General features: G+C 48.0%; 49 protein-coding genes, 1 other RNA gene and 2 other annotated features (1 of these 52 only partly in view). Of the genes, 15 read left to right on the top strand and 35 right to left on the bottom strand.

Features of this window, described 5'->3' with window-relative positions; all coding sequences use genetic code 11:
- Positions 1–77: 77 nt before the first annotated feature.
- The 11 genes from G548_RS0109125 to G548_RS0109075 form a co-directional block, all read right to left on the bottom strand.
- Positions 78–1994: a DNA internalization-related competence protein ComEC/Rec2 gene (locus G548_RS0109125; protein WP_022793846.1), complete on the bottom strand. Its 1917-nt coding sequence runs from the start codon at positions 1992–1994 to the stop codon at positions 78–80.
- A gap of 117 nt (positions 1995–2111) precedes the next feature.
- Complete coding sequence (locus G548_RS0109120; protein ID WP_022793845.1) at positions 2112–3401, bottom strand: homocysteine synthase; 1290 nt, start codon at positions 3399–3401, stop codon at positions 2112–2114.
- A 72-nt stretch (positions 3402–3473) separates the two neighbouring features.
- Positions 3474–4097: a helix-hairpin-helix domain-containing protein gene (locus G548_RS0109115; RefSeq protein WP_169435238.1), complete on the bottom strand. Its 624-nt coding sequence runs from the start codon at positions 4095–4097 to the stop codon at positions 3474–3476.
- A 126-nt stretch (positions 4098–4223) separates the two neighbouring features.
- Entirely contained in the window at positions 4224–4973 is a 750-nt protein-coding gene (locus G548_RS0109110; protein WP_040880862.1) for a class I SAM-dependent DNA methyltransferase, read from the bottom strand.
- A gap of 57 nt (positions 4974–5030) precedes the next feature.
- Entirely contained in the window at positions 5031–5387 is a 357-nt protein-coding gene (gene rsfS / locus G548_RS0109105; protein ID WP_022793842.1) for a ribosome silencing factor, read from the bottom strand.
- A 13-nt stretch (positions 5388–5400) separates the two neighbouring features.
- Positions 5401–5964: a bis(5'-nucleosyl)-tetraphosphatase (symmetrical) YqeK gene (gene yqeK / locus G548_RS0109100; RefSeq protein WP_022793841.1), complete on the bottom strand. Its 564-nt coding sequence runs from the start codon at positions 5962–5964 to the stop codon at positions 5401–5403.
- Positions 5951–6526 carry a nicotinate-nucleotide adenylyltransferase gene (locus G548_RS0109095; protein ID WP_027847303.1) on the bottom strand — a complete coding sequence of 192 codons (576 nt, stop codon included), beginning with the start codon at positions 6524–6526 and terminating at the stop codon, positions 5951–5953. The genes yqeK and G548_RS0109095 overlap by 14 nt, the downstream gene beginning before the upstream one ends.
- Positions 6527–6542: 16 nt before the next feature.
- Entirely contained in the window at positions 6543–6836 is a 294-nt protein-coding gene (gene yhbY, locus G548_RS0109090) for a ribosome assembly RNA-binding protein YhbY (protein ID WP_022793840.1), read from the bottom strand.
- Entirely contained in the window at positions 6826–7680 is an 855-nt protein-coding gene (gene aroE, locus G548_RS0109085; RefSeq protein ID WP_022793839.1) for a shikimate dehydrogenase, read from the bottom strand. Before aroE ends, yhbY begins: the two co-directional genes overlap by 11 nt.
- Positions 7681–8784, bottom strand: a complete 1104-nt coding sequence (gene yqeH, locus G548_RS0109080; protein WP_022793838.1) for a ribosome biogenesis GTPase YqeH — start codon at positions 8782–8784, stop codon at positions 7681–7683. It abuts the gene before it with no gap.
- Positions 8781–9299 (bottom strand): YqeG family HAD IIIA-type phosphatase, encoded by a 519-nt coding sequence (locus tag G548_RS0109075; RefSeq protein WP_027847302.1) that lies wholly within the window; start codon positions 9297–9299, stop codon positions 8781–8783. The genes yqeH and G548_RS0109075 overlap by 4 nt, the downstream gene beginning before the upstream one ends.
- Positions 9300–9664: 365 nt before the next feature.
- Here G548_RS0109075 and G548_RS0109070 point away from each other — a divergent pair, with 365 nt between their 5' ends.
- The 10 genes from G548_RS0109070 (at position 9665) to G548_RS0109025 (ending at position 18837) form a co-directional block, all read left to right on the top strand.
- Complete coding sequence (locus tag G548_RS0109070) at positions 9665–12070, top strand: Na+/H+ antiporter subunit A (protein ID WP_022793836.1); 2406 nt, start codon at positions 9665–9667, stop codon at positions 12068–12070.
- Positions 12067–12489 carry a Na(+)/H(+) antiporter subunit B gene (locus G548_RS0109065; RefSeq protein ID WP_022793835.1) on the top strand — a complete coding sequence of 141 codons (423 nt, stop codon included), beginning with the start codon at positions 12067–12069 and terminating at the stop codon, positions 12487–12489. The genes G548_RS0109070 and G548_RS0109065 overlap by 4 nt, the downstream gene beginning before the upstream one ends.
- Complete coding sequence (locus G548_RS0109060) at positions 12489–12830, top strand: Na(+)/H(+) antiporter subunit C (RefSeq protein WP_022793834.1); 342 nt, start codon at positions 12489–12491, stop codon at positions 12828–12830. The genes G548_RS0109065 and G548_RS0109060 overlap by 1 nt, the downstream gene beginning before the upstream one ends.
- Positions 12823–14310 (top strand): Na+/H+ antiporter subunit D, encoded by a 1488-nt coding sequence (locus G548_RS0109055; protein ID WP_022793833.1) that lies wholly within the window; start codon positions 12823–12825, stop codon positions 14308–14310. Before G548_RS0109060 ends, G548_RS0109055 begins: the two co-directional genes overlap by 8 nt.
- On the top strand, positions 14310–14786 hold the full coding sequence (locus tag G548_RS0109050; RefSeq protein WP_022793832.1) for a Na+/H+ antiporter subunit E: 477 nt from the start codon (positions 14310–14312) through the stop codon (positions 14784–14786). The genes G548_RS0109055 and G548_RS0109050 overlap by 1 nt, the downstream gene beginning before the upstream one ends.
- Positions 14786–15073 (top strand): Na(+)/H(+) antiporter subunit F1, encoded by a 288-nt coding sequence (locus G548_RS0109045; RefSeq protein ID WP_022793831.1) that lies wholly within the window; start codon positions 14786–14788, stop codon positions 15071–15073. Before G548_RS0109050 ends, G548_RS0109045 begins: the two co-directional genes overlap by 1 nt.
- A complete protein-coding gene (mnhG, locus tag G548_RS0109040) occupies positions 15057–15440 on the top strand; it encodes a monovalent cation/H(+) antiporter subunit G (RefSeq protein WP_040880861.1) in 384 nt (127 codons plus the stop codon). Before G548_RS0109045 ends, mnhG begins: the two co-directional genes overlap by 17 nt.
- Positions 15441–15707: 267 nt before the next feature.
- The gene (locus tag G548_RS0109035) at positions 15708–15980 is read left to right on the top strand and encodes an HU family DNA-binding protein (RefSeq protein WP_022793829.1); all 273 of its coding nucleotides are present in this window, start codon (positions 15708–15710) and stop codon (positions 15978–15980) included.
- A gap of 122 nt (positions 15981–16102) precedes the next feature.
- Complete coding sequence (locus tag G548_RS0109030) at positions 16103–16408, top strand: HesB/YadR/YfhF family protein (RefSeq protein ID WP_022793828.1); 306 nt, start codon at positions 16103–16105, stop codon at positions 16406–16408.
- Positions 16409–16854: 446 nt separating this feature from the next.
- Positions 16855–18837 carry a S9 family peptidase gene (locus G548_RS0109025; protein ID WP_051143854.1) on the top strand — a complete coding sequence of 661 codons (1983 nt, stop codon included), beginning with the start codon at positions 16855–16857 and terminating at the stop codon, positions 18835–18837.
- Positions 18838–18920: 83 nt separating this feature from the next.
- Here G548_RS0109025 and G548_RS17800 read toward each other — a convergent pair whose 3' ends face one another.
- Positions 18921–19118, bottom strand: coding sequence for a hypothetical protein (locus tag G548_RS17800; protein WP_022793826.1), 198 nt, complete (start codon positions 19116–19118; stop codon positions 18921–18923).
- Between the two features lie 64 nt (positions 19119–19182).
- On the opposite strand from G548_RS17800, the gene G548_RS0109015 reads away from it, so the two are divergent.
- Entirely contained in the window at positions 19183–19824 is a 642-nt protein-coding gene (locus G548_RS0109015) for an NUDIX hydrolase (protein ID WP_084687319.1), read from the top strand.
- Between the two features lie 27 nt (positions 19825–19851).
- Here the strand turns inward: G548_RS0109015 and mtnN are convergent, their stop codons facing one another.
- A complete protein-coding gene (gene mtnN, locus G548_RS0109010) occupies positions 19852–20541 on the bottom strand; it encodes a 5'-methylthioadenosine/S-adenosylhomocysteine nucleosidase (protein WP_022793824.1) in 690 nt (229 codons plus the stop codon).
- An 80-nt stretch (positions 20542–20621) separates the two neighbouring features.
- On the opposite strand from mtnN, the gene G548_RS0109005 reads away from it, so the two are divergent.
- Positions 20622–20837: a DUF2536 family protein gene (locus tag G548_RS0109005; RefSeq protein WP_022793823.1), complete on the top strand. Its 216-nt coding sequence runs from the start codon at positions 20622–20624 to the stop codon at positions 20835–20837.
- A gap of 56 nt (positions 20838–20893) precedes the next feature.
- Here the strand turns inward: G548_RS0109005 and G548_RS0109000 are convergent, their stop codons facing one another.
- From G548_RS0109000 to G548_RS0108945, 12 genes are all read right to left on the bottom strand, one after another.
- Positions 20894–21709, bottom strand: coding sequence for a YrrS family protein (locus tag G548_RS0109000; RefSeq protein WP_022793822.1), 816 nt, complete (start codon positions 21707–21709; stop codon positions 20894–20896).
- A 185-nt stretch (positions 21710–21894) separates the two neighbouring features.
- A complete protein-coding gene (greA, locus tag G548_RS0108995; protein WP_022793821.1) occupies positions 21895–22371 on the bottom strand; it encodes a transcription elongation factor GreA in 477 nt (158 codons plus the stop codon).
- A gap of 60 nt (positions 22372–22431) precedes the next feature.
- On the bottom strand, positions 22432–23103 hold the full coding sequence (locus G548_RS0108990; protein ID WP_022793820.1) for an O-methyltransferase: 672 nt from the start codon (positions 23101–23103) through the stop codon (positions 22432–22434).
- A 20-nt stretch (positions 23104–23123) separates the two neighbouring features.
- Positions 23124–24224 (bottom strand): endolytic transglycosylase MltG, encoded by a 1101-nt coding sequence (gene mltG / locus G548_RS0108985; protein ID WP_022793819.1) that lies wholly within the window; start codon positions 24222–24224, stop codon positions 23124–23126.
- Positions 24225–24334: 110 nt separating this feature from the next.
- Positions 24335–24625, bottom strand: coding sequence for a DUF1292 domain-containing protein (locus tag G548_RS0108980; RefSeq protein WP_022793818.1), 291 nt, complete (start codon positions 24623–24625; stop codon positions 24335–24337).
- Positions 24626–24642: 17 nt separating this feature from the next.
- Positions 24643–25068 (bottom strand): Holliday junction resolvase RuvX, encoded by a 426-nt coding sequence (ruvX, locus tag G548_RS0108975; RefSeq protein WP_022793817.1) that lies wholly within the window; start codon positions 25066–25068, stop codon positions 24643–24645.
- Positions 25065–25334: an IreB family regulatory phosphoprotein gene (locus G548_RS0108970; protein WP_022793816.1), complete on the bottom strand. Its 270-nt coding sequence runs from the start codon at positions 25332–25334 to the stop codon at positions 25065–25067. The genes ruvX and G548_RS0108970 overlap by 4 nt, the downstream gene beginning before the upstream one ends.
- Before the next feature lie 138 nt (positions 25335–25472).
- Positions 25473–28115 (bottom strand): alanine--tRNA ligase, encoded by a 2643-nt coding sequence (gene alaS, locus G548_RS0108965; RefSeq protein ID WP_022793815.1) that lies wholly within the window; start codon positions 28113–28115, stop codon positions 25473–25475.
- 65 nt (positions 28116–28180) lie between these two features.
- Positions 28181–28383: a binding site (T-box leader), on the bottom strand.
- A 37-nt stretch (positions 28384–28420) separates the two neighbouring features.
- The gene (gene recD2, locus G548_RS0108960) at positions 28421–30715 is read right to left on the bottom strand and encodes an SF1B family DNA helicase RecD2 (protein ID WP_022793814.1); all 2295 of its coding nucleotides are present in this window, start codon (positions 30713–30715) and stop codon (positions 28421–28423) included.
- A gap of 9 nt (positions 30716–30724) precedes the next feature.
- Positions 30725–31387 (bottom strand): tetratricopeptide repeat protein, encoded by a 663-nt coding sequence (locus G548_RS0108955; protein ID WP_022793813.1) that lies wholly within the window; start codon positions 31385–31387, stop codon positions 30725–30727.
- A 100-nt stretch (positions 31388–31487) separates the two neighbouring features.
- Positions 31488–32585 (bottom strand): tRNA 2-thiouridine(34) synthase MnmA, encoded by a 1098-nt coding sequence (gene mnmA, locus G548_RS0108950; RefSeq protein ID WP_022793812.1) that lies wholly within the window; start codon positions 32583–32585, stop codon positions 31488–31490.
- Positions 32582–33736: a cysteine desulfurase family protein gene (locus G548_RS0108945; RefSeq protein ID WP_022793811.1), complete on the bottom strand. Its 1155-nt coding sequence runs from the start codon at positions 33734–33736 to the stop codon at positions 32582–32584. The genes mnmA and G548_RS0108945 overlap by 4 nt, the downstream gene beginning before the upstream one ends.
- A gap of 161 nt (positions 33737–33897) precedes the next feature.
- Between G548_RS0108945 and G548_RS0108940 the strand changes: the two genes are divergently transcribed.
- The gene (locus G548_RS0108940) at positions 33898–34497 is read left to right on the top strand and encodes a hypothetical protein (RefSeq protein WP_022793810.1); all 600 of its coding nucleotides are present in this window, start codon (positions 33898–33900) and stop codon (positions 34495–34497) included.
- Between the two features lie 35 nt (positions 34498–34532).
- Here G548_RS0108940 and G548_RS0108935 read toward each other — a convergent pair whose 3' ends face one another.
- Both G548_RS0108935 and cymR read right to left on the bottom strand, forming a co-directional pair.
- Complete coding sequence (locus tag G548_RS0108935; RefSeq protein WP_022793809.1) at positions 34533–35255, bottom strand: hypothetical protein; 723 nt, start codon at positions 35253–35255, stop codon at positions 34533–34535.
- A 93-nt stretch (positions 35256–35348) separates the two neighbouring features.
- Positions 35349–35768 (bottom strand): cysteine metabolism transcriptional regulator CymR, encoded by a 420-nt coding sequence (cymR, locus tag G548_RS0108930; protein WP_027847299.1) that lies wholly within the window; start codon positions 35766–35768, stop codon positions 35349–35351.
- A gap of 220 nt (positions 35769–35988) precedes the next feature.
- On the opposite strand from cymR, the gene G548_RS0108925 reads away from it, so the two are divergent.
- Entirely contained in the window at positions 35989–37272 is a 1284-nt protein-coding gene (locus G548_RS0108925) for a replication-associated recombination protein A (protein ID WP_022793807.1), read from the top strand.
- 71 nt (positions 37273–37343) lie between these two features.
- Here the strand turns inward: G548_RS0108925 and G548_RS18775 are convergent, their stop codons facing one another.
- Together G548_RS18775 and ssrS are read right to left on the bottom strand one after the other, a co-directional pair.
- Positions 37344–39527 (bottom strand): ATP-binding protein, encoded by a 2184-nt coding sequence (locus tag G548_RS18775; protein WP_022793806.1) that lies wholly within the window; start codon positions 39525–39527, stop codon positions 37344–37346.
- Positions 39528–39650: 123 nt separating this feature from the next.
- A non-coding RNA gene (gene ssrS / locus G548_RS19005) (6S RNA) lies at positions 39651–39833 on the bottom strand.
- Between the two features lie 97 nt (positions 39834–39930).
- Here ssrS and G548_RS17790 point away from each other — a divergent pair.
- Entirely contained in the window at positions 39931–40227 is a 297-nt protein-coding gene (locus G548_RS17790; RefSeq protein ID WP_022793805.1) for a hypothetical protein, read from the top strand.
- Between the two features lie 4 nt (positions 40228–40231).
- Here G548_RS17790 and aspS read toward each other — a convergent pair whose 3' ends face one another.
- From aspS to recJ, 6 genes are all read right to left on the bottom strand, one after another.
- Positions 40232–42019 carry an aspartate--tRNA ligase gene (aspS, locus tag G548_RS0108910; protein WP_022793804.1) on the bottom strand — a complete coding sequence of 596 codons (1788 nt, stop codon included), beginning with the start codon at positions 42017–42019 and terminating at the stop codon, positions 40232–40234.
- Positions 42016–43299 (bottom strand): histidine--tRNA ligase, encoded by a 1284-nt coding sequence (gene hisS / locus G548_RS0108905; protein ID WP_022793803.1) that lies wholly within the window; start codon positions 43297–43299, stop codon positions 42016–42018. The genes aspS and hisS overlap by 4 nt, the downstream gene beginning before the upstream one ends.
- Positions 43300–43359: 60 nt before the next feature.
- Positions 43360–43585, bottom strand: a binding site (T-box leader).
- A gap of 43 nt (positions 43586–43628) precedes the next feature.
- Positions 43629–44087 carry a D-aminoacyl-tRNA deacylase gene (dtd, locus tag G548_RS0108900; RefSeq protein ID WP_022793802.1) on the bottom strand — a complete coding sequence of 153 codons (459 nt, stop codon included), beginning with the start codon at positions 44085–44087 and terminating at the stop codon, positions 43629–43631.
- A gap of 29 nt (positions 44088–44116) precedes the next feature.
- The gene (locus tag G548_RS0108895; RefSeq protein ID WP_022793801.1) at positions 44117–46297 is read right to left on the bottom strand and encodes a RelA/SpoT family protein; all 2181 of its coding nucleotides are present in this window, start codon (positions 46295–46297) and stop codon (positions 44117–44119) included.
- Between the two features lie 200 nt (positions 46298–46497).
- Positions 46498–47019 carry an adenine phosphoribosyltransferase gene (locus G548_RS0108890; RefSeq protein ID WP_022793800.1) on the bottom strand — a complete coding sequence of 174 codons (522 nt, stop codon included), beginning with the start codon at positions 47017–47019 and terminating at the stop codon, positions 46498–46500.
- A protein-coding gene (recJ, locus tag G548_RS0108885) for a single-stranded-DNA-specific exonuclease RecJ (RefSeq protein WP_022793799.1) crosses the window boundary here: on the bottom strand, positions 47009–48155 show its 3' portion. The gene runs 1217 nt beyond the window's last position; 1147 of the gene's 2364 nt are visible here — the last part of the coding sequence; its start codon lies off the right edge, out of view; it ends in the stop codon at positions 47009–47011. Before recJ ends, G548_RS0108890 begins: the two co-directional genes overlap by 11 nt.

Here is a 48155-nt window from a genome sequence, read left to right as displayed (position 1 = left end):
CTTCCAGGCGTTACCCCTTCATTTGACTTCTCGAAATAACAGTTCACTGTGTTTTTCACAGTGTCTAAGCTTTTCACTTAGAAACGTGTCGCGCCTCCCCTGGGATGCAGAACATAAAAGGAGACGTCCCCAATGCGGTAGCTTTCCCCGCCTTCCACGAGCCTGATATCTGTGTGCTCGTCAAACGCCGCCAGAAGCTCCTGTTCCCCGGCTTCATACTGGGCACTTCTTCCGTACCACAGTTCATCTGTCGGTACTTGCTCCACAACATACTTCAGACCATTCACATGATCGGCGTCCCCGTGCGTTGCCACTACCGTGTCCAATTTTCGGATTCCCCGGTATTTTAAGTATTCAGCGACGACTGCTTCACCGGGATCAAAGGGCTCCTCCTGCTCCTTCCACTCTTCGTCGTTAAAGCTTACCTGCCCGCCCCCGTCAACAACAACCACCCCCTGCCGGTAAGGCAGTTCGATCACTGTGCTGTCTCCCTGCCCGACGTCAAGGTAGGTTACTCTTCCCCGGCCGTCTGTGTAAGGAGCTGTCCACTGCCAGACTGCTGCTGCAAGCATGACTGCTGCTGACAAATACATGGTTGTTTTTCGCACGTTTTTATTCCACGCTGTAACAAATACCGTGCATCCTGCCGCATATACGGCAGTAAAAATAAGGCCCGGTTTTCCAAGACGTACGGTAGACCAGGACATACCTGCCAGATGAATAAAAAGTTCATGCATCCAGTCGATTCCTGAAAACACCAACGAAAAAATTTCGGGAGGAGAAGCAATAACAAAAGAGAGAAGATAATTCAAAAATAAAAAGGGGAGAACGAGGAATAGAAGAATCGGGGCGAACAGGAAATTAATCAGTACATTCCAAAGAGAAAATTGATAAAAGCTCCAAAGTATTACGGGGAGGGACACAAGCATTGACGACCCGGCAACCCAGACCATATTCCCCCATTTCCCGGCAGCTGCCATCCTTTTTCTGCACAAAAGCAGGTGTGCACTTAGTAAAAAAGAGAGTTGAAAACCGATATGAAAAAGATAGCCCGGATTAAGAATAAGCATCGCCCCCATCACCGTCAAAAGAATAATTACCGGATCCAGGCGCCGTCCGCGAGGCCCCCATTTCTGCCAGCCGATGAAAAATCCCGCAGCAAGGGCCGCACGAAGCACCGAGGGGGCTCCTCCGGTCAGAACAGCATATACTGGGAGAAGGCAGAGGACCACTGTATAGGAGCGTTCTTTCGTCACACCGATTCGTTTCAGCAGAAAAAACACGGCTCCGCTGACAATGGCTACATGCATGCCGGAAACGACGAGCACATGCACAAGACCGAGCGAGCGGTATGCTTCTTCCACCTCCCCGGTCATTGACGCACGGTCCCCAAACAGCAGAGAACCCGCCAGACCCCCTGCCTGTTCCGGAAAGAACCTTTCAATCCGCTGCATCTCCCGGGCCCGGAGCCGCTCCAGGTTGTCTACAGCTCCCGTGGAGCGTGCAAAGCATTCCACGTCCTGGCTGTTTTCCACCGTAAACAGCCAATGCATTTTTTCCCAGTACAGATAAGTCTGATAGCTGAACCCTCCGGGATTGCCAGCAGCCGATGGTTCCTTCATTTCCCCATTCCACCGGCACTGCTCTCCCGGGAGGAGATTTTTGCTCTGCTGCAGCTCTTCTTCAGTGTCAAACCACCACGTAACCGGCACCATCTCTCCTTGATCCGTCCGCAGATCAAAACGGGCCCTGCCGCCGTCATACGTTAAAGGCGAAGCCACGGTACCGGTAATTTCAGTTTCGGTGCCTTCAAAAAAAGAATCGTTGTGTTCCATCCAATACCAGGAGCTGCCGGCAAAAAGGAGCATCAATGCTGCACCGGCAGCAAATATCCCAAAACGCCTCAGCATTATCCATCCAGCGCCGAAGCAAAGCCAAATAATCCCCCACACCCAGAAGTCTCCGCCGAGTAGCATTCCGACCGGGGCTGTCATAGATATAAGTATCCAAAGGACGGGGATCGTTTTCACCCCCTGTTTGTTAAATACTAGAATAGGAAAAAGGAAAAAAGGAAGGGCCTGCCCCGCGAGGCAGGCTTTGTCGTTCGTGGTTTATTTCTGGCTTTCCTGGAGAGCTTCTTCTAAATCCCGGAGAATGTCGTCTATATGTTCAATGCCGACAGAAACCCGGATAAGGTCTGCCGATACCCCTGCTGCACGCTGATCTTCCTCAGAGAGCTGCTGATGCGTGGTGCTTGCCGGATGAATAACTAATGACTTTGCGTCTCCGACATTCGCTACGTGCGAATGCAGGTTGCAGGCTTCGATAAATTTTTTCCCTTCGGCAAGACCGCCTTTGATGCCAAAGGTCAAAATGGCCCCTTTTCCTTTCGGCAGGTATTTTTCCGCTGTAGCATGCGTAGCATGCGAAGAAAGCCCCGGATAGCTCACCCAGTCCACCAGCTCATGCTGCTCTAAAAATGACGCTGTCTTTTCGGCGTTTTCACAGTGGCGCTCCATTCGCAGGTGAAGCGTTTCAAGACCCTGCAGAAGCAAAAACGAATTCATTGGAGAAATTGCCGGCCCTAAATCACGCAGCAGCTGCACACGTGCCTTTAAAATATAGGCCATTTCTCCAACCGCTTCGGTAAATACAACGCCGTGATAGCTTGGATCCGGCTCTGTAAGGCCGGGGAATTTGCCGTTATCCCAATTAAATTTTCCACTGTCCACGATCACCCCGCCGATAGTAGTGCCGTGTCCACCAATAAATTTCGTGGCGGAATGCACGACGATATCCGCTCCGTGGTCAATGGGCCGGCATAAAATAGGCGTTACTGTCGTGGCGTCCACTATTAACGGCAGGCCGTTACCGTGAGCCACCTCTGCAATTTTCTCTATATCGAGCACATTGCCATTGGGATTTCCAATAATTTCGCTGAATATTAATTTGGTATTTTCATTTATCTTTTCCTCATACGCCTGCGGGTCAGTACCGTCCACCAGGTGGACCTGAATTCCCATTTTCGGAAGCGTATGCATAAACATGTTATATGTTCCGCCGTACAAACCGCTCGAAGCAACGATTTCATCTCCGGCGCTGCAAATGTTCATAACGGCAATATGAATGGCAGAGCTGCCGCTTGCAGTAGCGAGCGCACCGATGCCTCCATCCAGAGCAGCCATTCGTTTTTCGAACACATCAGAGGTCGGGTTCATGATTCGGGTGTAAATGTTTCCGAACTCCTGAAGGCCGAATAAATCTGCGGCATGATCGGTATCGTTAAATTCATAGGAGGTGGTCTGGTAGATAGGCACCGCTCTTGCGTTAGTCGCCGGGTCCGGGCTCTGGCCGGCATGTACAGAAAGTGTTTCAAGTTTCCAGTCTTTATGTTCTTCCACGGGAAAGCTCCTTTCTCTTGAAGCAATAGTATTTCTCCCTTAACTTTATCAGACTATTTTGAAAAGTAAATATTAGAGAGAAATGTAATCCCGCAGCTGTTCCACTGTCTTTTCTCCGATCCCGCTTACGTTGGATAAGTCTTCTATCGTTTCAAAGGGACCGTTTTCCTCCCGGTAGCTTAAAATAGCTGCGGCTTTTGCCGGGCCGATCCCCGGTATGGTTTCCAAATCCACCTGCTCCGCCTCATTTACATTGACTACCGCCCCTTCCCCACCGCTTTCTTCAACCGGGGCAGTAATTGCTTCTTCCCCTTCTCCGGGTATGTGAATGACCATCTCATCCTCTATTCTTTCTGCAAGATTCACCTGAAGCATATCCGCCCTGTCAGTAATTCCACCTGCCTTCTGGATCGCTTCTTCAACTCTCTCATCTGCCTGAAGGGTATAAACACCCGGGGCATGCACTTCGCCTTTTACATCGACACGGAGTTCCTCCTCGGGCTCTTCGGTTTCTTTATCAGAATCACTTCCTGATGCCTCGTTTTGCTCGTTTTCGCCCGATTGATTTTCCCATGGAGCAGGTTCCTGCGTTTTTGCCTGGTCCCGGGGCATTCCACTCCAAAATAATAGAAACATAATTCCAAGGCACACGGCTCCGCCGGCGCTGACTGCAATTAATTTCCAACGGATCGTCAAAGAAAGCATCAACTCCATATTCTTTTTATTTGTTTAAATGGTAAAGGAAAATTTAGGAGAGGAGAGGGGGCAGAGCCCCGCATTAAAGAGGAGAGGAGTTACTTCTATATATTACAATATTTTACACTATTTGTCTGTTTTTTTCGCCCAAAAGAATATGCGCTCGCTTCTTTCATCTGGAAAAGCAGCTGTGAAGTCGGCTGTAATACGAACATTCGAAAAGCCCGCTTCCTCGAGCCACTTCTTGTATTCGTTAACAGCAAATGTTCTCTGTACATGATCTTCATCGTACCGGCTGTAGGTGCCGTCTGCATTTTTTGAAAAGATAGTCAGCTCGTGCTCGACTTCCCAGGTTTGTTCAAAGGGATATACATCCCATATAAAAGAAATCTCCTCATCGTTGTCCGCAAAAGAGACCTCAGACAAAATATCCTCTATGTAGTGAACGGAATGAACGTCAAACATAAAAATTCCGCCTGCTTCGAGATGGTTATAAACACCGGCAAAGGTGGATTTAACATCCTCCGGCGCTGTTAAATAATTCAGGGAATCACAAAAACAAAAAATGAACTGATACGTCCTCGGTGCCTCCAAAAACCTCATATCCTGATGGAACAATACAGGTCTTTCCCCCGGAGCACTCCATTTCTGCGCTGCCACTGCAAGCATGTCTGCTGAAAGATCCATGCCGTCGGCACGGAAGCCTTCGCTGTAAAGACGTTTCATGATCTCTCCGGTTCCGCATCCGAGCTCAAGCATCCTTACACTTTTATCCGCAGCTTCTGTTATTACAGCTTCCTTCCAGGCGTCATACGGAGCGTCTGCCATCAGTCGGTCATACACTTCGGCAAAGCCGCTATACATTGAGTGAGCCATCCTGCACTTCCCTTCGTTTAAATTAGAAAAAGGCCTGAATTTTCAGGCCTTTCATTGTTACTGGGAAAGCACCGTTCCGAGTTCCACATAGACAGCGTCGCCCCATAATTTTTCAAGGTTATAATAATTTCTTTCATCTTCATGAAAAATGTGCACGACGACATCCCCAAGATCGATCAGTACCCATTTCGCTTCGTTATAGCCTTCAAGCCTCTGTACGTCGAGGCCCTGCTTATGCGCAGCCTTCTTCAATTCTGTGGCAATCGCCTGTACCTGCTTTTCGGATGTGCCGTGTCCGATAACAAAATAATCTGCGACCGGGGAGACCCCTCTCATATCAAGTGCTACGATATCGTGTGCATTCTTGCTGTCAGCAGTTTGTACCGCTAATTCAAGCAGTTCTTTTTCGTTCATCTACAGACCTCCATTATTTGCGTTCCATCACCAGATCGTTGTAAGCGGCGAGCGTATCTGGGAATACAGGAACATTTTTTGAAATTAAAAATTGAATCGTGTTTCCAAGCGCCATCACGATGGCAGCGTCTATATCTGTTTCTGCCGCCTCCCGGACTTCTTCCACTCCAGGGAATGTCCGGTTTGGTTCTATATAATCCGCTAAAAACAGCACCTTTTCATAAGCTGTCATATTTGCCTTTCCGGTCGTATGCCAGTAAATAGAAGATACAATATCCCCGTCTGCGATCCCGGCTTCTGTTTGAATGAAATAAGCACCGGCCGGGGCGTGAAGCAGTTCGTCCCCGTAGGCGATAAATCTCCCGGCTTCCTCTTTTCCGCGGAGCAGTTCACGCATCTCTTCGACAGGACGGTATTTAGCATAGTCATGCAAAATAGCTGCTATCTCTACTTTATTATAATCGATATCAAACCGTTCTGCCAAATATAAAGCGGTCTCCCGGACCCCGAGCGTATGCTTGTATCTGTTTTCCGTCAATTGTTCTTTAACGATTTGCAGAGCTTCATTTTTGTCCATACAGTTTTTTCCTCTCAATCTCTTTTAATACATTGCCCGGCACAATATAGCGGACAGTTTCGCCGTCCCTGAGCCGGCGGCGTATCATCGAAGAAGAAACGTGCATTGTAGGAGCTTCCACCTGAGTCAGCCACGAAGGCTTATGACCGTTGTAGCCGGGCCGGTTCACAAATACAAATTCGACCAGCCTGCGCAGTTTGTCGATGTCCCTCCATTTATCCATCTGGTCTGCCATATCGCCTCCGATTAAAAAGAAAAACTCCGTTTCCGGGGCCTGCTCTTTAAAGTAACGTACTGTATCAATTGTATACGAAGGTCCGCCGCGTTCAATCTCTACGGAGGACGTGCTAAATCCCGGGTTATCCTCAATCGCTGCTTCTACGAGCATCAGACGTTCTTCCCCGGAAATCATATTCTCCCTTTGCTTATGAGGGGGGGTGTGCACCGGGATAAACCAGACTTCATCCAGATTTAATGCATTTTTTGCCTCTTCCGCCATAATCAGATGAGCTAAATGCGGCGGATCAAAAGTGCCTCCGAACAGGCCAATACGTTCACTCATAGTAGGTTCTCCTTGTTTACTTTGGAAGTTCAATCCCAGGATTGTCTTTCGATCTCCGGTACAGTACGATCGTGTTTCCAATCACCTGCACGATTTCAGAGCCTGTACCTTCGGCAAGCTCAGATGCCACTTCATGCTTATCTTCCATACAGTTCTGCAGAAGATTCACTTTCAGAATTTCTCTTTTTTCAATCGCTTCGTCCACATGGGTAATAATTTGTTCATTCATACCTTCTTTTCCAATTTGAAAAAGCGGCTTTAACGAATGCGCTTCTCTGCGCAACGTACGCTTTTGTTTATTATTCAGCATTATTTTCTCCTTTTAAATGGTCTTCGACAAGCATCTGCATGGCTTTACGGTCCGGTTCTTTTCCCGTCCAGTATTTAAACGCAAGCGCGCCCTGGTTAACAAACATTCCACTTCCATTCAGGGTATCGAGCCCCGCCTTTCGGGCATCCTTTAACCATCTGGTTTCCCACGGGTTGTAGATGAGGTCACTGCATAACGCAGACGCTTTTACATTTTCCAGACTCCAGGGGGAATTATTTATCTCAGGGCTCATCCCAATCGAAGTGGTGTTAATCAGTATATCGTACTCTTCGTTCCTGCTTTCTGCTTCATCCTTCGCCGCTACTTTGATAGCTGCTATATCCTCCAGATGGTTTTTCAGCTGTTCTGCTTTTTCCTGCGTACGGTTCACGACAGTAATGCTCCCGGGGCTTCGGAGACTCAGCGCATAGCATACTGCCCGCGCTGCCCCTCCTGCTCCAATCACCAGGATATTTGCATTTTTTATCTGATCCAGTGAACGTACGGCCAGTAAAGATTCGAGGTAGCCTTCCCCGTCCGTATTATATCCGACAAGCATATTATTTTCTCTTACGACCGTGTTTACCGCGCCTATTCTTTCAGCTGAAGGGTCAAGCTTGTCGATATGGCTCATTGCACTCACTTTGTGGGGAATGGTAATGTTAAAGCCGGCAGCCCCGAGCTGCCGAAGCGCCTGTACGCCCTTTTGCAGATCTTCCTCCGGTATATCAAACAAATGGTAGTATCCGTCGATACCGAGCCTCTCGAACTGCTCATTATGCATTTGCGGAGACAGCGAATGACCGAGCGGATGGCCGATTAAGCCGAGCAGCGTCTTTGGCAATTAAATCACCGCCTCCCGTTTTGATACTCCTGTGCCGACCGGCACGTAAATATCCACGGAAGCACGCGGGCTTGTTACCGTAATCCATCCGAGCCCCTGCACAACAATGTCTGTCTTTTCCTCTTTAATTTCAATTCGGTGCTTCGTTAATTCCGGTGCATCTTCCACGCGGTACGGCGGCTTTAATACGTCCCCTACCCTGTCCGGGTGGAGGCGCTCAGCGTTATCGAGCTTGGTGCGGTGCACCGGAAGCCGGTTGGACATAAATACGACAAATGAATTAGGGTCGCCCTCCACAAAATCCATGCGCACGTAGCCGCCGATAAATATCGTCTGGCCGCTTTCAAGCTGGTATACTTTCGGCTTTAATTCCTTTTCCGGAATGAACTCTTTTCGCTCCTTAAGACTACGTTTGCGCCCGAACTGCTTATCATTAATAAGACCGGGTGTATCATACAGACTTGTCTGCTCATCTAAAGGGACTTCAATCATGTCAAGCGTCGTTCCCGGAAAATGAGAGGTGGTGATGTCCTGTTCTTCATTTTCGCCGAATTCGGCTATCAGTGCGTTAATAAATGTCGATTTACCAACGTTTGTACATCCGGTAACGTACACGTCTCTGCCATTTCTCAGCTCTTCAATGCTTGAAGCAGCTTCCTGGACCCCCTGTTTGTTTTTGGCACTCAGCAAAACGACTTCCTTCGGTTTTAATCCCTGTTGCTTTGCCTGGCGGCGAATCCAGTGGAGAAGCTTGTTTTCATTTACAGAGTGCGGCAGCAGATCCGTTTTGTTCACCATCAGCAGCACCGGGTTATCCCCGACGTATCTTTGAAATCCGGGAATCCAGCTTCCTTCAAAATCGAATACATCAACAATTTTCACAATAAGTGCTTTTTTTCTGCCGAGCTCGTGCAGCTTATCACGGAAATCCTGATCTTCCATATCCACGTCCTGAACTTCATTATAATGCTTCAAACGAAAACAACGCTGGCAGATCACTGTCGCTCTGTCTACTAGCGCTGATGTCGGGACATACCCGGCTTTATTTTTATCCTCATTTTGAATAGGCGCCCCGCATCCGGCGCAGTGCAGCTCTTCGGTCATTGTGGATCCTCCCATTGAATTAATCCTCTGTCTTTTAGTCTCTTCATTACCCGGCGTTCTACCTTCCGGTTAATTTTCGTCAGGAAGCCGTCGTTTTGAGCTACCGGGACGACCAGCACTGTGTAAAACCCGGCCCGGTTCCCGCCGAATACATCCGTGAGGACCTGGTCACCGACTACAACCACCTCACGCTTTTTAAGTCCCATCCGTCTGGTCGCTTTTCGAAACGCCCGTCCCATCGGTTTTTTGGCCGAATGAATGAAATGAATGCCGTTGGGTTCTGAAAATGAGCGGACACGATGCTCGGAATTGTTGGAAACAATAGTTACCTGAAACCCCTGCTCCTGTAGAAAGAAAAACCAATCATCAAGCTCGCTTGTTATATCCGGCCGGTCCCATTCTACCAGAGTATTATCTAAATCAGTGATGATACCTTTAATATTATTTTCACGCAGGTGTTCTAAATCGAGATCTAAAACACTCGGCAGGTATTCATTTGGCATAAATCGCTTAATCAAAACCCTATCCCCCTTCAAGCAGGCTTGTTTTAACTTCAAACCTGCAGTTGCCTGTAATGTAAAACGAACTTATTTCTTTTATTTTAACAAACCCTTATCTAAATATCGCAATAATTTGGCGTCGTTTTTCGTTATAAGCCATACAAACAGCAAGTATAACCGTCAGAAGCTTTTTTTTCAATTTTCTTTAGGCACGTAATGCAATATTGAAAAAAAATTGTGAAAACCGCCCCTATCTCTTCCTATATATGTGTTTGAAATGATTGATGTTTCCGGGATTCGCTTCTAATGCAAGGCGTTTAGATATACGCTATAATGTGAAAAGAATTCAGTGGCGACCGAAACTAACAAGGAGGTTCTTCATGTTTACTATTTTACACCTTGCCATCATTGCGCCATTTCTGGCTGCTGTGCTGGTGCCTCTTCTGTATAAATTTATTCCGCGTATACATACAGGATGGTTCGTACTCATTGTTCCTATTATTCTTTTCAGCTACTTTTTAAGCTACCTTCCAGACGTTTCCGGGACGGGCTCCGTCATGAAAACATTCGAATGGATTCCTTCCCTAGGTGTTAATTACATTGCGTATGTGGACGGGCTCGGTCTTTTATTTGCTCTGCTGATTACAGGGATCGGGGCTCTTGTTGTTTTGTATTCCATCTATTATCTGGATAAGCATAAAGAGCAGTTGAATAACTTTTATACATATCTGCTTCTTTTTATGGGCGCTATGCTTGGCCTTACGTTGTCAGATAATTTAATCGTTTTGTATACGTTCTGGGAAATTACGAGCATATCATCGTTTCTGCTGATTTCTTATTGGTATACGAAAGAAAAATCCCGCTACGGGGCACTGAAATCACTTCTAATCACCGTTATGGGCGGTTTTGCCCTTTTAGTTGGTTTTGTGCTGATCGCTTCTGTAACCGGCACCTACAGCATTCGCGGGATTCTGGACGCTTCGGACCAGCTTGCCGACAGTCCGCTGTTTCTTCCGGCCATGCTTTTGATTCTGCTTGGGGCGTTTACAAAGTCCGCCCAGTTTCCGTTTCACATCTGGCTGCCGGACGCCATGGAAGCCCCGACGCCGGTCAGTGCCTATCTGCACTCTGCGACAATGGTAAAAGCGGGCATTTATTTGGTTGCCCGCATGACGCCCTTGTTTGCGGTCAGTGCCTACTGGTTCTGGCTTGTCACCGGCTTCGGGCTTCTTACTCTCATATGGGGATCGCTTTCTGCCATACGCCAGACCGATTTAAAAGGCATCCTCGCGTACTCCACGGTCAGCCAGCTCGGTATGATTCTGTCGATGCTCGGCGCCGGGGCTGCAGCGCTTCATTATGACAGTGTGGACAACAACGCCTATACGATGGCGGTGGCAGCTGCTATTTTTCACTTAATTAACCACGCCACCTACAAAGGCAGCCTGTTTATGATGGTAGGTGCCATCGACCATGAAACAGGCACGCGGGATATCCGTCGGCTTGGCGGACTCATGACGCTGATGCCGATTTCCTTTACTATCGCCGTTATCGGCAGCTTTTCCATGGCTGGCCTGCCGCCGTTCAACGGATTTTTAAGCAAGGAAATGTTTTTCATGTCGATGGTGGAAATTGCGCACTTCCCGCAGTACAGTGTGGATTCTATCGGCATTCTGCTTCCGATTGTTGCCTGGACAGCCAGTGTTTTCACCTTTGTTTATTGTATGATGCTCGTTTTCCGGACCTTTACCGGAAAAATTCAAAAGGAAAAGCTTCCAACCAAACCACACGAAGCTCCGTTTGGCATGCTTTTGTCTCCCCTCATTCTCGTAGCTCTTGTCGTGTTCATCGGCTTTTTCCCGAATACGCTCGTGCCTACGATTATCGAACCGGCCATGGCTTCTATTATGCCTGAGCTTGCACAGACAGGATCGTTTGGAGTGGATATTTATTTCTGGCACGGCTTTACTCCTGAACTGTTTATGACTGTCGGCGTCGTCCTGCTTGGTACAGCAATATTCCTGGCACTGCAGAAATGGAATAAAATGCACGCTGTCTTTCCAGAAAACCGTCTGTTTAACCAGGCGTACAACCGCTCTCTTGAAGGACTCGACCGTTCTTCTCACGCCTTAATGTCCTGGCATATGACCGGGCTTGTGAGAGATTACTTTATATACATTTTCTCTTTCACTGTGGTACTGCTCCTTTTCTCTCTTTTCGGCACTGGAGCGTTTACCATCGATGTCGAAAATATGGTTCCGGTGAGCCCGTACGAAGCAGTACTCTCTCTTGTGCTGGTGGGTTCTTCCCTCATTCTTATGTTTACGCGCTCCCGGTTGAAGGCGGTCATTGCTCTGGGCGTACTCGGCTATACGGTAGCATTGTTCTTCGTATTGTTCCGTGCTCCGGACCTCGCATTGACGCAATTGACAATTGAGACCGTTTCGGTAACGCTGTTTTTACTTTGTTTTTATCATTTCCCGCAGATTTTCGATGCTTTGAAGGAAACGAAATTCCACGCGGTCAACTTTGTGATCTCCGTTACAGTCGGGCTCACTGTCACTCTCATCGGCCTTTCTGCCAGCGGCACCAGACTGTTCCCGGCTATTTCTGATTACTTTTTGGAAAACAGCTACAAAGAAGCCGGCGGTAATAACGTCGTAAACGTTATCCTGGTAGATTTCCGGGGATTTGATACTCTGCTTGAAATTCTCGTTTTAGGTATCGCCTCCCTCGGGGTGTACTCTTTAATTAAATTACGGCTGGCAGGAGGGGAGAATAAATGAAGTACAACGACATTATCCTGCAGACAGTAACGAAATTCATTTCATTTCTCATCTTTCTGTTTGCAGTCTATATCTTTTTCAACGGCCACCAGGAGCCCGGAGGCGGCTTTATCGGGGGATTGATGACAAGTGCTGCTTTAGTTCTTCTCCTTCTCGCCTTTGATATGGAGACCGTCCGCCGGGCCCTGCCGATTGATTACAAAATCATGACGGCTATCGGGCTGGTGTTTGCTGTTGGTACAGGCGTAGGCTCGTTCTTTTTCTCGGCACCGTTTCTTTCACAGACCTTCGGATATTTTCATTTCCCCGTACTGGGTGAACTGGAGCTGACGACCACCCTTGCCTTCGACTTAGGCGTTTATCTGGTCGTTATCGGAACGGCTATGACTATTATTCAAACGATCGGAGAGGATAACTAGTGGAAATAATTATGTCTATCCTTGCCGGCTTCTTATTTACTGTCGGTTTGTATTTAATACTGACGAAAAATTTAATCCGCATTATTATTGGCAGCTCAGTTTTAAGCCACGGCGCCCATCTGCTGCTTTTGACCATGGCGGGACTGAAAACGGGCGCCCCCCCGCTGCTTGGCCTTGAAGCCGACACTTATGTAGATCCGCTTCCCCAGGCGCTGATACTGACAGCTATCGTTATCAGCTTTGGAGTAACGTCTTTTATTCTTGTTTTAGGGTACCGTACGTACAAAGTGACCGGGGCGGCTGAGACTGACCAACTGAGAGGAACTGATACTGATGAGTAATTGGCTGATCCTTCCGGTCCTTATCCCTCTCATCGCAGGGATCGTAGCATTGTTTTTTCCAAAGCATGTCACCGCCCAGCGCGTCTGGGCATTTATTACGAGCATGATTTTGATTGGCGTCAATATCTTTTTACTTACGTACATATTGTCCAATGGAATCATGACTCTTGAGCTCGGAGGCTGGGAAGCACCGTTTGGGATTGTATTTGTAGGGGATTCACTGGCTACACTTTTGACGACGACTACGGCGCTTGTAGCGCTGCCTATAATCTATTTCTCCTTTAGCACCATCGGAGTCGAGCGGGAAAAATATTATTACTACTCCTTTTTCCAGTTCTTAATCGCCGGGGTGTCCGGGGCTTTTCTGACTGGTGATATTTTCAACCTGTTTGTCTGTTTCGAGGTTCTTCTTTTAGCCTCCTACGCTCTGATCGGCCACGGAGGCACGAAAACACAGCTGAAGGAGTCGTTTAACTACGTTATTGTAAACGTTGTTTCTTCTGCTTTCTTCGTTATCGGTGTTGCCTATCTGTACGCCGTGACCGGCACGCTGAACATGGCCCAGCTTAGTGAACGGGTCAGTGAAGCAGGCTCTGAACCGATCATTACGGTTATTGCCATTTTATTTTTAATCGTGTTTGGGCTGAAAGGGGCTTTATTCCCTCTTTATTTCTGGCTGCCGGGATCATACTCGGTCCCTCCGACAGCCATCGGGGCGATATTTGCTGCTCTTTTAACCAAGGTCGGCATCTACAGCATTTTCAGAACCTACTCTGTTATTTTTAACGAGGAAACGGCCGTGACACACACCATTCTTCTCGTCCTTTCAGCAGTAACAATGATTATTGGTGTTATCGGCGCAATTGCTTACCGGGATGTTAAATTAATTTTAGTATACAATGTTATTGTAGCTGTTGGCTTTATCCTATTCGGTGTCGCTTCGTTAAACAGCGATGCGTTTGTGGGAGCCATATACTACCTGCTGCATGATATTGTCATTAAAGCAGCCCTGTTTCTGATTATTGGGGCACTGATTACTGCAGCCGGTACCAGTAAGCTCTCAGGTATGGGCGGAATGATTAAGCACCACCCGCTTCTCACCTGGATGTTTTTCATTTCTGCCCTCGCTCTTGCCGGTATCCCACCCCTCGGCGGCTTTCCCGGCAAGCTGATGCTTGTGGTCGGCGGTGCTGAAGCTGGTCATTATATTGTCGTCGCCGTCATGATGGTTGCAAGTCTGCTTGTGCTGTATTCCGTAATACGTATTTTCCTGCAGGGTTTTTTGGGAGAACCGATGCTTACCCATGCAGAACAGCACGGCAGTATTAAAGCACAGATGCCTCCCATCGTATTTCTCGTAGCGCTGTCTGCATTCATGGGCTTTGGTGCCGAAATCATGTATCCTTTTGTGGAAAGCGCAGCAGAAACGCTGATCAATCCCCGTGCCTATGTTGAAGCTGTGTTAGGGGGGAATTCATAATGTCGTTTCAGATTATGATCAATCTTGCCATGGCCCTGCTTTGGATGATCATTAATGATGCCTGGTCGTTTGCATCCTTTATCAGCGGGTTTTTCCTTGGCCTACTCGTCCTGTATTTCATGAGGGGCTTTTTCCGGGAGAGACTTTATTTTCACCGGGTCTATGCGGCCCTTGTGCTGGTGCTTATCTTTTTTAAAGAATTGATTCTGTCCAGCTTCTCTGTCGCTAAGCAGATCCTGAGTCCTAAATTAAACATCAGGCCAGGTATCTTTGAAATGGAAACTACTCTTGAAAAAGAATGGGAAGTCACGCTGCTTTCGCTTTTAATCACTCTTACACCGGGGACCCTGGTAGTAGAAGTTGCTCCGGACAACCGCTCGCTGTTTATCCATGCGATGGACCTGCAGAGTGTGGAAGCGGCTGAAAAGGAAATCCGCAATACGTTCGAAAAAGCGATTAGGGAGGTCAGCAGATAATGGTATTAAATGCAATTTACATCACAGCCGCAACGCTTGTTTCGATATCCATCCTGCTCACGCTGTACCGGGTATTTAAAGGCCCGTCGATGCCGGACCGTGTCATTGCTCTCGACGTTATTGGCATCCAGTTGATTAGTGTAACGGCTCTATTCTGCATTATTTTGAATACGAGCGCGTTCATTGAAGTTATGCTGCTGCTTGCAATCCTGGCCTTCATCGGCACCGTAGCCTTCGCTAAATATATCGAAAAGGGTGTTGTCATTGAGCATGACCGAGATCGTTGACTGGATTGTAGCACTGCTTGCCCTGGTTGGAGCAGCCTTCAGCATCATAAGCGCTGTCGGTCTCCTCCGTCTTCCGGATATTTTCACACGGTCACACGCTGCTACGAAGGCGGCTACTTTAGGAGTACTGTGCGTGGTGCTCGGCGCCTTTTTGTTTTTCATGGTCCACACCCAGACCTTCAGCCTCCGCTTCGTGCTGACCCTTGTGTTTGTATTTGTGACGGCACCTGTCGGGGGCCACTTGATCGCAAGGGCAGCTTATAATGCCGGCGTTCCGCTCGCTGAAAGAAGCTCGCAGGACGCTCTCAGCCGGTCAAGAGAAGAAAACCGGGCCTCCAACGAAGAAAAAACCGATAACAATTATTAAGAAAAAGCTGGACCGTCTATCTGGTCCAGCTTTTTGATATTCAATCTTTTTCTCATAAATACTGGAATTCTTATCAAACCCTTGTTATGATAGGGTTTAAGAAAAAAACCAGAATAATGTAAGTATTTTTAAAATATATTTGCTTTATTCCTGGCTTTTCTTCTTAGAAACCTACAAAAATAAATGGAAGGGTTGACATACCGGGCTTTTCATGAGTTAATTTGGTATGAAAGACTCTAAATTTATGGAATGAAAGGGAGTATTTTCATGAACAAGACGGATTTAATCAACGCAGTTTCAGACCAGGCTGAGCTTTCGAAAAAAGACGCTTCCAAAGCTGTAGACGCTGTATTTGACAGCATTACAGAAACTTTGAAAAAAGGCGACAAAATCCAGTTAGTTGGATTTGGAAGCTTTGAAGTACGCGAGCGTGCTGCACGCAAAGGGCGTAACCCACAAACAGGCGCGGAAATTAAGATTCCTTCCACGAAAAACCCTGCGTTTCGCCCAGGCAAGCAGCTAAAAGACGCTGTAAACTAACATAAATATTTTAAAAACAGCCTTTCTGAAGCAGAAGGGCTGTTTTTTCTTGAGGTTCTTTGGTGTTTCTTCCAGTGCGAATAAGGGAACAATTCTATATCATTCTTTGAAGGAGCTTGCTTATGGATATAACAATCACCCGTCCCGCGGTTAAATGGATGAAAGAAGAACTAAATGTTGAAAGTGGCGATTCTGTAAGATTCTATGTCCGGTACGGCGGCTCTCCGCAGCTCTATCCCGGATTTTCTATGGGTATTGCTCTCGATAGACCGGAGAAACCGGCAGTAACGACAGAGGAAGAAGGCCTTACCTTTTTTGTGGAAGACGCAGACAGCTGGTATTTGCGCGCGCACAATCTGCACGTCAGCTTCAGCCGGAAACACAACACGATTATATTTGAATACAATGAAAGCAGTGACGCAGAGTAGGAATTACTCTGCGTTTTTTCATCTGTATTCTCCTGCACCCCCCTGGACAAAAAAAGGCTGCAGGCGCCTATGCCTGCAGCTTCAAAGGGAGAGAGAGTGATGCCTAAAGGAGAGCCTGTTATTCACGGCTTACAGGAAATGACTTGCTCCAAAATGAAAAGCCATGCCGGCTGATCCATTTCGATTGTTCCTGCGAAAGGCAACAATGTAAATGTTGGAACGAAGCATCTGCCTCCTGTTATTTATTAGTGTACATAGTTACTGCCGGGGTTTCATTATGTATGTCAGATGTTCTTCCACTCTTTTTTTCCTGAAGCTTTCATTCCTGCAGTTTGATTGTTTTTTACGAAACGTTTTACTATACTAAAAAAGCACCCCACATACGTGAAACCTTTCCATAATGAATGGACTCACAGGTATACTACGAGGAGGATATTACCTTGTCTATGAAAAGACCTTTAACCGCAGAAGATTTAGAACGTATTCACGTCGTGGATGATGCCCGCCTCTCTTCAGATGGCGAGCGGTACGCGTTTGTACAAAAATCTATTCAGAGTGATACAAACAGCTACTATTCAAATATATACACACAATACTTAACAGACGATGTTCCTGTTCAGTGGACGTTTGGGTCTTATACAAATGTTTCGCCGCGGTGGTCCCCGGACGGATCCAGCCTTGCTTTTGTGTCTGACCGCTCGGGCCTTAACCAAATTTGGGTAATGAGCACTTCAGGAGGAGAACCAAAGCAGATTACTTTTGTTAAACACGGCGCCTCCAATCCAGTATGGTCGCCGGACAGCCAGAAACTGCTTTTTGAAACAGAAAAGGCTCCTGAAGAAGACATATTTACCACGGAGGAGGGCTCTTCGAACAATTCTCCTTCTGCTGTGAAAATTGACCGCCTTCGTTATAAATCAGACAGCCGGGGCTTTCATCATGGCAGACGCGCACACATTGGTTTGTTTCGATTTGACCGGGAGGATACTTCCGTGCTCACTAACGGCAGCTATGATCACCACTCTCCTGACTGGTCCCCTGATAGCCAGTTTATTGTATTTACAGCAAACAGAAACAGCGATGAAGACATTTCTCCGGTGCAGGATTTGTATACGCTTAACATTGAAACAAAAGAAATTTCCAAACTAACGGACTCAGCCGGGACGTTTGCTAATGCCAGCTGGTCGCCCGACGGCTCCTGGATAGCATGCACTGGTCACGAATTGGAATATAAAAGCGCCACGATTAATCAAATCTGGCTGATCAACCCATTAACAAAAGAACGAAAAGGAATGACATTAAAGTGGGACGTCCAAATAGGTGACTACATGATCGGTGATATCAGAACCGGTCATACCTCTGATAAACCAGTATGGTCGAGCGATCAGGAGCATATTTACTTTTTGGCGAGCGAAAACGGAAAAGTCGGCTTGTACCAGATGGATATGCATAATGAAATTACCGCGGTTCATGATGAAGACAATCACGTCTTTTCGTTCTCTTTTCATCCGAAAAATGAGCAGTTTGTTCTTGGCATCAGTGACCCTTCCAACCCGGGTGATTTCTACAGCCGGCGACTTGAGGATAAACGCCGTGTCCGGCTCACAGACGTAAACGCCAGCTTTTTGAAAGAGGTTGATCTTTCCCTGCCCGAAACCCTTTCCGTCCGTACGGGCGACCACTGGGACGTTCACGGATGGATTATGTATCCTGTTAATTACGAAGAAGGACAGACCTTCCCGCTGATTCTGGAAATCCACGGAGGCCCTCACGCTATGTACGGCCACACGTTCTTTCACGAGTTTCAGCTGCTCGCTGCGGAGGGCTACGGTGTCCTGTTCAGCAATCCACGGGGAAGCCATGGCTACGGCCAGGCTTTCGCCGACGCCTGCCGAAGGGATTATGGCGGCAAGGATTTCGAAGATCTGCTCGCGATTCTGGACTATGCAGTGGACAGCTATGAGTTTATCGACCGCAATCGGCTCGGAGTAACCGGGGGAAGCTATGGCGGTTTCATGACAAACTGGATGATCAGTCACACCGGCCGCTTTAAAGCAGCCGTTACCCAGCGCTCCATTTCAAACTGGCTCAGCTTTTACGGGGTGAGTGATATCGGCTTTTTCTTTACAGACTGGGAAATCGGTGTACCGCTCCATCAGGATCCGGAAAAGCTGTGGCACCATTCTCCTCTCCGCTACGTTAAAGATATTCATACGCCGTTACTGATTATGCACAGCGAAAACGATTACCGCTGTCCGATTGAACAGGCGGAACAGCTGTTTATTAACATGAAATACCTGAACAAAACGGTCTCCTTTCTCCGTTTCCCGGGAGCCAATCACGAACTAAGCCGCTCCGGCCCTCCCGCTCTGCGGATCGAACGGCTGGGTCATATGATCGACTGGTTTCACCATTATATTGAAAAATAATATTTTAAGCTTTCAGTGCCGCCCAGCATAAAATGATCCCGCTTCAGTAGAGAAGCGGGATTTCATTTACACACCGGCCAGCGTCAGTCGTCTTTGTCTTCACTGCCAGAGCGTTTCTTCGTATGATATTTTTTCCTGTTTTCTTCTTCTTCGTATTTCATATCTGCCAATGGAATTGGATCTTCCTTACTCGCAGGTGGCTCTTCATTTCCAGGCTTTTTATCCGGTTCCTGTTTTTTTTCTTTTTTTACTTTATTTTTAAGACGTTCTGATTCTGACATCTTTATCCCTCCTGTAATATAGTGCCTGTAAATATATATACCACATTAGGGGGAAGGAAAAACAATGATACCCCAGAAGGAGGATACTATGGACAATGCCCGCTATTGGAAAAATAGAATTCGCACCCGTTCTGCCGCTATAATGGGCGAAGAGCATATGCGAAAAGCAGCGGTAGTAGTACCCCTGCTTCAACTGCACGATGAATATCATATAATGTTTGAGCGCAGAGCATGGTCGCTGCAGTCCCAGCCGGGGGAAATATGTTTTCCGGGCGGGAAAATCGATGCCTCCGACCCTACTCCTCTTGCCGCCGGCCTCCGCGAATTCGAAGAAGAAACCGGTATCCCCTCTCATGCGATCGATGTATGGGGAGCGTTGGACGTGGTCGTTCAGCCATTTCAACGAATAGTTTACCCCTACATTGGAGAAGTTGATTACGCGGGTGACTTTTCCCCTAATACCTCGGAGGTGGATGAACTGTTCACCGTGCCGCTTGATTTCTTTTTAAAGCACGAACCCGAAAAGCATAATGTTTACATGGGTATGCGTTTTTCGGACACTTTTCCTACTTCCTTAATACCAAATGAAGAAACGTACCGCACAAACACTACCACGCTGCCGCAGTTTGTTTATCACTACCAGGATGTTGTTATTTGGGGGCTGACGGCACAAATTATCCGCCATACCGTCTCTCTTCTTCGTTAACGGACGCCTCCTCGATCAAAGACAGACTTATGCCTGTGCTAAAAGAGCAATCACCATATCAGCCGATTGTTTCGAAGCATGCTTTAAAAACTCATCGTAGGACTGCTTTGCTTCTTTGCCTGCAATATCACTGAGTGAACGGATAACTACAAAGGGGCAGGAAAACCGGTAGCATACCTGGGCAATGGCTCCTGCTTCCATTTCCGCACACTGAGGCTCATCAAAATGAGCTTTTAAGCTGTCCACCTGCTCAGTCTTACTCATAAATGAATCCCCGGACAAAATCAGGCCTGTCCGCGTATTCAAGTCCACCTGCAAAGCGGCGGCTTCTGCTTTTTTTATCCATTCACGGCTTGCAGGGTAAGCTGCCGGCATGTTTGGCACCTGCCCGAATTCATAGCCGAATACTGTCGCGTCCACATCATTGTAGCGCACCTCTGTGGATATCACCACATCGCCCACAGAGAGGTCCGGGTTAAAGCCTCCGGCTGATCCTGTATTAATTACAGCTTCGGGCTTATACAGCCCGATTAAAAGCGAGGTGGCGATAGCTGCATTTACTTTTCCAATACCCGACTGTAAAAGAATTACTTCATGGCCGTTTAAGTGCCCGAAAGAAAAAAAGCAGCCCCCGGTTTCTTTTTCTTCGACGTTTTTCATTAAGCTTTTTAGATATTCCACTTCTTCTTCCATTGCTCCAATAATGCCTAAACGCATTGGCGGACCCACCTTTATCATTTACAATTATAATTACTGGCAAAACTGCCCTGTATATTATAACGCAAAGGAGAATACATATGTCCTTAAACCTGCAAACAATCCGGGACAAGGTCGAATTTTTTGAATCGTTGTCCCTCGAGCAGCTGGAGGCAGATATTCAAAAAAAGATCGAACAAAATGAAGCCCTGATGCTCGGGGTTCACAATGTTCAGCACCACGTTCATACCCGTTCAGAAAACGGCCGTTCAATTTACACCGCTGTCGTGCATTTCCGCGCTGTCCCCACCCCTTAATTTCATCAGGACAATATAAAGAAAAACCGGCTCCCTCCAGGAAAGCCGGTTTTTCTCTAGTTGTACTGGTTACTGCTGAGACGTTCAACGCTTGTTGGCTTCCAGCCTTCGCCGTCCACCCACTCCATGCGTACTTCGTATGGATTTTCGCTGCTGGCGTCTTCACTGATAACTGCTCTTGCAGTATCTTGCGAGCCTCCATTTTCGAGTCTCCACAGCACCGTGCTGTTGCCTTCTGTCGATCTCAGCCCGGTGGCAGCCTCTACAGCGTCCTCCATTTCTTCCCAGTTCTGTCCGCCTTCAGTAAAATCCGCTGAGAAGTTTTCCTGTTCAGTGCCCACAGGTTCATATTCTCCGTCCTCCTGAGTCGTTTCCGTATCAGCGCCATCACTGCCCTCTGATTCGGAAGAGCTGCTGTTCTCTTCTTCTGATGAATCTTCGCTGGTAGTGCTTTCCTCAGAGGAGTCACTTTCGGCTTCATCATTTGAAGAATCCGCCGGCTGTTCTTCTGTGGAGGAATCGGACTCAGAGGAAGAATCAGATTCAGAGCTCTCCTCTGCTTCTTCTGAGGTATCTTCTGTTACTTCTTCATCTGCATTATTTTCCGGGGTTTCTTCTGTAGATGAAGTGTCCGGGTTATCCTCCGGTCCGCTTTCGTTCTGCTCTTCTTCGGTATTGGTTGAGTCTGCCATCTCTTCTCCGTTATCTTCAGCCTGGTCGTTACTATTGTTAAAAAACAATAGCAGAATGCCAAAGAACAGAATAAGCACTGCTACAATACCAATAGCAGCATTTAAAACATTATTCATCCGCTTTTTTCTTTTCTTTTGAAAGCGCGAGCCGGAGTCATCGTTATAGTTGTTGTTCGACATTTCATGATTCACCTGCCCCTATTGTATGTATTGCTTTTGTAGTACAAAAACACGCCCTGCAGAGAGAACGTAACATGTTTTATCATAAAGGAAATATTTCCGGAAAACGAGGGAATATAGACCTATGATTTACATCCTCAAAGCAAGGGCGCCGTCCTTAAGTTTTCATTGCTTGTAATCGGCTTTTAGGCGATTTCAATAATCTCGACTTCAATGTCCCCGCCTGGTGTTGAAACCGTCACCTGTTCACCAATCTGGCGTCCGAGAAGGCTTTGGGCCATCGGTGAATCGTTGGAAATTTTCCCTTCAAGCGGGTCAGACTCTGCGCTTCCGACGATCGTATAGCTTTCTTCATCACCATTTGGCAGTTCCTTAAACCGTACTGACTTTCCGAGCGACACAACAGAGTTATTGCTTGTGTCTTCTTCAATGATGGCAGCATTTTTCAGCATCTGCTCAACCTGGCTTACGCGTCCTTCCACAAAGGCCTGCTCATCTTTGGCAGCATCATACTCCGAATTCTCGGACAAATCGCCAAAGCTTCTTGCAACTTTTATACGTTCTACGACTTCCTGGCGTCGCTCAGTTTTTAAATATTCGAGTTCCTCTTCTAATTTCTTTCTTCCTTCTTCTGTCATAAAATGCTGTTTTTCTTCTGGCATATTTTCACTCCTCTATTCAGTATAAAAATGTATCATATTTTGGCTAAATTTTATAGTATTTCACGTTATACTACCGGGGGCTTCCGGAAGACGGGCGCTGACCGCCACGCCGTCACCAACCGGAAAAATATTGGTGCGAAAGTCTTTTCTTTCCACCAGCCAGCGGTTGTACGCCCGTATTTTTTTCACCATAGGCTGCAATCGTTCAGGGATATCTGCGTCCGGGTCAGCGACCAAACCGCGGAACAATACATTGTCACTAATAATAAGCCCTTCCGGAGCGAGCAGCTGCTCACACAACTGAAAATACTGCTGGTACTGGCCTTTGGAAGCGTCTATAAATACTGCGTCAAACGCCGCATTGTCTGAAAATTTTTCCGGCAGGTGTAAAGCATCGGCAAGAACAAATGTAGTCTGCTCCTGCCACGGGCTTTTAGCCCGGTAGTATCCTGCACGCCTGTAGCGCTCTTCGTCTTTTTCCACCGACACTATGGACGTTTCGGGGAGGGCAGCCGCCATTCGCAAAGCAGAATAACCGATCGCAGTGCCAATTTCTAAAACCCTTGCCGGCTTTTTTAACTGAAGAAGTTCGATCATGAATTGTAGTGCTTCTTCGTCCATAACCGGTATACGGTCGCGTTCTGCTTCTTCAATCATTTCTTCAAACCAAGGCGGCGGCCCTATACCCAACTCTTTCCGGTACTCCTTAAAATGGTTGTTGATGTCCGGCATTTTTTCGCCCGCTTTCCTAGCTATTGGTTCTCCCATTCGCTTTCATACTTTCTCTGGGTGTGTGTATGCTGCTCGTACGTTTCGTTATAAATAACTTCTCCGTTCGGGCGGGCATAAAAATATAAGGCTTCTGTATTTTCAGGATTTAAAGCGGCCTCGACCGACTGTATACCGGGGCTTGCAATCGGCCCTGGCGGCAGTCCCCGGTTTCGGTATGTGTTGTACGGCGACGCCACCCGCAGATCATTGAAGGAAGTGCGGAGCCTGTGTTCTCCGAGCGCATGTGCCACCGTAGGGTCCATCTCAAGACGCATATTTTTTTCGAGGCGGTTTTCGATCACTCCGGCAATCGGGGCACGGTCCTCTGCCCGCGCTGCCTCCCGTTCTACAATGGAAGCAATCGTCCATATTTCACGGGCATTCCAGGGACTGCTGGTGATTTGGTTCGAAAATTCTACCATAGTTTCGTTTGTTCGTTCAATCATATCCTTCACTACTGCTTCAGCACCCGGGGAGTCACCGTAATATTCATACGTCTGTGGAGATAAATAGCCTTCCAGTGCATAGCGCACACTATTTTCCTTATCTGGCTCCCGGATAAATGAATAAGATTCACTCAGAGAACGAATGAACGCTTCATCTGTAGCGGTTTCCATAAATATTTCTTCTGAAAAATCAGCATTCTTCGCACTGATTCGTGCTATCTGCTCCAAAGACCGTCCCTCCGGAATGGTGATGGAGACGACCGGTTCCTGTGCCTGCTGCCCCGCTTCAAGCGTATGGGCAATTTCTCCGGCACTCATCGAAGCAGATAATCGGTATGTACCGGCTTTCAGGCTGTCCGGCCGTAAGTAGCTGTAATATTGAAATACAACGGCATTTCTGATCAGCTGCTGCTTTTCTAAATACTCAGCTGCCGCTTCCGTTGAAGTGCCCTGTTCAATAACGACCGTCTGTTTTTCGCCGTCATTTTCCGCTGCCGGATAAAGCATGTACAGCACATATATGAGAGCACCAGCCACACTCATCAGAAATATGATCCCCAGGAAATATAGGAAAGCCTTTCCTTTTTTCTTTTTAGAGCTGCGGCGCCCGGCATATGAATATATGAGCGTTTTCATGAATGGATGTTCTCCTCTTAACTCCCCGGCTTACGAGCAGGGCAGGCATAATGATAAAGAAAAACACCGGAAGAAGATCCGGTGTGCTTCCTTTACGGTTAGAACAGGTTCTACTCCATTTCGTTAGCACTGTACGTGTTCACCATTTCTTCGACCATTTCCCATTCCTCATCAGATTCGATTGGGAAAAGGTTTATATCCGACTCGTCCCCTTCGCCTTCTTCCTCGTAGCGGAAAGCAAAGACCTCTACTTCATCGTTCTCGGCTTCACTTGAGGGCACCACTACAATGTAGGACTGTTCGCTCTCATCTGCGTCGAATGTAAACAGGATGTCAAATAAATGTTCATTGCCGTCCTCATCGGGAATGACAATTCTTTCTTTTTCTTCTTCTTCAGCCATAATATTTCACCTCTTTGCTATAAGTTTGATTGATGGTCCAAATAACTCTGCAAAATCATCACAGCTGCCATTTTATCCACGACTTTTTTACGCTTTTTTCTGCTGACATCTGCTTGTAACAGTGTGCGTTCTGCCGCCTTTGTTGTCAATCGCTCATCATACATGGCCACTGGCAGCGAGGAAAATTTTTCAAGGTTCTCGGCGAATGCCTGACATTCTTTCCCCCTGCCTCCAATCGTTCCATCCATATTTTTAGGAAGGCCGACCACAAGCTGCTCGATTTCATTTTCTTTAACCAGTTCAAGGATCCGCGGAAAAGCTTCGTCCGGCTCTGACGTTTTTAAATGAATCGTTTCTACACCCTGAGCAGTCCAGCCCAGTGCGTCGGAGATGGCAATCCCGATTCTTTTCTTCCCGACATCAATGCCAAGCGCCCTTTTCACGAGGATGACTGGTGGCCTTTCAAATAGTGTCGCATCAATTCTTCAATTAATTCATCCCGCTCGAGCTGGCGGATGATCGTTCTTGCCTCTTTATGACGGGGGATATAGGCTGGATCGCCTGAAAGCAAATATCCCACGATTTGGTTAATTGGATTATACCCTTTTTCCTCAAGCGCTTCATACACGCTGAGCAAAACTTCTTCGGCCTTTGGGTCGGAAGAATCTTCCTTTCGGTCAAAACGTACAGTCCGGTCATTTGTACCCAATTCCTCCACCTCCTCGGATGACTTTTCACGAAATGTCATTTCATAAAAAGCAGAAGGGAGGAGAAGCTCCCTTCCTATACTATGGTAATTAATACGATTACTGTATAGACGATTATATTGTACATGAGATAGGGGTATTTAGGAAAGGGTTAAGATAAAGTTCTTCGCTTCTTCCAATGCTTCTGCAAGCTTCTCAGGCTGTTTTCCTCCTGCCTGAGCCATATCCGGGCGGCCGCCTCCGCCGCCTCCGCACACTTCCGCTGCTTTTTTCACAATATCTCCTGCTTTGTACCGCTCTGTCAGATCTTTAGTTACTCCGGCAATAAGCTGTACTTTTTCCCCTTCTGATGTTCCAAGCACGACAATACCGCTTCCAAGCTTTTGCTTGAGTTCATCTACTGTCTGCCGTAGTGTATCTTTATCTGCTCCTGGAAGCTCTTTGGCAATAACCGGGATACCGTTTATTTCTTCTGCCGCGTCCGCAAGATCCCCGGCTTCTAGATTACTCAGCTTTTGCGACAACGACTCATTTTCCTTTTGGAGATTTCTAATCTGCTCCTGCAGAGCTTCTGCGCGCTGCGGGATATCGTCAATGGCACGGGCCCGGACGATGCTTCCTGTTTCTTCAAGCAGCTGCATTCTGCTTTCAAAGTATTCATACGCGTACCGGCCGGTAACAGCTTCTATACGGCGGGTGCCGGCACCAATGCCGGATTCTCCTGTAATCTTGAATACGCCGACTTCAGAGGTGCTGCCGACATGACAGCCGCCGCACAGCTCGACACTGTAGTCGCCAATCTGCACCACGCGCACTCTTTCCCCGTATTTTTCACCAAACAGGGCAGTGGCGCCCATCTGCTTCGCTTCATTGATGCCTTTTTCTTCGATCAGAACCGACACGTTGGACCACACTTTTTCATTTACAAGGTGTTCGATCTGTTTTATTTCCTCCTCAGTAACCTGCCCGAAATGGGAAAAGTCAAAACGGAGGCGGTTGTCTGTCACAATCGATCCTGCCTGATTGACGTGCTCACCGAGCACATCCTTGAGGGCCTGGTGCAGCAGGTGGGTTGCCGTGTGATTTTTAATAATGCTTCTTCTCGTATTTTCTTCGATGGATGCTCTTACATGCATGCCGTTGCGAAGCGAGCCTTTTTCAATTCGTACCGTATGAAGATGTTGGCCGTTCGGGGCTTTTTGAACATCTTCCACTACCGCTTCCATCCCTGCGGTTTCATTTACGATCGTGCCCCGGTCCGCCACCTGGCCGCCGCTTTCTGCATAAAACGGGGTTTTTTCCAGAATAAGCTGTACCTGTTCACCGGCGCCGACTGTATCCACGAGTTCTTTGTTATGGATCAGCGTCTGAACGCTTGTCTCCACGTCAAAATGCTCGTAGCCGACGAAGGTGCTCTCTGTATCAATATCTGTCAGAAGCGACTCCTGAGTCTGCATCGAACCGCTATCTTTTCTCGCCGCACGTGCCCGGCTCCGCTGGGCTTCCATTTCCACTTCGAATTCTTCGTTGTCTACCGCGAACCCTTCGTCTACTACGTATTCTGCCGTTAAGTCAGGCGGGAATCCATACGTATCGTACAGACGGAAAACGTCTTTACCGGAAATTACTGTCTCCCCGTTGTTACGGGCTCGTTCCGTTACCTGCCGCAGCATTTTCAACCCGTCGGTAAGCGTTTCGTGAAAACGTTCTTCTTCAGTTTTTACCACACGCTCAATAAAAGACTGCTTTTTACGAACCTCGGGATAATAATCCTCCATGATTTCACCCACGACGCTCACAAGCCTGTGCATGAACGGCTCCTCCTGGCCAAGCCAGCCGGCGTAACGCACCGCGCGGCGGAGCAGACGGCGCAGAATGTAACCGCGCCCTTCATTGGACGGAAGGGCCCCGTCCCCGATGGAGAAGCTGACTGTCCGGACATGATCGGCAATCAGGCGAAAAGCAATATCCTGCTCTTCATTTTCTCCATACGTTCTTCCGGATACCTCTTCTACCTTTCGGATGATCGGCCGGAAAAGATCAGTATCAAAATTTGTCGGTACGTCCTGAACGAGGGTCACAAGCCGTTCAAGCCCCATGCCGGTATCAATGTTTTTCTTTGGCAGCGGAGTGTACGTATCATCGGCGTTATGATTAAACTGCGAAAATACAAGGTTCCAAACCTCTAAATAACGCTCGTTTTCTCCTCCAGGGTACAGCTCCGGATCCCGGGGATCGTTTCCCCAGCTGTCTCCGCGATCATAAAAGATTTCCGTGTTCGGCCCGCTTGGCCCCTGGCCGATATCCCAGAAGTTTTCTTCGAGACGGATAACCCGTTCTTCCGGAAGGCCGATAATCTCTCTCCAGTACTGGTACGCTTCGTCATCCTCCGGATGAACGGTAACCGACAGCCGATTTTCATCAAAGCCTATCCAGCGCTCCGACGTTAAAAATTCCCACGCCCATTCGATAGCTTCTTTTTTAAAATAATCGCCGATCGAGAAATTGCCCAGCATTTCAAAAAATGTGTGGTGGCGCGTCGTTCTTCCAACGTTTTCAATATCGTTTGTCCGGATGGATTTCTGCGCGTTCGCAAGCCGGGGATTTTCAGGAATCACCCGTCCATCAAAGTATTTTTTCATCGTAGCTACCCCGCTGTTGATCCATAAAAGCGTCGGATCCTCATGGGGAACGAGCGAGGCACTCGGCTCAATGGTATGTCCTTTTTCCTCAAAAAAGTCCAAAAAGCGCCGCCGGACTTCAGTAGATGTTAATGCTGGCATTATTGATCAGCCTCCCGTGAGTTTTTCATTTTTGTTTAAATCACATTAAAAAACCCGCCCCTGAAAACAGGGACGAGTGTGCTCGCGTTACCACCCTGGTTGCCGCATATAAAAACGGCCAACTCAGCATCCGTAACGTGGATCATCCGACAGGGTTTGCCTGCACTCCGGAGCAGCGTTCAGGCGGGTTATTCTCCGGCAGTTTCAGCCGCTGCTGCCGGTCTCTGTGAGAATATATCCGCCGTACTCGTTCCATCACTGTTTTTATTATTCTGTTTCAGTTATATCGGAAACCGTATTTTCTGTCAAGCCTGCTCCTCCTGATCCTCTTCCCGGTTCTTCAGGCGCTCCCGAAGATACGAATAGCGTTCATTTTTTGACTCCTGCTTTACGGCATACATAAATGCTTCCTTTTCCCCGCAGAGGATTAAATAGTCCTTTGCCCGTGTTATCGCTGTATACAACAAATTACGGCGCAGCATCCGCCGGTAGGACATCAGCATCGGGACGACCACGATGGGAAATTCGCTTCCCTGCGCCTTATGAATAGAGGTGCAGTAGGCAAGAGTGATTTGTTTAAGATCCTGGCGCGTATAGCTGACTTCCTTTTCATCAAAGGAGAAAACAATCTGCATTTCTTTATCAACAGTTTCTTTGGCTTCAAAGACAGTTTCAAGCACGCCTTTATCTCCGTTATATATCCCTTCTTCACCGTTATTTACGAGCTGTAGCACGATATCATCCTTCTGGTAAACAGCGTCGCCGAAGGTTACACTCCGTTTTTGAGGCGTCCGGGGGTTAAACATTTCCTGCAGCCGTTCATTTAAGGCATGGATCCCTGCCTCACCGCGGTACATCGGGGCAAGCACCTGAATATCCATCGGATCGTAGCCCTTACGAATGGCGCCGGCACACGTTTTCTCCACCACATCGGCCACCTGGCCTTTCGTGCACGGGAAAAACCGCCGGTCTTCAAACGGCTGTTCAAAATCATCCGGAAGCCCACCTTCCTTCATCGCGTGGGCCAGCTCTACAATCGACGACTGATTGGTCTGCCTGTAAACCACCGATAAGCTCACGGTTGGTATAGTACCGGCTTCAAGCAGATCTCCAAGCACCTGGCCCGGTCCTACCGAAGGAAGCTGATCCTCATCGCCAACGAACACAACCTTCATTCCTTTCGGGACTGCCCGGATCAGCTGATTGGCAAGCCACATGTCCACCATGGACACTTCGTCGACAATCAGCAGCTCCCCTTCGAGGGGCTCGTACTCATCCTTCTCAAACAGTTCGTTCTCTCCTTCCCCGCTAAACCCGAGCAGCTTATGAATCGTCACTGCCCGCAGGCCGGTGGACTCCTTCATCCGTTTTGCCGCCCGTCCGGTCGGGGCAGCAAGCAGAACTGGAAAGGGCTTCTTGCCCGAATATTCGGAAGGGTCCAGAGAAACATCATAAAGCGAGGCGTACACTTCCACGATGGCCCGGATGATCGTAGTCTTACCGGTTCCCGGCCCGCCTGTAAGCAGCATTACCGGTTCTTCCATAGCCGTCTGGATCGCTTCTTTCTGCTGCTCGGCATACTCAATATCAAATTTTTCTTCCACTTCTCCGAGAGCCTGCAGCAGATCCGCCTGGGAATATTCTTTTTCTTCTGCTTCCTCCTGCAGCTTGTGCACCCTGCTGGAGAACCCTTTTTCCGCAAAATACAAAGAGGCAATATAAACACGGTCGTCGTCGATCTGTACCCGTTCTTCGTTCACAAGCTCCTGCAGAACAAGCTTCAGCTCCTGCTGATCAATAGTAACGGCAGGGTCTGCAAGCAGCTGCTCCGAACTGTCAAGCAGCTGCTGCTTGGGAATATACACATGCCCGTCCTGCATCGTCCGTTCATACAGTTCAAACAGTACTCCTGCTTTCAGGCGACTTGGATCATTTTTTTGTATGCCTGTGTTTTCTCCGAGCCGGTCCGCTTTTGTAAAGCCGACCCCATCCACGTCCCAGACGAGCTGGTAGGGATCATGCCGAATAATATCAAGCGTCCGCTCACGGTATTGGTTGTATATTTTTACGCCAAGATCGGTACCGAATCCGTAGCGTACAAGAAGCGTCATAGCATGCTCCATGCCCTGATTTTCAATCATAGCGGTGCGGATCTGTTTGCGTTTTTCTTCATTCAGCCCGGGAATTTTCTCGAGGGCTTCCGGTCGTTCGAGCACTTCGTCAATCACCCGGGCTCCGAAGCGGTCAACTAATTTTTCTGCTGTTTTCGGCCCAATGTACGGGAACCGGTCACTCGATAAATAGTCGATCAACGCGGAGCGTTCGGTCGGTATTTCCTTTTGGTAAGAGATGACCTGATACTGAGTGCCAAACCGCGGATGCTGTTTTATCTCGCCGTTAAAACGATACCGTTCATTTGTTTCCACCGTCGGAAGAATGCCGACAATAGTCGTTGTGCTTTCTTCAAAGGAAGGTATCGATTCTTTAATTTTTACTTTCGCTACTGTATAACCGTTTTCTTCATTACGAAATATAACGTGCTGCACAGTTCCAAGAACGTAGGGCTCGAGCAGTTCCTGTTCATCATGTCCGTTCTCCATAGCACAACCTCACTTTTCGCTTAGCAGCTGCTGAACCTGCTGTCTGCCGTTCTCTGCCAAGGCATGTTCAGGCTCTGCTTCAAGTGCTTTTTCGAAGAAGCTGAGCGCTTCTTCCGCCCGTTCATTAAACAGAGCAGCCACTCCCAGATTATAGTGGGCATCGGCATGGTCCGGATCCTGCTCCACCACTTTTTTAAATTCTGCTTCAGCCTCGTCGACTTCCTCCTGCTGAGCGAGTGACAGGGCATAATAATATCTGGCTTCGGCGTCTGATTCATCGAGCTCCACGGAGCGCTTGAAGTTGGCAATCGCATACGGAAGACGGTCGGACTGCAGGTAGCTGAGTCCCAGCATAAAAAACAGACTCGAGTCTTCAAGCCCCTGCTGCTGGGCTCCCTTGTACATCGTAATGGCCTCAGCGTACTCTTCGCGGTTATATAATACGTTGCCGGCCCCGTAATAAGCTGTTGCGGCTGTTTCATCTATCTGCAGCGCCTTCGTGAAAAAACGGATGGCTTTATCGTCTTCCCCTGCTTCGGCGAGCAGATTTCCAAAGTTTATGTACGCGACAGGGTCATTAGGCTCCGCTTCCATCTGTTCATTCAAAAGCCTTGCTGCTTCTTCAAACTCCCCGTTTTGTAAATGCTCCATCGCCTGCTGATTTTTATCCATACTATCATCCTTTTCAAGTCTTGTTTCTGTATTATTTCACGATCCCGGGTGATTGAAAAGCCTTCCCGGCCCCCAACATAAATCAAGAAAAAGGAAAACGTTACGTTGCAACGCTTTCCTTCATCATCGCTTCTTCGATTGTTGCTCCTCCAAGACACACATCGCCGTCGTAAAAGACAACGGCCTGCCCCGGAGTGACCGCCCGCTGCGGTTCATCAAACTCTACAAGCAGTTCTCCATTTGTTTTCCGGTGGACGGTAACGCCCTGGTCCTTCTGACGGTACCGGAACTTTGCGGTGCATGAAAATGGAAAGGATTCCGGTTCATGAATCCAGTTAGGTTCAGAGGCCGTCAGCTGCTCTGAATACAATCGCTTATGATTGCCTCCCTGGCCAACAATCAGGACGTTACGTTCCATGTCCTTGTCCACGACAAACCATGGTTCGCCGGATCCGCCAATACCAAGCCCCTGGCGCTGGCCAAGCGTGTAGTACATCAGCCCGTCATGGCGGCCCTTCACTTCTCCTTCAGGACTCTCCATGCTGCCCGGCTGGGCTGGAAGATACTCCTGCAGGAAATCCTTGAAATTCCGCTCTCCGATAAAGCAGATGCCGGTACTGTCTTTTTTTCCGGCCGTTTCAAGATCCCGGTCCTCCGCCATTTTCCGGACTTCGGATTTATCATACTCCCCGAGCGGAAACAGCACGCGGCTCAGCTGCTCTTCGCTTAACTGATTTAAAAAATACGTCTGGTCCTTGTTGTTGTCCACTCCGCGCAGAAGGTACGTTCCGCTTTCGGTATGGTCGACGCGTGCATAGTGTCCGGTTGCCACGTAGTCTGCCCCGAGATTAAACGCGTGATCAATAAACGCACGGAACTTAATTTCTTTGTTGCACATCACGTCAGGATTCGGGGTGCGGCCGGATTTGTATTCTTCCAGAAAGTACGTAAAGACACGGTCCCAGTATTCTTTTTCAAAATTCACAGCGTAGTAGGGAATATCCAATTGGTTGCATACTGCAATGACGTCCTCGTAGTCTTCAGTTGCCGTACACATCCCGGACTCGTCTGTATCATCCCAGTTTTTCATGAAAATACCGATCACTTCATAGCCCTGCTCCTTTAATAGAGCAGCCGTAACCGAAGAGTCCACTCCGCCGGACATTCCTACAACAATCCGTGTATCCGCATTGGTCATTTCAAAGCCTCCTTTTCCTTCATTTTCCGGTTTATTTTCGCCGCTGCCTGAGCAGCAGTTTTCATATCCTCCACGGTGTTTCCGTACCCAAAGCTGAACCGGACGGATTCATAGATACGTGCATCCTTTCCGTACATTGCCTCAAGGACGTGAGACGGTTCTACAGTCCCTGCGGTGCATGCCGACCCGCTTGAAACAGCTACGCCTTCCATATCCATCTGAACAAGAAATGATTCGAGCTGGATGCCGGGGAAATATACATTTAAAATATGCGGGCTTTTTTCTGCATGTTCGCCGTTAATTTGATACAGGACCCCGTGGCGGTCAAGCTCGGCTAAAAATGCCGACCTGAGTGATTCAAGCTCCTGCCGCCGTTCCTCCAGGCTGTTCCTCTGCAGCTCAGCGGCCCTGGCAAAGCCCTCGACGGCAGCCACGTTTTCCGTGCCTGCCCGGCGTTTTCTTTCCTGTTCGCCGCCCGTTAATTCGGGACGAACTTTTGTACCCTGACGTACAAATAAACATCCTGCTCCTGCAGGACCGTTAATTTTATGGGCCGTCATTGTTGCCATCGTCACCGGTGTTTCTTTTACGTTAAACGGCAGCTGTCCGTATGCCTGAACCATATCGGTATGAAAGGCAATACCTCTTTGCGCAAGCGTTTCGGCAGCTTCATGGACAGGCTGCACCACTCCGGTTTCATTATTCACATACATTAAGGAAACAAGTATCGTTTCCCCGGTTACTGCTTCCATGATTTTTTCCACCGGCACGACGCCCTGCTCATCAGGATGAACGTACGTGACTTCAAAGCCTTCTTTTTCAAGAGCCCGGGCTGTATGCAAAACAGCATGGTGTTCAATGGCGCTTGTCACGAGGTGCTTTCCCCGCTCCTGGTTGGCGTGCATAAAACCGCGAAGTGCCAGATTATTGCTCTCTGTGCCTCCACTCGTCCATACGATTTCTTTCGGATTTGCGTTTATGGATGATGCCACTGTGCGGCGTGCTCCGTCAAGTCTTTTCCTGGCCCTCCGGCCGTACTCATGCACACTCGAAGGGTTTCCTGCCGGATTTTTCATAGACTCGATCATCGCTTCAGCCACTTCTGGGTGAAGCGGCGTTGTGGCCGCATGATCTGCATATATCGCAGGCATATTCTTCTCCTCCTAATGGAGTTATTTCATGTAATCGTAATAACATTATTTTTTACATTAACAAATAGGAGAATTTTTGTCTATTTCCTTGCCTGTGCTTTCATTTCCCGTGTAATATATATTTTGTTTCCTATTATTTTATGAAAGTGCGGGATGTGTGAGTGAAAAATGTTTGGATGCTCCGGCCTTTACCTAACGGCACCAACCAGCTGCATAATTTTTTAGAGTATGATTTTATCGCTATTGGTTATCCTATCGGCAAATCCCTGAACGGCCTCAGCTATGAGAAGGTCAAAAAGGAATTGGCCCGCTTTGATATGGACGAAGGCGCCACCAATGTATACAATTTTATTTCCCAGATGAAAATAGACGACCTTGTGATCGTTCCTGACGACAACAACCGCGACGTATATTTCTGCACAGTCACCTCCCAGTACATTTATGTACCAAACGTTGATAACCAAAAAAAGGGGCTCGGCTATCCCCATCAAAAGACCGTCAGCTGGTTTTTTAACAAAGAGCCGCTTAACCGTAATGATTTCAGTAAAGAGCTGCAGGCCTCTCTGCGCTCGCCAAAAACCATTACAGATTTAACCCATCACCTGGACGTGCTGAATGAAATCATCTTTGATGTAGCGTTTATCAGCGGCGGGGTGCTGAAGGGCAAAGCGATTGAAACGGTCAGGGAGCTGCTTGAAGAGCATCAAACAGTCGATACCCGGCTGCGGGCAGCCGAGCTTGCACTTAAATATGATCTTTAATCAGAAATGTTTGCTTTTTTTATACGAAGAAACTCTTACCAATTAAACAGCAGCTTCAACACTTCCGTTACGACGGTATAGATGAGTGCTGCCCATAAAAAGGTCGGCAGATGAGCCGATTCCTCTGTCGGCATTTCCTTTTTCAACACATTAAATATCATGGCACCCGCAATAACCGCAAACGTAATGGCCAGCACAATTTCCGGCAGCGTAAACACAATGGCAAATATCCAGCCAAATAAAATACCTCCTGCCAGATAATACCTTCCCCGCTTGTACCGACCGGCATCTTCCCGGTGCAGGTCATGCGAGATCGCCATAAAATGAAGTCCAATTGCCACTCCGTAAAAGACTGTTTGCAAGCCCTCTACATCGGATCCGAACACTGTGTAGGCGACCATACTGTTATACAGGGCGAAAAAGGCAATTTGAATCCAGAAAAACTGCCCCTCCCCTCTGCTCGTAGAATGATAGGCCCGTACCGCAAAATTGTGAATCACAAAGTAAATGATGAGCCCGACCAGGCTGAGCAGATAAAATTCCGACTCAAACGTCAGACCCCGAAAAGAACTTTCCCCGTATTTGCTTTGTTCATCATGCAGATACGGAAGTATGTACACAAAAATAAACGAAACAGCCACTCCTCCGGAAAATGACAGCCAGTTGAAGCGCCCGATTTTTTCGGATGATATTAATTTATCTGCAAATAGCTGGATCAGTAAAAAGATTACAACAACGATAATATTTTCTACGGCCACGGCCCGTCCCCCCTGAAAAATTTATCATAAAAAAATCTCCATGCCGGATGCGGCGTGGAGATTTCGCATGTATACTTTTCATACCTTCAGGAATTAAATATAAAACATATAATTTTCCTGTTCTTCATCGCCCTGATACTCCGCCAGATAATCAAGCGTAGTACTATCGAGCACATCCTTTACAGCGTCCCGGATTTTCAGCCACAAGTCCCGTTTGGCCGGCTCTTCGTCATCGAGGACTTCGACCGGGCTGATCGGGCCTTCCAGGACACGGATAATATCACCCGCTGTAATGTCCGCCGGTTCTTTCGAAAGCATATAGCCGCCGTAGGCCCCTCTTACGCTTTTCACGAGACTTGCATTCCGAAGCGGAGCGATCAGCTGCTCCAAATAATGCTCGGAAAGGTTATGGTCCCGTGCAATTGATTTTAAGGATGTAGGACCGCTTCCATGCTTTCTCGCAAGCGCCATCATAATCGTCAATCCGTATCTGCCTTTAGTTGAAATTTTCAATGCCGTCATCCCTTCCTGTCAGGCCTGTCAATACCTGTTACGTCTTCAATGATCCTGCTGATTGGTTAGTTGCTTTGTCACCTGATTGCTCATTTCTAATGCTGATAAAAACAGTTGGAATTAATGTCAGTATATCATACCTGCAGTTCGCTGTTCATCCTCATAAATGAGAAAACATGATACAATTTCCCTGTGAAATGTTTACGAAAGGAGAAACTCCATGTCATCCAAACAGCCTCTTGCCTACCGGATGCGTCCTGGCTCTATCGAAGAAGTTGCCGGCCAGGAGCATATTCTCGGGGAAGGTAAAATGATCGCCCGTATGGTGGAGACAAAAAAGCTGTCCTCCATGATTTTGTACGGTCCCCCGGGTACAGGAAAAACATCGATTGCTTCTGCCATCGCAGGAAGTACAGATATTTCCTTCAAAAAAATGAATGCCGTTATGAACAATAAAAAAGACATGGAGCTCGCCGTGCAGGAAGCCAAAATGTCAGACCAGCTGATTGTCATTATGGATGAAGTGCACCGGCTTGATAAAACGAAACAGGATTTTCTGCTTCCCTACCTTGAGAGCGGGTTAATCATTATGATTGGAGCCACGACCGCCAATCCCTACCATGCTATTAATCCGGCGATACGCAGCCGCACACACATATTTGAGGTGCTGCCGCTTTCCATACCGGAGATGAAGCAGCTGATTGAGCGCAGCCTCCGTGATTCACAGAATGGGATGGGCGCATACCGGACAGAAATAACTGAAGAGGCACAGACGCATCTGGCCGAAGCGGGGGGCGGCGACGTGCGTGCTGCGCTTAATGCGCTTGAGCTTGCCGTGCTCAGCACAAAGCCGAATAAAGACGGGATCATCCGCATTACTCAGAGGGTCGCTGAGGAGTGCATTCAACAAAAGCGCTTCACTCATGATAAAGACGGCGATCACCATTACGACGTGCTTTCCGCCTTCCAAAAATCCATCCGGGGCAGTGACCCGGACGCTGCGCTTCATTACCTGGCCCGTTTAATTGAAGCAGGGGACTTAATCAGCATCGGCCGCCGGCTTATCGTCACCGCCTATGAGGATATCGGGCTGGCAAGCCCCCAGGCAGGACCAAGAGCCCTGGCTGCTGTTGAAGCCGCCGAACGGCTGGGCTTCCCTGAAGGAAGAATCCCGCTCGCAGATGCCGTTATAGAGCTCTGCCTCTCCCCAAAATCAAACAGCGCCTACAAAGCGCTTGATGCCGCCCGGGAGGCAATGCTGAAGGCAGGCACGCCGTCTATCCCCTCCCACCTCCGGGATTCGCATTACAAAGGGGCAGAGGCCCTCGGCCGCGGCAGCGAATATGAGTATCCGCACAACGACGAACGGGGATGGGTGCCGCAGCAGTATCTGCCGGACAAGATTAAAAACGAGCAATATTACGAGCCGAAAAATAACAGTAAATTTGAAAAATCCCTGGCGGACGTGTACCGCCAGATTAAACCAGCAAAGAAAAAAACATAAGCTGCTTAATTCTGCCTTTGCCTTGCGCAACGGGATTACGCACAAAAAAGACGCCTTAGGTGGAGGCGTCTTTAATTTGCATTTTGACTATCGCTGCTCATCGTTTCTCCGGCCAGCTGCGCTGGCAGCCGCACATTAAATTCGGTCCCGCTACCGGGAGCGGAATCAACCTCCAGCGTTCCTTTAAAATCTTCCACAATTTGAAACACGGTCATCAGCCCGAGACCGGTTCCGTTTGATTTGGTTGTATAAAAAGGATTGCCGATTTTCTGCAGCTGTTCTTCATTCATACCGCTTCCCGTGTCCTTTATTTTCACTTCAAAATACAGCTCCCCGGTCCAATGCATGGAGGTTTCCACCCGCAGCACGCCTCCCTCCGGCATCGCTTCCAGCCCATTTTTAATCAGGTTCACAAACACCTGGGATAACTTCTTTCGATCCCCGATTATTTCCGGAAGATCATCAAAATTTGTATAAATGAACGTTTTGTTTTTTACAGCCTGCTGGCTGTACAACTCGAGCAGCTCTTCAAGCAGACTGTTCACCTGAATAGCGTGTTCATCCCCGGCACCCGTAGGTCTGGCGAGGCCGAGCAAGTCTTCCACAATGCTGTTCATCCGGTCAATTTCGTTCAGCACTAAATCGTAATGCTGAATATCCTTTTCTTTCTTCGCCGACTGGCGGAACAGCTGCACGAACCCTTTAATAGTTGTGAGCGGATTTCTGATTTCATGTGCAAATCCTGCAGAGAGCTGTCCGACCATTTTCAGCTTTTCACTGCGGACAAGCTCAGTTTCCATATCTTTTTTTTCTGTAATATCATTGAAGATAAGCACGATGCCCTCCGAGGACTCCTGAGCGTCTATAGGCGGAAGAGTTGTCATATTCACCAGAAAGGTCCGGCTTTTGCCATTGATTGGCACTTCAATTTCTTTCATCTCGAGCTGCATGTCATTCAGGCGGTGTTCTTCTATTTCCCGGGCAAACCTCCGGAAGTCTTCGGATTTTTCCATTACCTGCTGCACGGATTGACCAAGCGCCTCTTTACGGTCAAGCCCAAACAGCCTTTCGCACATTGCATTAAACGTAGTAATATTCGTGAAATCTCTCGAGACAGCTATTACCCCGTTATCTGTCGTCTCCAGAATCATCGTCGACTGACGGTGCCCCCGCTCTCTTTCTTCAAGCTGCTCTGACATATGATTAAATGTATTAGTCAGCACGTCCACTTCTTCGTAGGCATTCGTTTGCAGCGGAAATACTTTTTTACCTATCGCAAAACGGCTTGTCGCTTCTGCGAGACGCTCGACAGGATGGACAATGTATTTGGACAGCTTAAAAACGGCAAACACCGTAATAATCAAAACAATGCTGAAAACAAACAAGTAGCTGTACACAAGCTGCCGGAGATTCGCATAAAACCCGCTTTTTGGCACTGTATAGCCTACGTACCATTCATTTGCCAGACTCCCTACGTTCTCCACCGGGGTAACGACGGAAACATCATTTCCGTGCTCAATCAGCTGCTCCTCCTGCCCGTCGATCAGCTCTTCAATAGAATTCTCATCCATTCCCTGCTCTTCAAGAAAGCTTTCCTCAAGCACGTAGCCTGCGTTCGGATAGGCAATATACTCCCCTTCATTATTAACAACAAAGGCCTGACCGGAAAAGCGTTCATGCTCCCCCATTTTATTCAGGCGCTGCCAGAGCACTTCCCACAGCTCATTTTCATTAATCGAGGGAGAAATTACAGCTGTCACGTTCCCTGCATCATTTTCCACCGGGGCTGCCAGAGGAATAATCGGCTGCTTTAAAATGGGGTCTATAAACGCTTCTTCAAGCGTTGAATTCCCCTCCCGGGCTTTCTGGTACCATATGCGGTCAGAAACATTTTTGCCTATCACTTCATCACGGGTGGACGTAACAATATCCCCATTTGTATCTATGTAAACAATTCCCATATATAAATTTTCCGCTTCCACCATTTGTTCGAGTTCGTTTCGTATGTCGGAAGGCTCCGAATTCTCATCCTGTAAAACAGGATTCATTGTCATCATGTCCAGGTCATTCATGCGTTCCGATAAAACGCTCTCCATCGTTAATGACAGATTATTGGACAGCGAAAATAAAGAGCCCTCAAGCTGGGATTCCATTTCTGAACGCTGTGATTCGAACAAAACCACGCCAAAAATCAACAGCGGAAGCGCTGTTATAATTAAGGTGATTACCAGAAGCTTAGAGCGGAGTTTTCTCAATGTATGTTCACCTGCGTTTCTCTTACTGCCATGAGGATTCACCAGTTTCGCGGGGTTTATGTAAAAAACCTCCGGTGCACTGTTCACGCGCCGGAGGATTCATAACAATTTAAATAAAACAGGAAGAGTCCCAATGTGCCGTCAAACGAACTTGTTTTTGAACCTGCTCATGGCAGGTGGGTGCCTTGCTTGTTCGTTCATACTTCCCCAAACATTGAGGCTTGTACTCCAGAACAAGACGACAGGCTCCCAATGTGAAAGTGTTGGCTCAAAACGATCAGTGCTTCACGAACACCTCAGGACTCTTCACATTGTTTGATTATATATTAGCACTTTCGTATAATTCGGTCAAGAACGTTACCATATCATTCTAAGGTGCATAGAGCCTTAAAAGGAGCAGATAATGACAGAGACACTAGCCAGGCTTAATGCAACGTATACAGAACAAGTAATTGAGGATTTCCAGAAAAAACGGGTTCCTGTGGAAGTCCCTCTTTGTTTAAAAGAAGATCACATTGCCTACGGGCACGATCAGGAGATCTCTTATCCTCTCAAGGAAGTACTCGATGTTTCCTACCGTTATGAAACTGGAAAAATAGGCTTTCTTTATATTCATACGATCCAGGGCATCCGTACCTTCCAGATCAATTCAGATCCCGAGGCTTTTGTTGATCAGTTCCATCAGCTTGACCATTTATAGCTTTTTATTCGTCTTCATCCTCTTTTTCAAACACATCGAGCTTAAGATGCAGTTCATCCAGCTGTCTGCTGCTTACTTTCCCAGGTGCCTGAGTTAATGGATCGGTGGCGCTGGCCGTTTTCGGGAAGGCGATCGTATCTCTAAGGTTATTTCTGCCCGCGAGAATCATGACGATCCGGTCAAGACCAAACGCTATGCCGCCGTGCGGCGGTGCGCCGTAATCAAAGGCTTCCATAAGAAAATCAAACTGTTCTTTCGCCTCTTCCTTATTAAATCCAAGAGCCGTAAACATTCTTTCCTGCAGATCTTTTTCATAAATACGCTGCGATCCCCCGCCAATTTCATAGCCATTCAAAACGAGGTCGTAAGCCTCCGCTCTGATGTCTTCCGGCTTTGTTTCGAGCAGGTGGGCATCGCCCTCCACAGGTCGTGTAAATGGATGGTGCATTGCTACATAACGGTCTTCGTCCTTGTTATACTCCATCAAAGGAAATTCTGTGACCCAAAGGAAATTAAACGTGCTGCGGTCAATCATATCGAGCTCTTTTCCGAATTTCAGGCGCAGGGCGCCAAGAGAATCCCAGACTACCTGGTGGCTGTCTGCTCCAAAGAACAACAGATCCTCTGCTTCTGCCCCCATCGCTTCCCGGAGCGACACTGTTTCTTCATCGCTCAGAAACTTTGCAACCGGGCCTTTCAGTTCATTTTCTTCTACCTTCAGCCAGGCGAGCCCTTTGGCTCCGTAAGCAGCCACGAATTCTGCCAAATCGTCAATTTCTTTGCGCGACATTTGGTTAGCCACGCCTTTGACATTCAGTCCTTTAATAATGCCTCCCGAAGCCGCAGCATTTTTGAATACTTTAAAATCGCTGTTTTTCAACACCTCGGTCAGTTCCACAAGCTCCATGCCAAACCTGGTTTCCGGTTTGTCGGAGCCGTAGCGGTTCATCGCTTCATAATACGTCATACGGGGGAACGGTGTTTCAATGTCGACCCCGCGCGTCTCCTTCAACAGCCCGGCCATCATTGTTTCCATCATGGAGAAAAGGTCCTCTGTGTCCAGAAAGGCCGTTTCGATGTCCACCTGGGTGAATTCCGGCTGCCGGTCGGCACGTAGGTCCTCATCCCGGAAGCAGCGCACGATCTGGTAATAACGTTCAAAACCTGAGACCATTAAAAGCTGTTTAAACAGCTGCGGGGACTGGGGCAGAGCATAAAACTCCCCGGGATGGACCCGGCTTGGCACCAGATAGTCTCTTGCCCCTTCAGGCGTGCTTTTAGTGAGCATTGGCGTTTCCATATCGAAAAAGTCACGGTCATCGAGAAAACGGCGGATAAACTTCGTCGTCTGGTGACGGAGCTTGAACGTCTCCTGCATATCCGGGCGCCGAAGGTCAAGGTAGCGGTAGCGGAGCCGCACGTCTTCAGAAACATTAGTATCTGCTTCAATTTGAAACGGCAGCGGCTTCGAGGCATTCATAATCGATAGCTTATCGACACGGACTTCCACCTTTCCGGTCGGAATTTTTTCATTGTACGTTTCTTCATCGCGCTGCACGACAATTCCTTCTACGTCAAGCACGTATTCACTCCGGACCCTTTCCGCTGCGTTCAGTGCTTCCTCAGACTGTTCCGGAGTCGCTACTATCTGTACGATTCCCGAGCGGTCCCTGAGATCAATAAAGACCACCTGGCCCAAATCCCGGCGGGTCTGGGCCCATCCTTTCAATCGTACTTTTTCACCTATCAGCGCCTCCTGAATGTCTCCGCAATGATGCGTCCGTCCTATCATTGTGCCTTCCTCCTTGTACGTTCCTGCATAGTAGTAATAAATGCCGACAGCGGCACTTCTTCCTGCTCGCCTGTCTCCATATTTTTAATGTTAACTGCTTCTGCTTCCAGCTCATCGTCACCGATAACGACGGTGAAGGTACTGTTTGTACGGTCTGCTGCTTTAAACTGGGCTTTTGTTTTACGATCCATGTAATCCTTATCGGCTTTGACTCCTGCTCTCCGGAGCTCATGCACCAGGGAAACGGAGCGTTTTTTGGCTTCCTCTCCTATGGCCACAATGTAGCAGTCCAGGTCTTTTTCAGCCGGAAGCTCTACATTCTGGGTATCGAGGGCCATCAAAAGCCGCTCAATACTAAGCGCAAAGCCGATGCCCGGGGTGTCCGGACCGCCAATATCCTCAATCAGCCCATTATAGCGGCCGCCGCCCATAAGCGTTGTAATCGCACCAAATCCTTCTCCTTCAATCATAATTTCGAAGGCAGTGTGAGTGTAGTAATCCAGTCCGCGTACCAGATTCGCATCCACCTCGTAAGGGATGCCCATTTCATCAAGCATTGTTTTAACCTGATTGAAATAGCTGCTTGACTCTTCATTTAAATGATCCAGAATAGAAGGCGCATCCGCCATCAGCGGGTGGTCTTTATCCTTTTTGCAGTCGAGAATCCGAAGCGGATTGGTGTGCAGGCGCTCCTGACAGTCACTGCAGAATTCTCCGATACGGGGCTCAAAATGAGAAACAAGCGCCGCGCGGTGAGCTATCCGGCTCTCCTTGTCCCCGAGACTGTTGACCACCAGCTTAAGGCCCTTGAGATTCATTTCTTCATAAAACTGCATGGCAAGTCCGATAACTTCTGCGTCAATCGCAGGATCCGCGCTCCCAATCGCTTCCACGCCGAATTGGACAAACTGCCTCATGCGCCCGGATTGCGGGCGTTCATAGCGAAACATCGGTCCGGTGTAATACAGCTTCACCGGCTGGCCGGCCCATCCGTACATTTTGTTTTCCACGTAGGAACGCACGATGGAAGCCGTATTTTCCGGACGAAGCGTGAGCTGTCTTCCGCCTTTGTCTTCAAACGTATACATTTCTTTTTGTACAATATCTGTGGAATCCCCTACTCCCCGTGCAAACAGCTCGGTTTGTTCAAAAATAGGGGTTCTTATTTCACTGTAGTTGAACCGGCTGCAGATATCGTCTATTTTTTGCTCAATAAACTGCCACTTTTCCGACTCACCCGGCAGTATATCCTGGGTCCCTCTTGGAATTCGATAAGCCATGCTCTTTCCTCCCTTTGTCTGTTCAGTCTTTCCACATAAAAAAACCGTCCCTCATGAATCATGAGGGACGGTTGATCCGCGTTGCCACCCTAATTGAAACGACACTCGTTTCCACTTTATGCCTGTAACGAAGGCGCCCGTTTATTCCTACCGGCTGCTCGGCAGCATTCGAAATAAAACCTACAAAGTGTCTTTCAACAGGGGAGAAAGAGAAGGGCTTCCAGCCTCAGGCCCTTCTTCTCTGGCAGTCTGCCGCGCTGTCTACTTTCTTTATCATCGGCTTTTGCTGTTCTTCTGTAAAACAATCTTACGAATCTTCCCGGGGATTGTCAACCATTTCCCTGGCTTTTCGGAGAATCCAGTATGAGCGTCACCGGGCCGTCATTCGTAAGAGATATATCCATATCCGCACCAAACACGCCTGTTTCTACGTGAACATCCTGTTCTGCGAGAAGTTCGTTAAACTGAAGGTAGTACGCCCTGGCCTGCTCCGGCGGGGCTGCCTCCATAAAGTTCGGGCGGCGGCCTTTCTGCGTATTGCCGTAGAGCGTAAACTGGGGGATGGATAACACGTGCCCGTTCGCCTCAAGCACCGACAGGTTCATCTTCCCCGCTTCGTCCTCAAATACGCGGAGATTGCTCACCTTCTCTGCCATCCACGCCAGGTCCTTTTCCGTGTCTTCTAAGTGAATGCCTACAAAAAGCACCAGACCTGAAGATATTTCTCCTGTTACTTCATCCCCGACCCGGCATGCCGCCTCTTTACTTCTCTGCAGTACCACTTTCACGCTGAACGACCCTTTCTCTCCAGCAATCGTTAATGCATCACCCGGCGTACGGAATAAATGTCCGGGAGACCCTTAATTTTATCCACGACCCGGCGCAGATGATCGGTATTGCTGATATTTACTGTGACATGAATAATAGCCATTTTGTTCTTATCTGCTTTGCCGCTGACGGCGCTCATGTTGGTTTTCGTTTCAGTCACCGCCTGCAGCACAGCGTTTAAAAGCCCGCGCCGGTCATAGCCGGTCACTTCAATATCCACATTATAGTTTTTCGATTTCTCAGCCGCGCCTTCCCATTCGACAGACAACAGACGCGGTTCCGAATCTTCATTTTTAATATTTGGACAGTCGCTCCGATGTACAGAGACCCCCCGGCCTTTTGTAATAAAGCCTACAATTTCATCACCGGGAACCGGGTTACAGCATCGTGACAGGCGCACGAGCAGATTATCGACGCCTTTGACTCTTACTCCGGCCCCGGTTTTTCTCGTCGGCGTTGCCGGCTGTACGTCTTTAACAGCTTCAGCCACAGACTTTTGTTCAGCGGCCTGTTCCTGCTCCTGGCGGGCCCGGTCGGTCAGCCTGGTGACAATCTGCTTCGGACTGACGCCGTTATACCCTACTGCCGCAAACATATCTTCATCATTGGAAAAGCTGAATTTGTCGGCTGCTTCCTGCCGGTTTTCTTCGTTTAATATCTCTTTTGGCTCGTAGTTTTGCGCCCGCAGCTCGCGCTCCACCATTTCACGGCCTTTTTGGATATTTTCTTCACGCCGTTCTTTTTTGAAAAACTGCTTAATCTTGTTTTTGGCATGCGAGCTTTTCGTCAGCTTCAGCCAATCCTGGCTCGGGCCGTAGGAATGCTTGGACGTAAGCATTTCTACAATGTCACCGGTGGTCAGCTCATGATCAAGCGGCACCATTTTTCCATTTACCTTTGCCCCGATCGACCGGTTGCCGATCTCCGTATGAATCCGGTAGGCAAAATCAATCGGCACTGAGCCCCGCGGAAGCTCGATAACGTCGCCCTTTGGCGTAAACACAAATACCATGTCGGAAAACAAGTCGATTTTGAGCGATTCCATAAACTCCTGGGCGTCCGGCGTATCATCCTGCCATTCCAGAATCTCCCGGAACCAGGTGAGCTTGTCTTCAAGGGACTGTTTGTTCTGCGCGTCCTTGCCTTCCTTATACGCCCAGTGGGCTGCCACACCAAATTCAGCGATACGGTGCATCTCCCTCGAGCGGATCTGTACCTCGAGAGGCTCACCGTTTGGCCCGATGACGGTCGTATGAAGAGACTGATACATATTCGCCTTCGGCATGGCGATATAGTCCTTGAACCGGCCCGGCATCGGCTTCCAACAGGTGTGAATGATTCCAAGCACAGCATAGCAGTCCTTAATGCTGTCAACAATAATACGTACAGCCAGCAGGTCGTAAATTTCATTAAACTGCTTTTTATCCTTCACCATTTTTCGGTAAATGCTGTAGATATGCTTCGGCCGGCCGTACATTTCGGCATTGATTTTCAAATCATTCACGTTTTCCTGAATATTATCAATTACCTGGTCAATGTATTCTTCCCGTTCGGCACGCTTTTGTTTCATCAAATTCACGATGCGGTAATACTGCTGTGGCTCGAGGTAACGAAGCGCCGTGTCCTCAAGCTCCCATTTGATTGTGGAAATACCTAATCGATGAGCAAGCGGGGCAAAAATTTCCAGTGTTTCATTAGAAATGCGGCGCTGCTTTTCCGGTGGAAGATGCTTCAGGGTCCGCATGTTATGCAGGCGGTCTGCAAGCTTGATCAGGATTACCCGGATGTCCTTCGCCATTGCGACCACCATCTTACGGTGGTTTTCCGCCTGCTGCTGTTCCTTCGATTTGTATTTAATCTTTTTCAGCTTCGTGACGCCGTCTACAAGCATAGCCACTTCGCTGTTAAATTCCCGTTCGAGATCTTCGACGGTCACTTCTGTGTCTTCTACCACATCATGCATAAAAGCAGCCGCGATCGTATCAGGATCCAACTGCAGTTCTATTAGAATACCGGCTACCTGAATAGGGTGCAGGATATAAGGCTCGCCTGACTTCCGGTATTGCTCCTGATGGGCTTTTTCTGCATAGTGATACGCTTTATCCAAAAAAGCGACATTCGTTTCGGATAAATAAACGCCTGCTTTTTCCATTACTTCATCAATCGTCATGGAATCACCCTTATTCGCCTTTCCACCTTATAATAGATACACGGTACACCTACCGGACATAAATATCTGAATATGAAGAAATATAACGCTAATTGACTCTAATTTCAAGCCTTAAGCCTTTTTTCCCCCACTGACGCTTCCAGGTATAATAATAACCCCCGAACCACTGGTTGGCAGGGGGCTTAAGACAAATATGCGTATTAATCAAACGTGACTAACGAATAGACATTATAGCCATTTAAATCTTTGGTGTTTCTTGCATCCAGATAGGAAAGCTCGATAAAGAATGCGAGGCCTGCCACAACTCCTCCCAGCTTTTCCACCAACTGTACAGTAGCTCTTACAGTGCCGCCGGTAGCAAGCAGGTCGTCAGTGATAAGCACCCGCTGGCCGGGTTTAATGGCGTCTGTATGAATCGACAGGCTCGCTTCCCCGTATTCCAGGCCGTAATCCTCCGTAATGGTTTCCCGGGGCAGCTTACCTTCTTTGCGTATCGGTACAAACGCTTTTTCCATTGCATAAGCGACCGGGCACCCGACCACAAATCCTCTTGCTTCCGGTCCGACAATCACATCAACATCATGCTTCCCGGCAAATTCGATCATGTTATCAATGGCCTGGCGGTACACAGGGCCGTTCTGCATAAGCGTTGTAATATCTTTAAACCGGATGCCCTTTTCAGGAAAATCCTCGATCACTGTTATGTAATCTTTAAAGTCCATGGTTTACCTTCTTCCTCACATCTAATATAGTTTCTTCCTTTTCCGGCAGCCAGGAAAGGAGCCGTTTTTTTAATTGCGGAAACGGAGTAAACATCAATTCCTGCTCGACATTTCTCGCCTCCATTTTTTCCTGGTAGGAAGTGGAGTCAGTTAAATCCTTTTTTGCAGGCTTTTCTTCTGCTGAGACCACTGCATCCTTCATTTTAACAAAACCTAATTCAAAAAACACTTGGCTCATAAAAAACAAATCTTCCGTTTTCCATTGTTTATGCTCGGCCAGTTTTCTGCCCTGGCTGTTCAGATCAAACGAATTACGCTTTTTCAGGAAAGCATAATACCATTTGAACTGCTCTCTTGAAGGCATCGAATGAAAATACGCTTTTTCTCTTCCATGAAAGTATACATAAATATTCGCCGCCTGCGGGAACATCGCAAGCGCCTGCTTGAGCGCATCAAGTGAAGCCGGCATATCCGCTATCACTACATTGGACACGTGGTGCAACCGCCCTTTCATATCGGTGCCGTTAAGAATGACTGCATGCCCCGCAGATTCCGCCAGTTCTTTTTGCTGCTCTTCTGTAAAAGCCAAAACCGCTGTATCTGTATTGTCCGCAAACGTTACCCGTTTTTCTTTTCTACGGTCAAATACTTGAATCTGCTCCACCTTCGCGTCTCTTAAAAATAACTGCGGCTTGCGGAAGCCATTCCATTCATTGATGCTCAGTTCCCCAACGACGGAGACCTCTTCATTTTCTGTGAGGCTTTCCGATAAATATCCGAGGTGAAATCCGACACAATCAAGCTTTTTTCCGCCGGCAGCAAGTGCCATCTTCAAGTGATTTTTCGATGCCCCTATCGTTTTCACTGATTCGAGCACCGTTTTTTCAATCCGGAAAACCGGCTTCGGATTACCGACGCCAAACGGTGCAAGATTTCGCAGGTCTTCGACCGCATCAATCGTAATATCACTTACCGAAACATGAACGTCAATATGAGTCGCCGGGACGAGCAGCTCACTGCTCAGCGTTTCTTTCGCCTGGCCGACCATGCGGGTTCTTAAAGTGTCGATATCTGCTGGGTCTAATGACATTCCAGCTGCCATTGGGTGACCCCCGAATTTCTGGAGCACGTCACGG

The sequence above is a fragment of the Marinococcus halotolerans DSM 16375 genome (assembly GCF_000420725.1).
GTDB lineage: Bacteria > Bacillota > Bacilli > Bacillales > Marinococcaceae > Marinococcus > Marinococcus halotolerans.
Note: the sequence above shows the minus strand (reverse complement) of the source record. Positions and strands in the feature narration are given on the sequence as shown.

Bases quoted from the DNA above. Each gene is read 5' to 3' on its own strand.
- G548_RS0109125 (WP_022793846.1), bottom strand. From the start codon at position 1,994: ATGACAGCCCCGGTCGGAATGCTACTCGGCGGAGACTTCTGGGTGTGG.
- G548_RS0109110 (WP_040880862.1), bottom strand. From the start codon at position 4,973: ATGGCTCACTCAATGTATAGCGGCTTTGCCGAAGTGTATGACCGACTG.
- rsfS (WP_022793842.1), bottom strand. From the start codon at position 5,387: ATGAACGAAAAAGAACTGCTTGAATTAGCGGTACAAACTGCTGACAGC.
- yqeK (WP_022793841.1), bottom strand. From the start codon at position 5,964: ATGGACAAAAATGAAGCTCTGCAAATCGTTAAAGAACAATTGACGGAA.
- G548_RS0109095 (WP_027847303.1), bottom strand. From the start codon at position 6,526: ATGAGTGAACGTATTGGCCTGTTCGGAGGCACTTTTGATCCGCCGCAT.
- yhbY (WP_022793840.1), bottom strand. From the start codon at position 6,836: ATGCTGAATAATAAACAAAAGCGTACGTTGCGCAGAGAAGCGCATTCG.
- yqeH (WP_022793838.1), bottom strand. From the start codon at position 8,784: ATGACCGAAGAGCTGCACTGCGCCGGATGCGGGGCGCCTATTCAAAAT.
- G548_RS0109070 (WP_022793836.1), top strand. From the start codon at position 9,665: ATGTTTACTATTTTACACCTTGCCATCATTGCGCCATTTCTGGCTGCT.
- G548_RS0109065 (WP_022793835.1), top strand. From the start codon at position 12,067: ATGAAGTACAACGACATTATCCTGCAGACAGTAACGAAATTCATTTCA.
- G548_RS0109055 (WP_022793833.1), top strand. From the start codon at position 12,823: ATGAGTAATTGGCTGATCCTTCCGGTCCTTATCCCTCTCATCGCAGGG.
- G548_RS0109050 (WP_022793832.1), top strand. From the start codon at position 14,310: ATGTCGTTTCAGATTATGATCAATCTTGCCATGGCCCTGCTTTGGATG.
- G548_RS0109045 (WP_022793831.1), top strand. From the start codon at position 14,786: ATGGTATTAAATGCAATTTACATCACAGCCGCAACGCTTGTTTCGATA.
- mnhG (WP_040880861.1), top strand. From the start codon at position 15,057: ATGACCGAGATCGTTGACTGGATTGTAGCACTGCTTGCCCTGGTTGGA.
- G548_RS0109035 (WP_022793829.1), top strand. From the start codon at position 15,708: ATGAACAAGACGGATTTAATCAACGCAGTTTCAGACCAGGCTGAGCTT.
- G548_RS0109030 (WP_022793828.1), top strand. From the start codon at position 16,103: ATGGATATAACAATCACCCGTCCCGCGGTTAAATGGATGAAAGAAGAA.
- G548_RS0109025 (WP_051143854.1), top strand. From the start codon at position 16,855: ATGAAAAGACCTTTAACCGCAGAAGATTTAGAACGTATTCACGTCGTG.
- G548_RS17800 (WP_022793826.1), bottom strand. From the start codon at position 19,118: ATGTCAGAATCAGAACGTCTTAAAAATAAAGTAAAAAAAGAAAAAAAA.
- G548_RS0109015 (WP_084687319.1), top strand. From the start codon at position 19,183: ATGATACCCCAGAAGGAGGATACTATGGACAATGCCCGCTATTGGAAA.
- mtnN (WP_022793824.1), bottom strand. From the start codon at position 20,541: ATGCGTTTAGGCATTATTGGAGCAATGGAAGAAGAAGTGGAATATCTA.
- G548_RS0109005 (WP_022793823.1), top strand. From the start codon at position 20,622: ATGTCCTTAAACCTGCAAACAATCCGGGACAAGGTCGAATTTTTTGAA.
- G548_RS0109000 (WP_022793822.1), bottom strand. From the start codon at position 21,709: ATGTCGAACAACAACTATAACGATGACTCCGGCTCGCGCTTTCAAAAG.
- greA (WP_022793821.1), bottom strand. From the start codon at position 22,371: ATGCCAGAAGAAAAACAGCATTTTATGACAGAAGAAGGAAGAAAGAAA.
- G548_RS0108990 (WP_022793820.1), bottom strand. From the start codon at position 23,103: ATGCCGGACATCAACAACCATTTTAAGGAGTACCGGAAAGAGTTGGGT.
- mltG (WP_022793819.1), bottom strand. From the start codon at position 24,224: ATGAAAACGCTCATATATTCATATGCCGGGCGCCGCAGCTCTAAAAAG.
- G548_RS0108980 (WP_022793818.1), bottom strand. From the start codon at position 24,625: ATGGCTGAAGAAGAAGAAAAAGAAAGAATTGTCATTCCCGATGAGGAC.
- alaS (WP_022793815.1), bottom strand. From the start codon at position 28,115: ATGCCAGCATTAACATCTACTGAAGTCCGGCGGCGCTTTTTGGACTTT.
- recD2 (WP_022793814.1), bottom strand. From the start codon at position 30,715: ATGGAGAACGGACATGATGAACAGGAACTGCTCGAGCCCTACGTTCTT.
- G548_RS0108955 (WP_022793813.1), bottom strand. From the start codon at position 31,387: ATGGATAAAAATCAGCAGGCGATGGAGCATTTACAAAACGGGGAGTTT.
- mnmA (WP_022793812.1), bottom strand. From the start codon at position 32,585: ATGACCAATGCGGATACACGGATTGTTGTAGGAATGTCCGGCGGAGTG.
- G548_RS0108945 (WP_022793811.1), bottom strand. From the start codon at position 33,736: ATGCCTGCGATATATGCAGATCATGCGGCCACAACGCCGCTTCACCCA.
- G548_RS0108925 (WP_022793807.1), top strand. From the start codon at position 35,989: ATGTCATCCAAACAGCCTCTTGCCTACCGGATGCGTCCTGGCTCTATC.
- G548_RS17790 (WP_022793805.1), top strand. From the start codon at position 39,931: ATGACAGAGACACTAGCCAGGCTTAATGCAACGTATACAGAACAAGTA.
- aspS (WP_022793804.1), bottom strand. From the start codon at position 42,019: ATGATAGGACGGACGCATCATTGCGGAGACATTCAGGAGGCGCTGATA.
- hisS (WP_022793803.1), bottom strand. From the start codon at position 43,299: ATGGCTTATCGAATTCCAAGAGGGACCCAGGATATACTGCCGGGTGAG.
- G548_RS0108895 (WP_022793801.1), bottom strand. From the start codon at position 46,297: ATGACGATTGATGAAGTAATGGAAAAAGCAGGCGTTTATTTATCCGAA.
- G548_RS0108890 (WP_022793800.1), bottom strand. From the start codon at position 47,019: ATGGACTTTAAAGATTACATAACAGTGATCGAGGATTTTCCTGAAAAG.